At 42.8% G+C, this 50,326-nt stretch carries 45 protein-coding genes, 2 tRNA genes, 1 pseudogene and 3 riboswitches; of the genes and pseudogenes, 44 read left to right on the top strand and 4 right to left on the bottom strand.

Features of this window, described 5'->3' with window-relative positions; translation table 11 throughout:
• Nucleotides 1-124: 124 nt before the first annotated feature.
• The 9 genes from D9X91_RS21095 to D9X91_RS21055 all read left to right on the top strand — a co-directional run bounded on the left by D9X91_RS21095 (nt 125) and on the right by D9X91_RS21055 (nt 7,668).
• A tRNA-Met gene (locus tag D9X91_RS21095) sits at nt 125-198 on the top strand.
• Between the two features lie 41 nt (nt 199-239).
• Nucleotides 240-316: transfer RNA gene (locus tag D9X91_RS21090), tRNA-Asp, on the top strand.
• Nucleotides 317-936: 620 nt separating this feature from the next.
• Complete coding sequence (gene tsaE / locus D9X91_RS21085; protein ID WP_121682633.1) at nt 937-1,392, top strand: tRNA (adenosine(37)-N6)-threonylcarbamoyltransferase complex ATPase subunit type 1 TsaE; 456 nt, start codon at nt 937-939, stop codon at nt 1,390-1,392.
• Complete coding sequence (gene tsaB / locus D9X91_RS21080) at nt 1,389-2,093, top strand: tRNA (adenosine(37)-N6)-threonylcarbamoyltransferase complex dimerization subunit type 1 TsaB (RefSeq protein WP_121682632.1); 705 nt, start codon at nt 1,389-1,391, stop codon at nt 2,091-2,093. The genes tsaE and tsaB overlap by 4 nt, the downstream gene beginning before the upstream one ends.
• A 19-nt stretch (nt 2,094-2,112) precedes the next feature.
• Nucleotides 2,113-2,568, top strand: a complete 456-nt coding sequence (rimI, locus tag D9X91_RS21075; RefSeq protein ID WP_233569880.1) for a ribosomal protein S18-alanine N-acetyltransferase — start codon at nt 2,113-2,115, stop codon at nt 2,566-2,568.
• Entirely contained in the window at nt 2,558-3,577 is a 1,020-nt protein-coding gene (gene tsaD / locus D9X91_RS21070; protein WP_121682631.1) for a tRNA (adenosine(37)-N6)-threonylcarbamoyltransferase complex transferase subunit TsaD, read from the top strand. The genes rimI and tsaD overlap by 11 nt, the downstream gene beginning before the upstream one ends.
• Before the next feature lie 420 nt (nt 3,578-3,997).
• Nucleotides 3,998-4,110: riboswitch (SAM riboswitch) on the top strand.
• A gap of 79 nt (nt 4,111-4,189) precedes the next feature.
• Nucleotides 4,190-5,524 (top strand): homocysteine synthase, encoded by a 1,335-nt coding sequence (locus D9X91_RS21065; protein WP_121682630.1) that lies wholly within the window; start codon nt 4,190-4,192, stop codon nt 5,522-5,524.
• A 55-nt stretch (nt 5,525-5,579) separates the two neighbouring features.
• Nucleotides 5,580-6,656 carry a homoserine O-acetyltransferase MetX gene (gene metX, locus D9X91_RS21060; protein ID WP_121682629.1) on the top strand — a complete coding sequence of 359 codons (1,077 nt, stop codon included), beginning with the start codon at nt 5,580-5,582 and terminating at the stop codon, nt 6,654-6,656.
• The gene (locus tag D9X91_RS21055) at nt 6,646-7,668 is read left to right on the top strand and encodes a homoserine dehydrogenase (protein ID WP_121682628.1); all 1,023 of its coding nucleotides are present in this window, start codon (nt 6,646-6,648) and stop codon (nt 7,666-7,668) included. The genes metX and D9X91_RS21055 overlap by 11 nt, the downstream gene beginning before the upstream one ends.
• Before the next feature lie 307 nt (nt 7,669-7,975).
• Here D9X91_RS21055 and D9X91_RS21050 read toward each other — a convergent pair whose 3' ends face one another.
• Nucleotides 7,976-9,916 carry an ABC-F family ATP-binding cassette domain-containing protein gene (locus D9X91_RS21050; RefSeq protein ID WP_121682627.1) on the bottom strand — a complete coding sequence of 647 codons (1,941 nt, stop codon included), beginning with the start codon at nt 9,914-9,916 and terminating at the stop codon, nt 7,976-7,978.
• A 145-nt stretch (nt 9,917-10,061) separates the two neighbouring features.
• On the opposite strand from D9X91_RS21050, the gene moaC reads away from it, so the two are divergent.
• From moaC to tatC, 4 genes are read left to right on the top strand one after another with little or no spacing between them, the layout of a single operon-like run.
• Nucleotides 10,062-10,550, top strand: coding sequence for a cyclic pyranopterin monophosphate synthase MoaC (moaC, locus tag D9X91_RS21045; protein WP_121682626.1), 489 nt, complete (start codon nt 10,062-10,064; stop codon nt 10,548-10,550).
• A gap of 30 nt (nt 10,551-10,580) precedes the next feature.
• A complete protein-coding gene (locus tag D9X91_RS21040) occupies nt 10,581-11,258 on the top strand; it encodes a redox-sensing transcriptional repressor Rex (protein ID WP_121682625.1) in 678 nt (225 codons plus the stop codon).
• Nucleotides 11,259-11,307: 49 nt separating this feature from the next.
• Entirely contained in the window at nt 11,308-11,484 is a 177-nt protein-coding gene (locus D9X91_RS21035) for a twin-arginine translocase TatA/TatE family subunit (protein WP_121682624.1), read from the top strand.
• A gap of 15 nt (nt 11,485-11,499) precedes the next feature.
• Complete coding sequence (tatC, locus tag D9X91_RS21030) at nt 11,500-12,267, top strand: twin-arginine translocase subunit TatC (RefSeq protein WP_121682623.1); 768 nt, start codon at nt 11,500-11,502, stop codon at nt 12,265-12,267.
• Between the two features lie 552 nt (nt 12,268-12,819).
• On the opposite strand, the gene D9X91_RS21020 is transcribed toward tatC, so the two are convergent.
• Nucleotides 12,820-13,023, bottom strand: coding sequence for a YdiK family protein (locus D9X91_RS21020; protein ID WP_121682621.1), 204 nt, complete (start codon nt 13,021-13,023; stop codon nt 12,820-12,822).
• Nucleotides 13,020-13,763 (bottom strand): CPBP family intramembrane glutamic endopeptidase, encoded by a 744-nt coding sequence (locus tag D9X91_RS21015; RefSeq protein WP_121682620.1) that lies wholly within the window; start codon nt 13,761-13,763, stop codon nt 13,020-13,022. Before D9X91_RS21015 ends, D9X91_RS21020 begins: the two co-directional genes overlap by 4 nt.
• Before the next feature lie 588 nt (nt 13,764-14,351).
• On the opposite strand from D9X91_RS21015, the gene groES reads away from it, so the two are divergent.
• The 3 genes from groES (at nt 14,352) to D9X91_RS21000 (ending at nt 17,782) form a co-directional block, all read left to right on the top strand.
• On the top strand, nt 14,352-14,639 hold the full coding sequence (groES, locus tag D9X91_RS21010; protein WP_121682619.1) for a co-chaperone GroES: 288 nt from the start codon (nt 14,352-14,354) through the stop codon (nt 14,637-14,639).
• Between the two features lie 51 nt (nt 14,640-14,690).
• Nucleotides 14,691-16,325, top strand: a complete 1,635-nt coding sequence (gene groL, locus D9X91_RS21005; protein WP_121682618.1) for a chaperonin GroEL — start codon at nt 14,691-14,693, stop codon at nt 16,323-16,325.
• A 236-nt stretch (nt 16,326-16,561) separates the two neighbouring features.
• Complete coding sequence (locus tag D9X91_RS21000; protein ID WP_121682617.1) at nt 16,562-17,782, top strand: multidrug effflux MFS transporter; 1,221 nt, start codon at nt 16,562-16,564, stop codon at nt 17,780-17,782.
• Between the two features lie 241 nt (nt 17,783-18,023).
• Here the strand turns inward: D9X91_RS21000 and D9X91_RS20995 are convergent, their stop codons facing one another.
• Nucleotides 18,024-18,203, bottom strand: a complete 180-nt coding sequence (locus D9X91_RS20995; protein WP_121682616.1) for a hypothetical protein — start codon at nt 18,201-18,203, stop codon at nt 18,024-18,026.
• Between the two features lie 269 nt (nt 18,204-18,472).
• Here D9X91_RS20995 and D9X91_RS20990 point away from each other — a divergent pair, with 269 nt between their 5' ends.
• The 28 genes and pseudogenes from D9X91_RS20990 (at nt 18,473) to ptsG (ending at nt 50,093) form a co-directional block, all read left to right on the top strand.
• The gene (locus D9X91_RS20990) at nt 18,473-19,663 is read left to right on the top strand and encodes a macrolide family glycosyltransferase (RefSeq protein WP_121682615.1); all 1,191 of its coding nucleotides are present in this window, start codon (nt 18,473-18,475) and stop codon (nt 19,661-19,663) included.
• A gap of 286 nt (nt 19,664-19,949) precedes the next feature.
• Complete coding sequence (locus tag D9X91_RS20985) at nt 19,950-20,576, top strand: metal-dependent hydrolase (RefSeq protein ID WP_121682614.1); 627 nt, start codon at nt 19,950-19,952, stop codon at nt 20,574-20,576.
• 135 nt (nt 20,577-20,711) lie between these two features.
• Nucleotides 20,712-20,918 (top strand): annotated as a pseudogene (locus tag D9X91_RS20980) (LURP-one-related/scramblase family protein); the annotation flags it as partial.
• A gap of 429 nt (nt 20,919-21,347) precedes the next feature.
• Nucleotides 21,348-23,078: a ribosomal protection-like ABC-F family protein gene (gene abc-f, locus D9X91_RS20975; RefSeq protein WP_121682613.1), complete on the top strand. Its 1,731-nt coding sequence runs from the start codon at nt 21,348-21,350 to the stop codon at nt 23,076-23,078.
• Between the two features lie 680 nt (nt 23,079-23,758).
• The gene (locus tag D9X91_RS20970; RefSeq protein WP_121682635.1) at nt 23,759-24,535 is read left to right on the top strand and encodes an SAF domain-containing protein; all 777 of its coding nucleotides are present in this window, start codon (nt 23,759-23,761) and stop codon (nt 24,533-24,535) included.
• A gap of 32 nt (nt 24,536-24,567) precedes the next feature.
• Complete coding sequence (locus D9X91_RS20965) at nt 24,568-25,725, top strand: AAA family ATPase (RefSeq protein ID WP_121682612.1); 1,158 nt, start codon at nt 24,568-24,570, stop codon at nt 25,723-25,725.
• Nucleotides 25,726-25,737: 12 nt separating this feature from the next.
• The gene (locus D9X91_RS20960; RefSeq protein WP_121682611.1) at nt 25,738-27,087 is read left to right on the top strand and encodes a CpaF family protein; all 1,350 of its coding nucleotides are present in this window, start codon (nt 25,738-25,740) and stop codon (nt 27,085-27,087) included.
• Complete coding sequence (locus D9X91_RS20955) at nt 27,084-28,010, top strand: type II secretion system F family protein (protein WP_121682610.1); 927 nt, start codon at nt 27,084-27,086, stop codon at nt 28,008-28,010. Before D9X91_RS20960 ends, D9X91_RS20955 begins: the two co-directional genes overlap by 4 nt.
• Before the next feature lie 4 nt (nt 28,011-28,014).
• A complete protein-coding gene (locus D9X91_RS20950; protein ID WP_121682609.1) occupies nt 28,015-28,947 on the top strand; it encodes a type II secretion system F family protein in 933 nt (310 codons plus the stop codon).
• 43 nt (nt 28,948-28,990) lie between these two features.
• Nucleotides 28,991-29,200: a hypothetical protein gene (locus D9X91_RS20945; protein WP_121682608.1), complete on the top strand. Its 210-nt coding sequence runs from the start codon at nt 28,991-28,993 to the stop codon at nt 29,198-29,200.
• A 36-nt stretch (nt 29,201-29,236) separates the two neighbouring features.
• A complete protein-coding gene (locus tag D9X91_RS20940) occupies nt 29,237-30,622 on the top strand; it encodes a vWA domain-containing protein (RefSeq protein WP_148709103.1) in 1,386 nt (461 codons plus the stop codon).
• Between the two features lie 15 nt (nt 30,623-30,637).
• Entirely contained in the window at nt 30,638-32,188 is a 1,551-nt protein-coding gene (locus tag D9X91_RS20935; protein WP_121682607.1) for a hypothetical protein, read from the top strand.
• Between the two features lie 3 nt (nt 32,189-32,191).
• The gene (locus D9X91_RS20930) at nt 32,192-32,764 is read left to right on the top strand and encodes a hypothetical protein (protein WP_121682606.1); all 573 of its coding nucleotides are present in this window, start codon (nt 32,192-32,194) and stop codon (nt 32,762-32,764) included.
• A gap of 17 nt (nt 32,765-32,781) precedes the next feature.
• Nucleotides 32,782-33,159 carry a hypothetical protein gene (locus D9X91_RS20925; protein WP_121682605.1) on the top strand — a complete coding sequence of 126 codons (378 nt, stop codon included), beginning with the start codon at nt 32,782-32,784 and terminating at the stop codon, nt 33,157-33,159.
• Between the two features lie 211 nt (nt 33,160-33,370).
• Nucleotides 33,371-33,796, top strand: coding sequence for a hypothetical protein (locus tag D9X91_RS20920; protein ID WP_148709102.1), 426 nt, complete (start codon nt 33,371-33,373; stop codon nt 33,794-33,796).
• Between the two features lie 23 nt (nt 33,797-33,819).
• The gene (locus D9X91_RS20915) at nt 33,820-34,278 is read left to right on the top strand and encodes a DUF4234 domain-containing protein (RefSeq protein WP_121682603.1); all 459 of its coding nucleotides are present in this window, start codon (nt 33,820-33,822) and stop codon (nt 34,276-34,278) included.
• Nucleotides 34,268-34,663: a pilus assembly protein gene (locus tag D9X91_RS20910; RefSeq protein ID WP_121682602.1), complete on the top strand. Its 396-nt coding sequence runs from the start codon at nt 34,268-34,270 to the stop codon at nt 34,661-34,663. Before D9X91_RS20915 ends, D9X91_RS20910 begins: the two co-directional genes overlap by 11 nt.
• Before the next feature lie 29 nt (nt 34,664-34,692).
• Complete coding sequence (locus D9X91_RS20905) at nt 34,693-35,304, top strand: hypothetical protein (protein ID WP_233569879.1); 612 nt, start codon at nt 34,693-34,695, stop codon at nt 35,302-35,304.
• 358 nt (nt 35,305-35,662) lie between these two features.
• The gene (locus D9X91_RS20900) at nt 35,663-36,031 is read left to right on the top strand and encodes a hypothetical protein (RefSeq protein ID WP_121682600.1); all 369 of its coding nucleotides are present in this window, start codon (nt 35,663-35,665) and stop codon (nt 36,029-36,031) included.
• Nucleotides 36,032-36,196: 165 nt separating this feature from the next.
• Nucleotides 36,197-37,576: a vWA domain-containing protein gene (locus D9X91_RS20895; RefSeq protein WP_121682599.1), complete on the top strand. Its 1,380-nt coding sequence runs from the start codon at nt 36,197-36,199 to the stop codon at nt 37,574-37,576.
• Between the two features lie 78 nt (nt 37,577-37,654).
• Nucleotides 37,655-38,482: an ammonia-dependent NAD(+) synthetase gene (gene nadE, locus D9X91_RS20890; RefSeq protein ID WP_121682598.1), complete on the top strand. Its 828-nt coding sequence runs from the start codon at nt 37,655-37,657 to the stop codon at nt 38,480-38,482.
• A gap of 435 nt (nt 38,483-38,917) precedes the next feature.
• Nucleotides 38,918-39,871 carry an AAA family ATPase gene (locus tag D9X91_RS20885; RefSeq protein WP_121682597.1) on the top strand — a complete coding sequence of 318 codons (954 nt, stop codon included), beginning with the start codon at nt 38,918-38,920 and terminating at the stop codon, nt 39,869-39,871.
• A gap of 1 nt (nt 39,872) precedes the next feature.
• A complete protein-coding gene (locus D9X91_RS20880; protein WP_121682596.1) occupies nt 39,873-41,093 on the top strand; it encodes a DUF58 domain-containing protein in 1,221 nt (406 codons plus the stop codon).
• A complete protein-coding gene (locus D9X91_RS20875) occupies nt 41,090-43,309 on the top strand; it encodes a DUF4129 domain-containing transglutaminase family protein (RefSeq protein WP_121682595.1) in 2,220 nt (739 codons plus the stop codon). Before D9X91_RS20880 ends, D9X91_RS20875 begins: the two co-directional genes overlap by 4 nt.
• A 61-nt stretch (nt 43,310-43,370) precedes the next feature.
• Nucleotides 43,371-43,472, top strand: a riboswitch (purine riboswitch).
• Between the two features lie 159 nt (nt 43,473-43,631).
• A complete protein-coding gene (guaA, locus tag D9X91_RS20870) occupies nt 43,632-45,185 on the top strand; it encodes a glutamine-hydrolyzing GMP synthase (protein WP_121682594.1) in 1,554 nt (517 codons plus the stop codon).
• Nucleotides 45,186-45,280: 95 nt separating this feature from the next.
• Nucleotides 45,281-45,382: riboswitch (purine riboswitch) on the top strand.
• A gap of 129 nt (nt 45,383-45,511) precedes the next feature.
• Complete coding sequence (locus tag D9X91_RS20865) at nt 45,512-46,846, top strand: NCS2 family permease (RefSeq protein ID WP_121682593.1); 1,335 nt, start codon at nt 45,512-45,514, stop codon at nt 46,844-46,846.
• Between the two features lie 158 nt (nt 46,847-47,004).
• The gene (glcT, locus tag D9X91_RS20860; protein WP_121682592.1) at nt 47,005-47,847 is read left to right on the top strand and encodes a glucose PTS transporter transcription antiterminator GlcT; all 843 of its coding nucleotides are present in this window, start codon (nt 47,005-47,007) and stop codon (nt 47,845-47,847) included.
• Nucleotides 47,848-48,026: 179 nt separating this feature from the next.
• Entirely contained in the window at nt 48,027-50,093 is a 2,067-nt protein-coding gene (ptsG, locus tag D9X91_RS20855; RefSeq protein WP_121682591.1) for a glucose-specific PTS transporter subunit IIBC, read from the top strand.
• Nucleotides 50,094-50,326: the final 233 nt, after the last annotated feature.

Here is a 50,326-nt window from a genome sequence, read left to right as displayed (position 1 = left end):
GCTCTTCAGCGCCAATGGTAGTTGGGGGTTCTCCCCCTGCAAGAGTAGGACGTCGCCGGGCATATACATTTTTTATCTTCGCATATGCATAGCGCATAATGAAAATTGTATTTTTTCTCATCGTCGCGGGGTGGAGCAGTCTGGTAGCTCGTCGGGCTCATAACCCGAAGGTCGCAGGTTCAAATCCTGTCCCCGCAATCATTTTTTTAGGATTTTCACGTACGAATGAATATCCGATTGGTCCGGTAGTTCAGTTGGTTAGAATGCCTGCCTGTCACGCAGGAGGTCGCGGGTTCGAGTCCCGTCCGGACCGCCATTTTATATTTTAGAAGATACGAAACCTAGTTTCGTTTTTTTTATGTCTAAATTCCTAGATTCATTGATTTATTAACGAGAAAAAATAATTTGTCTAAATGCCTTCATCGAAAACCCTGATGAAGGCATTTTTTTAATATAGGCAGCTTTTTTTAGGAAGTAATAAGATTATTGGCAGGAGATCATCCATGCATATGTGTTGAATTGTTAAAAAAACACGACTATAGGAATGATTTCTACGAAAATTGCGGATTTATCTTCGAAATTCATATTTTATCTACGAAATTATCCAATATATCTTCGAAAATCCTCATATATCGATTATTCTCTCTTTCTCGACAAATTCCGCAACATCCAAACCAAAAGCGAGCATCCTGATATGGAAATTCAATACTCTATCCGTGATTCCCTTATCTCACGCAACTTCAGTCCAAGGAAAATTCAAACTGCAACTTTCCCTTCTCTTCGCCTCAGATCAAGCCGCCTCCGCTTTTTCCCTTTTGCACTTATTTTGAAAAAGTTGTACACTACTGATAGGTTGTTATCCTTGGGTTTGTTGTCTCAAGGATACTTTTTTATTGGATTTGTTATTGAAATTTGATTGATATAGAGGAGTTCATTATGAAGAAGTTTGAACTGATTTTATCCAGTCCCGATGAGACGCTGGAGTTTGCAGGGAAGCTGGGAGAGCGTTTGTTTCCTGGAGCGGTGCTTTTGCTCGAAGGCGATCTTGGAGCAGGGAAGACGACATTTACGAAGGGGCTGGCCAAGGGGCTCGGTGTGCGGAGGACGGTGAATAGTCCTACGTTTACGATCATTAAGGAATATCAGGGAAGGCTGCCGCTTTATCATATGGATGTTTATCGGTTGGGGGATTCGTTTGAAGATCTTGGCTTTGATGAGTATTTTGAAGGCGAAGGCGTTTCGGTTGTGGAATGGGCCCATCTTATAGAGGACCAGCTGCCTGAGGAGCGCTTGGAGTTGTCTTTGTATCATTATGGCAACGATGCGAGAAGATTGGTTGTTCAGCCGGTTGGCAGGAGATATGAACAGCTTTGTGAGGAGATAGTTGAATGAAAGTATTGGCAATAGATACATCGAATCATACACTTGGCTTGGCTTTGGTGGACGAGACGACCGTTGTCGGTGAATATATCACCAATCTTAAAAAAAATCATAGTGTCCGGGTCATGCCTGCGATTGAAATGTTATTGAACGATTGTGGGGTTAAACCGAAAGAGCTTACGAAGATTGTGGTTGCCAAGGGACCAGGCTCTTACACCGGTGTTAGGATCGGGTTGACGATAGCGAAGACATTGGCTTGGAGCTTGAATATACCGGTTGTCGGAATCTCAAGTCTTGCATTGGTGGCAGGGGTTGGAAGATATTTTGATGGATACATTTCTCCGTTGTTTGATGCTAGACGTGGACAGATTTATACCGGATTATATGGCTTTGACTCGGATGGGCTGAACACCATTAAACAGGATCAAAATGTAATGGCAGTCGATTGGGCAGAATCGCTGACAACATTAAATAAAAACGTGTTATTTGTCGGAAATGATACGGCAATGCATCGTGCAGCCATCGCTGAAATTCTTGGCGACAAGGCAGTCTTTGCTGAATTTACAGAGAATAATCCACGGCCAAGTGAACTTGCTTTATTAGGTATGCATGAAGTTGGAGATGATCTGCATTCACTTGTTCCGAATTATATTAGGTTGGTTGAGGCTGAAGCGAAGTGGCTGGTAGCCCAGCAAAATCAAGATCATGAATAGTTCGCTGGGGAGCATGGAAATGAAAAAAGTTCACTTCCGATTTATGACGACCGAGGATCTGGATGGCGTATTAGAGGTAGAAAAAGAGTCCTTCTCCATCCCTTGGAGCAGGGAAGCCTTTTATAACGAAATTGAAAATAATCAGTTTGCAGTATATATCGTTGCAGAGATGGAAGGGCAAATTGCTGGCTACTGCGGTGTTTGGCTTGTGCTTGATGAAGCACATATCACGAATGTAGCTGTATTGCCTGCATATCGCGGGATGAAGATCGGCCAGTCCTTAATGGAGAAAACGATGGATTTGGCCAGGGAACACGGCGCAGCGTCCATGACATTGGAAGTAAGAATGAGCAATGAGCCTGCCCAGGGGCTTTACCGCAAATTGGGATTCAAAAATGGCGGCATACGCAAACGATATTATACTGATAATCAAGAGGATGCTTTAATAATGTGGGTGAATTTTAATGAACAATAAAACAATTGTATTAGCAGTAGAGACGAGTTGTGATGAAACCGCGGCGGCAGTGATACAAAATGGAAATGAGATTCTTTCCAATATTGTCGCTTCACAAATCGAGAGCCATAAACGCTTCGGCGGGGTAGTTCCAGAGATTGCTTCAAGGCACCATGTTGAAGAAATCACGATTGTGATTGAAGAAGCCATGCAGCAAGCAAACGTGTCATTTGATGATCTGACAGCCATAGCTGTCACAGAAGGCCCCGGATTGGTGGGAGCACTATTGGTCGGTGTGAATGCAGCCAAGGCACTTGCCTTCGCCCATGGCATTCCGTTGGTCGGGGTGCATCATATCGCAGGTCATATTTATGCCAATCGGCTTTTGACAGAAATGAAATTTCCGCTTATATCTTTGGTTGTTTCCGGAGGACATACGGAGATTGTTTTGATGAGGGAACATGGATCCTTTGAAGTCATCGGGGAAACAAGGGATGATGCGGCAGGTGAAGCATACGATAAAGTTGCAAGGACATTGAATCTGCCTTATCCCGGCGGACCGCACATCGACAGGCTTGCCCATGAAGGAGAGCCGACGATTGATTTGCCGCGTGCATGGCTGGAAGAAGGCACTTATGATTTTAGCTTCAGTGGGCTGAAATCAGCGGTCATTAATACTCTCCATAATGCGGAGCAGAGGGGCGAAGCGATTGAACCCGCCGATATGGCAGCGAGCTTCCAGCAAAGCGTCATTGATGTGCTGGTGGCGAAGACGGTTAAAGCAGCAGAAGAGTATCAGGTGAAACAGGTCCTCCTGGCAGGCGGCGTTGCAGCCAATAAAGGGTTAAGACGGGAATTGGAGAAGGCATTTGCCTCCTTCGAAGAGATGGAGTTGATCATCCCGCCGCTTTCTTTATGTACGGATAACGCAGCGATGATCGGGGCTGCAGGAACGGTCCTTTATCAAAAAGGAAAGCGCAGCAATTATGCCATGAATGCCAATCCTGGCCTGGATATAGAATCGATGTAGTAAAATTAGAGCTCTTTTTCCGCATTGGAAAGGGAGCTTTTATATTTGCTCGGACATTTTTGGGTTAAAGCTCCGTTGGTCATTTGCGCAAAAAAATGGAAGAAGACGCAAATAAATGGATTTAGGCGCAAAAAACGAAAGTTGAACGCAAAAACCCCAAGGTTAAACGCAAAAAACCAAAATATCGCGCAAAAATGCAATTTGATTAATATTTCTTATTCCACAATCAATACAAGTTCGCCAGCCCCGTCAACTATTCCCTGCAGTCACCATTTATAAATTTTTTTTGCATCAATTTCACTAGCTGGTCATACAATAGGATAAATATTAAACGATTCATAATTATTAAAAAAATCGTTGACTTTTTCAATTCGCCTTGTTATTGTGTTTGATAACGAAACGAAAACTGAATAGCAATATCTCTTATCCAGAGAGGTGGAGGGGCTGGCCCTATGATACCTCGGCAACCTTCAGACCGTTCATTGGTTTGAAAAGGTGCTAATTCCTGCAGGTGTATTCCTGAAAGATAAGAGGAGGTAGCATGTACATATAATGACCCTCTTCTTATCGAAGAGGGTTTTTTTATTTGAATAAATTAGAGGAGGAATTTTCATGAGCAATGAATCGAAAGAATTGGGTTTAGAAACGTTACTTTTGCACGGCGGCCAGGAACCAGATCCGACAACAGGTTCAAGGGCGGTTCCGATTTATCAAACCAGCTCTTATGTTTTTGAAGATACCCATCATGCACAGCAGCTCTTTTCCCTTCAACAACCCGGCAATATTTATACCCGCATCATGAATCCAACGACAGATGTTTTCGAAAAGCGCATAGCACTTCTCGAAGGCGGCCTGGGTGCACTGGCAGTATCCTCTGGGATGGCAGCCATTACTTTATCCATCTTGAACCTTGCTGGCGCAGGGGATGAAATCGTCGCTGCGACCAACCTCTATGGAGGGACTTACAATTTATTTGCCGTGACGCTTCCGAAATACGGCATCAATGTGAAATTTGTCGATGCGCAGGATCCAGAAAACTTCCGCACTGCCATTACGGATAAAACGAAGGCCGTTTTCGCCGAGATTATCGGAAATCCAAGCTTGAACGTACTCGATGTTGAAAAAGTGGCAGCCGTTGCCCATGACAATGGAATCCCGCTCATTGTCGATAATACATTCGCTACGCCATATGTTTGCCAGCCAATAAAGTGGGGGGCTGATATCGTCGTTCATTCAGCTACAAAATGGATCGGGGGACATGGGAATTCCATCGGGGGCGTGATCGTGGATGGCGGTAAATTCGATTGGAACAGCAGTAAATTCCCTGGCTTTATCGAGCCTGATCCAAGCTATGATGGTCTCCGCTATGCCCAGGATGTCGGTGAGGCTGCTTATATTACAAAGGCAAGAGTACAGCTGCTGAGGGATTTTGGATCGTCATTGAGTCCTTTCAACGCTTTCCTTCTTCTGCAAGGATTGGAAACCTTGCATTTAAGAATTAAGGAACATAATCGAAATGCACAAACCATCGCTGAATATTTGGATGGCCATGCGTCGGTGGAGTGGGTTTCGCATCCAAGTCTGGAAAGCCATCCATCACACGAGCTGGCACAAAAATATTTAAAAGATGGATTCGGATCGATTGTCGTATTCGGAATTAAAGGCGGTCGTGAAGCAGGCAGGACCTTTATTGATCATGTTGAACTCTGGTCCCATCTGGCCAATGTCGGTGACGCCAAATCACTTGTGATCCACCCGGCATCCACCACACACCTTCAGCTAAGAGGTGAAGAACTGAAGAAGACCGGGGTTACGGAAGATTTAGTCCGTCTTTCTGTCGGCATCGAAACGGCAGCAGATTTAATCGATGATCTGGATCAGGCGTTGAAAAAAGGAACCGCAGCTGCTCAACAGAAGACAGTCCAAGAAGAAGCTGTCCGTCCATAAAGAAAATGGAAAAAGCAAAAGCATTGCGAATCTCGTTCCAAAAGGATGGGGTAGGATGGAATTATTTAGTCTCGATCATGAAGTAGAGAGCGGCCAAGTCAGCTTGGAAGCAATTCAGTTGGAATCCGGAGACATTCTGGAAGATATTAAAGTTGCTTATGAGCGTGCGGGAAACCTAAATCGACCGGTCATCCTTGTATGCCATGCGTTGACCGGCAATCAGCATGCTGCAGGAAAAGGGGGCGATCCAGGATGGTGGTCTGGCTTAATCGGTGAACAAAAGACAATCGATCTTCAAGAATGGCAGGTCATCAGCATGAATGTGCTGGGCGGTTGCCACGGAACGACAGGGCCGACGAGCATCGATCCCCGGACCCAAGAGTCATACCGCACCGATTTTCCATTCATTACGATCAGGGATATGGCCAAGGTTCATCACGCCGCATTGAAGGAGCTCGGCATCCATCAAATACATGCTGCAATCGGTGGTTCACTCGGCGGTATGCAAGTACTGGAGCTTGGCATCATGTACCCGGATTTTGTCCGTCATTTGTTCCCGCTGGCAGTCACGCCGTTTCTCTCCGATTATGGTATTGCCTTTAATGCAATTGGCAGGAAGGCAATTATTAATGATCCTTTATGGCAGGGCGGAAATTATGATCCAAGCGAACCTCCGCGTGATGGCCTGAGTACGGCAAGAATGGTCGGGATGGTTACCTACAGGACCTCGGCATCGTTTAACGATCGATTCAACAGAGTGAAGAAGGAAGAAGGCACAACGCATAACGGAAAAGACTTTGATGTGGAAAGCTACCTCCACTATCAAGGCGAAAAGCTGACTAAACGCTTTGATGCGAATAGCTATTTATATTTGCTGAAAGCCATGGATAGCCACGATATCGGAAGAAGACGAGGCGGGTGGAAGGAAGTGCTGAAGCATATCAAAGCCGATGTGACTGTAATTGGATACAAGGGCGACCTTCTTTATCCGCCCGAGATGATGAAGGAAATGGCAGAAGCGCTGCCATCCGCTTCGTTCCATGAAGTCGATACAACATATGGGCACGATGGTTTTTTAGTTGAATTTGAGAAATGGGGATCCATCATCAAGGAGGGATTATATGACGATTAATGCGGTCCTATTGGGGTTTGGGACGGTGGGCCAGGGAGTTTATCAAACGATCCATACCCATCGAAAAGAATTAAAGGAGCTTTTGGGAACAGACATTGAAATCAAAGGTGTATTAGTAAAAGATGAACATAAGATCAGGCCGATTGACCAGGATATCCTCGTAACCTCCAACTTTAGCGATCTGTTGAAGATTCCTCAGTTGGATTTGGTCATTGAAGCCATCGTCGGCTGTGAGCCTGCCTTCACATACAATAAAGCATTTTTGCAAAAAGGCATCCCCGTGGTAACAGCCAATAAAGAAATGGTGGCGCATAAAGGAAGTGAGCTAAAGCGAATCAGTGAAAAGAATGATGTGAGCTTCAGCTATGAGGCTGCCGTCGCTGGCGGTATTCCAGTCATCGGCGTCATCAGCCGATTACTGCATGCCAATCGCATCAATAAAATCGAAGGGATCTTGAATGGGACCTCCAATTTCATTTTAAGTACGATGCGAAAGGAGCAGACATCATTCGAAGAAACGCTGCAGCGTGCGCAGGAAAAAGGGTATGCAGAAGCAGACCCTTCCAATGACATTTTGGGAAGGGACAGCTTTTATAAAATCATGATCTTAAGTGACCTCGTATTTGGCGGCCAGCCGGATTGGGAACAGACGGAATGTACGGGGATTGATGAAGTAACGATCGAAAATATCCTCAAGGCACAGGAGGTCAATAAACGAATAAAATTGATCGCTGCTGTTGAGAGGGATGAATCAGAAACCATCAAAGCAAGTGTGAAGCCGGTCCTGCTCGATAGTGAACACCCACTATACGCGGTGGAGGATGTGGATAATGCTGTGAATATCCAAACGGATCTATTAGGAAATCTACTTCTGAAAGGACCGGGAGCCGGTGGGCTGCCGACAGCCAGTGCGATTTTACAGGATGTGGCCCTTTTGTTCGGACAAAAGGAAAAGGAAGAAACCGTATATGCCTCGGCAAGGAGCATTGCCAAAAGAGCAAGTCCTTACTAATAAGACAACTGTCCCAATAGCCGGGGCAGTTTTTTTTACAATAAGAGAACATTTGTTTTTGTGCACAGGCTGTGAATAACTTGTAGATAAGTTGTAAGTATATGTGTAAAAGCCAAGAGCAAAACAACAAATTACTTGTGTACAATTGTGGATAAATGGAGTTATTTTTGTGGATAATGTGGAAAAACTCTGTGGATCAACGATAAAATAGATTGGGGATGTGTATATAACTGTGGATAAGTTTGGGATAATGTGTGAATAAAATAGGATGACCGGCCATTTCATGGGCCAGTCATCCACAAATCTGTCAAGAATGGAGAAGCTCTTCCAGCTCTGTCCATTCCTCCATCAATAATTCTATTTCGCTTTTAGCCGCTTGGATGGCTTCATTATACTTCAATACCTTTTCGTGATCCTGAAAAATATCAGGTTCGCATAAAAGCTTTTCATTTTCTGCGACAGTCTGTTCCAATTCCTCAATTTTCTGCTCGATCTCTTCGATTCTTCTTTTTCGCTGACGCTCTACTTTTTTAGCTTCTTTATCTTTAAAGAACGCAGACTTGTCTGAGCTTTGTTCTTTTTCAGGCGTCTTTCCATTCTTTTCTCTTGAATCCCATTCAGCCAGTTCCTGCATTTCCTGCTTTTTCTCTACGTAATAATCGTAGTCGCCCAAATATTCATTGGCGCCATCTTTGGAAAGCTCCACCACTTTCGTCGCGATCCGATTGATAAAGTAGCGGTCATGGGAAACGAACAGAATCGTCCCTGGATAATCGATCAGTGAATTCTCGAGCACTTCCTTGCTGTCCAAGTCGAGATGGTTGGTAGGCTCGTCCAATATAAGAAAGTTGGCTTTCTGCATCATCAGCTTCGCGAGTGCAAGTCGTGCTTTTTCACCGCCGCTTAAGGCAGTGACCGGTTTTAGCACATCATCTCCGGAAAACAAAAAGTTTCCAAGTACCGTCCGGATTTCTTTTTCTGTATGTCCGGGATAATCATCCCACAGCTCTTGAAGGACGGTCTTTTTGGAAGAAAGTTCAGCTTGCTCCTGGTCATAATAGCCGATGGAGACGTTTGTCCCAAGCCGCAATTCACCATCGATCAGCGGAAGCTTCCCAACGATGCTTTTCAACAAAGTGGATTTGCCGATTCCGTTCGGTCCGACAAGCGCGATGCTCTCGCCTTTTGTGATTCTCATATCGACTTGATGGGAGACGGCCTCTTTTTGATAGCCGATGGACGCATCGTTGATTTGCAGCACTTCATTGCCGCTTTGCCGTTCAATATCAAATGAGAAGGTAGCGGACTTCTCATCTCCCAATGGACGGTCCATCAAGTCCATTTTTTCCAGCTTCTTTCGCCTGCTTTGCGCCCTTTTTGTCGTGGAGGCGCGGGCGAGGTTGCGCTGGATGAAATCCTGCAGTTTTGCGACTTCTTCCTGCTGCTTCTCATACTGCTTCATATCGCGTTCATATTCTTCTGCCTTCAATGAAAGATAGTCGCTGTAATTACCGACGTATTTACCTACTTTTTTTCGAGAAACTTCATATACTTGGTTCACGACTTTATCAAGGAAATAGCGGTCATGGGAGACAATCAGCACAGCTCCGTCATAACCTTGCAAATACTGCTCGAGCCATGATAACGTTTCGATGTCGAGATGGTTGGTCGGTTCATCGAGAATCAGAATATCAGGTTTTGTCAAAAGAAGCTTCCCGAGTGCGAGCCTCGTTTTCTGGCCGCCGCTCAGCGTGGATATTTTCGTATCATAGTCAAAGGAAGCGAAATTCAAGCCGTGCAGGACGGAGCGGATATCCGCTTCATATTGGTAGCCGCCTTGATCCTTGAATTCAATCTGGAGCTGGTCGTATTCCTTTAGAAGCTTTTCATACCGCTCCTGATTTTCATAAATGTGGGGATCGGCCATGCTTTGCTCCAGTCTGCGCAGTTCTCTTTCTTTCAAACGCAAACTTTCGAATACGAGGAGCATTTCGTCCCAAATCGACAGGTTGGACTCCAGTCCTGTGTTCTGGGCCAAGTAACCGATCGAGACGTCCTTTGGCTTCATGATGTCCCCGGAATCGAAGGAGAGCTGTCCGGCAATCATCTTAAGAAGCGTGGATTTACCGGCTCCATTTCGGCCAACGAGTGCAATGCGGTCTCTAGTTTGTACTTCAAGCTTTATATTCGATAAAATAAGTTCAGCACCAAAATATTTTGTGAGTTGTTGAACTTGCAATAAAATCATTATTTTCACCTCAGGTCAATGCTAGAGTAAGTGTATCCTATTTCGGACCATTTCGGCAATATTCCGGCATTTTTCAGGAGAGACTTTCAAAGTTAACAGACAATGGGAAGAAAATAGTGTATCATGTACGAAGAGGAGTTTATCGATGAGTAACTTTACGCATTTTAATGAAGAAGGCAGGGCCAAAATGGTGGATGTCAGCGCGAAACCGGATACCGTCCGCACAGCCATTGCACATTCCAGCATCGTGGTGAATCCTGTTGTCTACGACCAAATCCGGCACAATCAAAATAAAAAGGGCGATGTCCTGGCCGTAGCCCAAGTTGCCGGCATCATGGCGGCGAAAAAAACATGGGAAATCATCCCGATGTGCCATCCGATCCCATTGAAAGGAATCGATATTTCGTTCGAATGGGATGTGAAGGATGAAACGTACGAGCTCCTGATCTCTGTTTCTGTCAAAACGAAGGGAAGCACAGGAGTAGAAATGGAAGCGTTAACAGCAGCATCTGTCACGGCTTTGACCATATATGATATGTGCAAGGCAGTCGATAAAGGAATGAAGATCGGACAAACCTATTTAATAGAAAAGACGGGTGGGGTATCCAGCCCGGATTATAGAAGAGAAGGTTAACTAAGGACTTATTGTTTAGGGGATGAATTTATGACGCAAGAGCTAACAAAAATACCGCAAGCTACAGCAAAGCGTTTGCCGCTTTATTATAGGTTTTTGAAAAATTTGCATTCCTCCGGGAAGCAGCGCGTTTCTTCCGCTGAGTTGAGCGAAGCCGTCAAAGTGGACTCAGCCACGATCCGCAGGGATTTTTCCTATTTCGGGGCGTTAGGAAAAAAGGGTTATGGGTATAATGTGAATTACCTCCTGACTTTCTTCCGAAAGACGCTGGACCAGGATGAGCTGACGAAAGTGGCGCTCATCGGGGTAGGTAATTTAGGAACCGCATTTTTACACTATAATTTTCTTAAAAATAACAATACTAAAATAGAAATGGCGTTTGATATCGATGATGACAAGATTGGCTCATCGATTGGAGACGTGCCCATCTATAATCTGAATGATTTAGAAGAAAAGCTGAAGGAAGCGGGCGTGAATGTCGCCATTCTGACTGTCCCTGCGCCGGTTGCACAGAGCATCACAGACCAGCTTGTCGTTTCAAATGTAAAAGGCATCCTGAATTTCACGCCGGCTCGATTGAATGTTCCTTCCCACATCCGCGTCCATCATATCGACTTGGCCGTAGAACTTCAGTCGCTTGTTTATTTCCTTAAGCATTACCCGACCGATGAAACAGATTTGTCACAAGATGGAGACAAATCAGAATAGCTATTCCAAATAATTTCCGTTATGATAATCGTATAAGGAGGTGTGCGCAATGGCAGGTGTAGGTAGCATGATCGTGATCGTATTTGTAGCATTGCTGATTTTTGGCCCGAAGAAGTTGCCTGAATTGGGTAAAGCTGCTGGAAATACATTGCGCGAATTCAAGAACGCAACAAAAGGCTTAGCCGACGATGAAGACGAACCAAATAAAGAAAACGCTAAGCAATGATAGGATGATTGGCAAATGAGTCAACAAAATGACATGACGATATTCGAGCATATTGGTGAATTGAGAAAACGGCTGATTATCGTGGTCGTTTTCTTCTTCGTTGCGGTTATTATCAGCTTCTTTCTTTCACAGCCGTTGATACGATTCCTGCAGCACGCCGATGAAGCTTCAACACTGACCATGAATGCATTCCGGATTACGGATCCATTCAAAGTCTATATGCAAATGATTTTTTTCCTGGCTATCATACTTACTTCCCCGGTGATCCTGTTTCAGCTATGGGCATTCATCAGTCCCGGGCTCTATGAAAGGGAGCGGAAGGTGACGTTGAGCTACATCCCTGTCTCCGTGCTCTTGTTCTTGGCAGGGCTGTCGTTTTCCTATTTCATTTTATTTCCGTACGTGATCAAGTTCATGATGAACCTTTCGGGTCACTTGGAAATCCATCAGGTCATTGGGATCAATGAATATTTTCAGTTTTTATTTCAAATCACGATTCCGTTCGGATTCTTGTTCCAGCTTCCGGTCGTAACGCTTTTCCTGACAAGGCTCGGCATCGTGACGCCAATGTTTTTGGCAAGTATCCGGAAATACGCCTATTTTGTCCTGCTTGTCATCGCAGCCTTCATCACGCCGCCGGATCTTGCGTCGCATATGATGGTGACCGTGCCGCTGCTCATCCTTTATGAGATCAGCATCGGGATTTCCCGGATCGGCTACCGAAAAGCGATGGAAGCAGAACGAATGCTCGAAGAACAGGAGCATGAAAGCAATCCGTTATAAAAAAAGGGCTTCCGTCGTGGGAGCCTTTTTGTTTTTTGAAAAATTATTGAGAATCTGCTTGTGTTGATTTCCGCTGCGGGCGGACGCTTTCCGCGGGCGGGGCCGAGCCGCTTCCCTCGCTACGCTCAGTCCAGGGTCTCGACTGTCCCGCTTTTCCCGCTGGAGTCGCCGCCCTCCGCTCCAATCAACTACATACAAAGTTGACCGCCTAAAAAAAATTGACTTCATGATGAAGGTAAATCAACTCAGCGATCGTTTACAGTTATAAATGCTAATAACTGATCATATTTACATTGGTCATTTCCTCGAACGTTCCGCAGTTAGAAAAAAGTGATAAGAAAATAGCCTTTTCGTAATGCTTGTTGCTAAAAGAAATTATTCAGTGGATTGGAGCGGAAGGCACTTGACTCCGGCGGGAAATAGAGGGAAGAGGGAGACCCCGCAGGCGAAGCCGAGGAGGCTCCCGTCCCTCCCCGCGGAAAGCAAGTGCCTGCAGCGGAAAGAAACGGACGAACGTGTTAGCCAATTAAAAGGACTTCCGCCATGGAAGTCCTATTTTTTTCTATTCTTTTTCTTAATGCGGAAATGCAGTGAAATCATCCGCACTCCGGAGCCAAAATCCAAGGTCGCCAGTAAAATCAACACATAGGCGAAAAATCCCCAGCCATGGTCATTGACATTTTGTATCGCGAAAAAGGTGAAAAAAGCACCCAATAAGCAATAAAAAAGTCCGTACATCATAGGTGACTGTCTCATGAAAAAAATCCTCCAATGAATCCTTGCATTTTATCTGCTTCATGCATCAACCGTTCAATATCGTCCTTGAAAACAGATTGCGCGATCACGACCACGGTATTCATCGTGACATGTGCAAAGATCGGCACAATGATCCGTTTTGTCCGTACGTAAAGAAAAGCAAAAGTAAAGCCCATCGCTGTGTAAAGAATAATATGAATCGGTTCAAAGTGGGCCAAAGCGAAAATCAACGAGCTGATCAGTGCGGAAACGGAAAATGGAAACCGTTCATACAGGCTGCCGAAAATGATCTTTCGGAAAATGATCTCTTCCAGGATCGGACCGCAAATCGAGCTCACCAAAATGACAATCGGCGTCGCTTCAATGATGGATATGATCTTTTTCGTATTTTCCGACCCCATCGGAATCCCGAGCATCCTTTCGATATTAATGGCGATCGACTGGGCGATGAAGGCGAGGAATACGCCGCCGATTGCCCATAGGATTGAAGCGCCTGTGGAAAGGGGGACGGCCCGATCCATTTTCGTATGCTTTTCTGTCTTTCGAAGGATGAGCAGCACAATCACTAAAGCGATCGTAAAGCTGACGACGATCCAGATTGCATTGGCCAGCGATTTCATTGCCGCATCATTGACATCGAAGAAGGCTGTACCGATTTTATAAACTATAGGATAACCAACGATTCCCGATAATTGCATGACAATATATGTGATTAAAATATAGGCATACTCTTTTTTCACAGTGCGTGAACTTCCTCTCATAGGTAATGTATGAAGCCGTTCAAGTTAAAAGGCTGTTCTTCCAAAGACTGTTGTGTTAGCAACGTTTATTAAAAAACATCTGATTATATTGTGTTGATTGGAGCGGAAAGTACGAGACTCCGGAGGGATCAGCAGGCAGGATGAGACCCCGCAGCGAAGCGAGGAGGCTCATCGCCCGCCCCTCGGAAAGCGAGCATCCTTCCGCGGAAATCAACAATCATTTAAATAAACAATCCTTTAGAAAAAAGCCTTGAATAAAAACACAGTTAAAGCTAACAGCACTTTTAAAAGAAATCATTTTTCATTCTACTAGTATTCATCTTAAGGTTCAAATAGGAACCCTTCAATAGAAAAAGTACATATATTTTCTTAAACAACATATTTTATTAGGGTGTGCAAAAACCGCATGAAAATGAGAAAATAAAGAGACGAAATTTTTTTATAAAATTTACAAGTTCTCGCTTGCAAAAATGAAGTGATTTATTTAATATAATAATTGTGTTAGCACTCATTGAGATAGAGTGCTAATAAATAATCTACATATTGAATTCAAGGAGGTTGTTTCACTTGTTAAAACCACTAGGTGATCGCGTTATTATTGAGCTAGTCGAGTCAGAGGAAAAGACTGCAAGCGGAATCGTACTGCCGGACTCAGCGAAAGAAAAGCCACAAGAAGGTAAAGTTGTTGCAGTTGGAACAGGCCGTGTGCTGGAAAGCGGAGAGCGTGTAGCTCCTGAATTAACGGTTGAAGACCGCATTATCTTCTCTAAATATGCTGGTACAGAAGTGAAATACCAAGGCACTGAATACTTAATCCTTCGCGAAAGCGATATTTTGGCAGTAGTAAGCAAGTAATCAAATTATAAATAAGAAATAGATCAAAAATAATGAGGAGGTTTTTTTACAATGGCTAAAGAAATTAAATTCAGCGAAGAAGCTCGCCGTTCGATGCTTCGCGGTGTGGATAAATTAGCGGATGCTGTAAAAGTAACTCTTGGACCTAAAGGACGCAACGTGGTGCTTGAGAAAAAATTCGGTTCCCCGTTGATCACGAATGATGGTGTGACAATCGCGAAAGAAATCGAACTTGAAGATGCATTCGAAAACATGGGTGCGAAGCTTGTTGCTGAAGTAGCAAGCAAAACAAACGATGTAGCCGGTGACGGTACTACGACTGCAACGGTTCTTGCACAAGCGATGATCCGTGAAGGTCTTAAAAACGTGACAGCTGGTGCAAACCCTGTAGGTCTTCGCAAAGGGATCGAAAAAGCTGTTCAAGTTGCGATCGAAGAGCTTAAAGCCATCTCTAAACCAATCGAAGGCAAAGAGTCCATCGCACAAGTTGCGGCGATCTCTTCAGCTGATGAAGAAGTCGGCCAATTGATTGCTGAAGCGATGGAGCGCGTTGGAAACGACGGCGTCATCACTATCGAAGAATCAAAAGGATTCTCAACTGAGTTGGATGTAGTGGAAGGTATGCAGTTCGACCGCGGCTACGCTTCTCCATACATGGTGACAGACTCCGATAAAATGGAAGCTGTCCTTGAAAATCCATATATCTTGATCACAGATAAAAAGATCACAAACATTCAAGAAATCCTTCCTGTCCTTGAGCAGGTTGTACAGCAAGGCAAGCCATTATTGCTTGTAGCTGAGGATGTTGAAGGTGAAGCACTTGCTACATTGGTAGTGAACAAACTTCGCGGAACATTCAATGCAGTTGCTGTTAAAGCTCCTGGATTCGGTGATCGCCGTAAAGCGATGCTTGAAGACCTTGCTATCCTTACTGGCGGCGAAGTCATCACAGAAGATCTTGGATTGGATCTTAAATCTGCAAGCATCGACCAATTGGGCCGTGCAGCGAAAGTTGTCGTCACAAAAGAAAACACAACAGTTGTTGAAGGCTCTGGCCAAACGGACAAAATTGCTGCCCGCGTCAACCAAATCCGCGCTCAATTAGAAGAAACTACTTCTGAATTCGACCGTGAAAAACTACAAGAACGCCTTGCGAAATTAGCTGGCGGTGTAGCAGTAGTCAAAGTTGGTGCAGCTACTGAAACAGAATTGAAAGAGCGCAAACTCCGCATCGAAGACGCCTTGAACTCTACTCGTGCAGCAGTAGAAGAAGGTATCGTTTCCGGTGGTGGTACTGCCCTTGTGAACGTATACAACAAAGTCGCTTCCCTTGAAACAGCAGGCGACGAAAAAACTGGCGTGAACATCGTTCTTCGTGCACTTGAAGAGCCAATCCGCCAAATCTCCCACAACGCTGGACTGGAAGGTTCAATCGTGGTTGAACGCCTAAAACGCGAAGAAGTCGGAGTTGGCTTCAACGCAGCAACTGGCGAGTGGGTAAACATGATCGAATCCGGTATCGTGGATCCGACAAAAGTAACTCGTTCTGCACTTCAAAACGCAGCTTCTGTTGCAGCAATGTTCTTGACTACTGAAGCAGTAGTAGCGGACATTCCTGAAGAAGGCGGCGGCATGCCTGACATGAGCGGCATGGGCGGAATGGGTGGAATGGGCGGCATGATGTAATTAGCCCCCACACCTTTTAAATCCCTCTGGACCTTTTGGTTCGGGGGATTTTTTTGTTGTGTGAATCAGGGGAACCGTTCTGTTTTTTTCAATAAACGAAACGCGAGAACTGTCCCCATGTTTTACCCCCCATCTTTCACCCATGTCCCAAAACATTTTTAGTGAAAGTTTTTCTTTAACGTTATACACTTATAGGCGTGATTTAATTATTACAACTTAGATGGGGGAATATAGATTTGAATACTTTATCAAAGTCCAAGCGGTTGCAGCTTGCTCTGTTACTAGGGTCGCTATCGCTTATTGGTCCTTTTACAATAGATACCTATTTGCCTTCGTTTCCAACGATTGTGAAGGATTTTCATACGCATGCTTCTTTGGTGCAAATCAGCTTGACGACTTGCTTGCTGGGGTTGGGATTCGGGCAATTGCTGATAGGGCCGTTGAGTGATATAACAGGCCGTCGAAAGCCGCTCATTATTTTTCTTAGCTTGTATTTACTCTCTTCATTGACATGTGCGGCGGCACCAAATATTTATACATTGATTGTGTCGCGGTTTATTCAAGGTTTTGCGGCAGCAGGCGGACTGGTTATATCCAGGGCCGTGGTACGCGACCTTTATAGCGGAAGGGAACTCACGAAGTTTTTTGCATCGTTAATGCTGATCGGAAATCTTGGTCCCATTATCGCACCGATCTCGGGTGGCCTTATTCTTACGTTTGCCAATTGGAAAGGTGTTTTCATTGCCCTGGCTTGTATTGGCCTCATTCTCATTTTGTCGGTTACGTTGAAACTGGAGGAGACGCTGCCTGCCGAAAAACGGATTCCAAGCAATTTTAAACAAGTCATCGGCAACTTTGGCTCTTTGCTGAAGGACCGTGAATTTGCAGGATATGCCTTTACACAAGCCTTTACTGTGGCCGGCATTTTTGCTTATGTATCTGGCATCTCCTTTGTTTATCAGAATATATACGGTGTTTCACCTCAGATCTTTAGCTTGCTCTTTGGTGTCAATGGCATCGGGTTAGTCATTGGTACACAACTTGTTGGGCGGTTTTCGATTTTTTCTGAGAAAACGTTCTTGAAGATCGGCCTGCTTCTTTCTAATACAGCCGCGATGTTCCTGCTTTTTGCTCTGATCATAAAAGCACCGTTAATAGCGGTTGCGGTCCCTATTTTCTTTGTTGTCATGTCGATTAGCATTATCGGGACATCTTCCTTTTCATTGGCAATGGAAACCAAGGGGCATATGGCCGGAAGTGCTTCAGCGTTATTGGGTGTGCTGCCATTTCTACTAGGCTCATTGACATCCCCATTAGTCGGGATTGCAGGAGAATATACAGCCATACCAATGGGAATTGTGATGTCTTCAGCCAGCTTCATGGCCTTTTTATCCTACTTTGTCTTAGTCAACAAAGGTTCCATCCATTTAAAACCAGGTAGAAAACTTTATCAATAATCATCTTTTCTCTATAAATCCTCCCCTCTGCATGATGATCAAGAGGGGAGGATTTTTGTTGTTTATGATACCAATATCGGCAAGGAGTTAATTAGAAATCAGAAAAAGCCTTACATCACAAGAGGATGTAAGGCTTTTTCTGCTATGGTGAAAACACGAGAATTGCTGCTGCATATCAATGAAATGGGATAGTAAACCTGTCCCCATTTCCCAAATTTCCTTATATATAAGGGCTGTCCTTTTAACGCTTTTCGTCCCCTTGTTCTTGACTTTCTTTGTTGAGTTGTAGCTTTTTCATTTCCAACTCTAGTTTCTTATCTTCTAGCTCTAATTTTCTTTTCTTTAGGTCATAATTGATGACAAAATATAAAAAAATGAAAGTCATACCAACAATTACTGAAAGAAACAAAAATAGGTCCAAACTTATCTCCCCCCAGATAAACAGAATCAAGCTTGCATCTTTGTTCATTTATTATACTAATAAGTAATCACATTATGTTAATTTCTTTTAGCGATCCTGCTTAAGTCAGTTAAATAAGCTTTTTCCTCTACAAATTCCTCTCACTGCCAACCATCGACGCGGGTCAAAGGAATCAACTTTCGTTTATCCGGTCCGCTTTCCTTTACTGCCGTAAAAAGTGAATGGTACGCTTCACGTGTTACTAAAAAGCGGTAAAGGAGATTGTATGAATGGGTAATGTCCTTATGTTTAATTTTCCTGGTGAAGGCCATGTCAATCCGACGATTGCGCTTGTTGAGGAACTGATTCAACAAGGGGAGCACGTCGTTTACTACTGTATCGAAGATTATCAAAATAAAATTGAAAAGGCTGGCGCGGAATTTCGTGCCTATGAAAACTTCCTTCCACGTATGGAGAAAGGCAAACCTCGCAAGGGTGGAGAGATTGCCCAGCCGCTCATAAAAGGGATGGACCGTGTCATTGAGGAAGTCCTTCCAGAGGTGAAGGCTGAAGAATACGACTATGTCATTTATGATACAAACTTTGCGGCGGGAAAAATCATCGCCGATCAGCTTCAATTGCCGAAGATTTCTTCCTGCACGACTTTCGCTTTGAATCAGGAGATTTTCTCGAGTTTTACGGTCGATCGTGAAAAAATGAAAATGGACATTCCGGATGATGAAGAAATAAAAGATATACTTGGCAAATGGAACGAACAGTACGATTTCCCTGTCCAAGGCTTTACTGAAATCATGTACCATCCGGGCGACATGACGCTGGTGTATACGTCAAAGTTATATCAGCCTTATGCCGATCATTTTGATCACACGTATAAATTCGTCGGTCCTTCAGTCAACAAGCGAAAAGATGTGGAGCCTTTATCCTTTGAAGATAATTCAAAAAGCCCGCTGATCTACATTTCGATGGGGACTGTATTTAATGAGCAGCCGGAGTTTTATCAGACGTGTTTTGAAGCATTTAAAGAAAGCGACGCAACCATCCTGATGTCGGTAGGGAAGAAGACAGATATCAGTCAGTTAGGCGATATCCCAGAAAACTTCAATGTTTACAATTATGTTCCGCAATTGGATGTATTGCAGCAAGTGGATCTCTTCATTACCCACGGCGGGATGAACAGTTCCAGTGAAGGGCTGTACTTCGGTGTCCCTATGATCGTCATTCCGGCAGGCGCCGACCAGCCGCTGATTGCCAAGCGAATCGAGGAATTAGAGGCAGGATTTGCCCTGGACCCGGAGCACCTCGATGCTGAAAAACTGAAAAGTGCTGCCGAGCGTGTCTTGGCGAATCCAGCTTATGAGGAGAACAGCCGGAAAGTCGGTGCCTCCCTGCAACATGCGGGAGGCTACAAGAAAGCGGTCGAAGAAATCTTTTCATTTAAACAAAAGAATCAAATTCAATAAAAAAGAACAAGTTGCTCTAACTTTGGTAATAAAACTGCTTCCTTAAGGAGGCAGTTTTTTGTGTTTTTGTATGGCTGTTTTCTAAAAGGAGTGGCAGGTTCGAGACTCCGGAGGGAATAGCGGGACAGGTGAGACCCCGCAGCGGAAATCAACCATACTCTATTTGTGGCAACCAAAGAGAAAAAAGAAATAATCCCACTTTCCCATGTTCAAATCGAGTCAAAACGTCTATCATAAAAGTCTGGAAACCCTACATAAATCTGGACATCAACGAAGGAGGACACAATTGAACGGTACAGCACATATGACAGTGGGAGCAGCAACGGGATTCATTGTGGCCAATTCATTTGGATCCACTCCAGGCACGACGGCAGCACTTGTCGGAATCGGCGGTGTAGCAGGATTGATGCCTGACTTGGACGTTGACGGCAAGCTTTCTAATAAAGTAACCTTTTCACCGAAAATGATCCGGGCCGTCGCCCAAATCATCGGCTTCTTGATGATGTTGTACAGCTACCTGCAAGGAGTGGGAACTGAGCGCTGGCTCGGCGTCGGATATGGAGCGGCGATGATGGCGTTAAGTAGCTTCATCACCCAGAGGAGGATGCTGACCATCACCGGCATCGGTGTGATCGCATGCGGCTGGCAGCTGAACGAAACATGGCTGTGGCTCTTAGGTATCTACATACTAGGGGCTTCGCTCGTTTCGCATCGAACATATACGCACTCCGTCCTCGGGGTGATTTACTTTAGTATTGTCGCGCGCCACTTGGATTCCTATTTAATGATGAATGGGGTATATGAAGCATGCATGGTCGGGTACTGCAGTCATCTGATCGGGGATATGAAATTCCTTCCTTTCAATAAACGAGGAGTCAAACTGTTCCTCCCATTATCATCGAAAGAAATATAGGTTGAAAATTTCTAAGAGTAGAAGTTGAAAAGCCGGCTTTAATTCCGTTTCAAGGGAAAAAGCCGGCTTTTTCTTATATATAAGTGTTAAATAAGTCCTCATTCTTTTATAAGCTTGAAAACTTTTTAGTATTTGGGAAACTGGCTGAACAAGGATTTTCGAGTCTTGCAGCATGGTGAAGTAATCGGCCAAGTGAGCAAGGAGTGGTTCACGTGGGGCGACAGCTATAAGGTCCAAATATTCAAAGAAGAGATGGAAACTATCCTGATTGCCCTGGTTGTCGCGATTGATTGTGTGAAGGCTGACCAGGCAGCTGCTTCCTCTGCAGCTGCGGATAGTTGAGCTTTTCATAAAATTTCTTGGATTTTCAAAGATCTCGGGAATGGTGTAGGGGAGCAGTTCCCATGTTTCAAAACGAAAAATGATTGACAATCGCATCCATGTAAAAATATACTAATGATGAAAGTGGAAATCTAGAAAAGGAATGGTACTGAGCGAATGTGGAATTAATCTTATTTTTAGAAGGGATAACACTCATATGAATTTGAAAATGAGAACCTGGAGAAATAGGATTAGTCTGTCCATACGAGCCTTTGCCGTTTACCTTACAAATACACACAGAGCTCTTTTTGTGCCTGTATTTGTATGGAATTAAACGTTTGCATGTTTATTTGTGATGGATATAGATACTAGCCTCTCCAGGGTTCTTGGAGAGGCTTATTTTATTTTGAAAAAAACCTCTCAAAAAGAACGTAAATAGAGGTGATTGCTATGACAATGGTCATACAAGGAAAAGGATTGCAGAAAAGTTTTGGAGAACGGGAAATCCTGCGGGATGTTCAATTTGATATACGAAAAGGGGAGAAGATCGGCCTCGTCGGCTGGAATGGTGCTGGGAAGTCGACGTTTGTGAAAATCATTATGGACATGATGAAGCCTGAAAAAGGATCTGTGACGATGTCGCCTGCGAACTTGAAAATCGGCTACTTGCCGCAGTCGACGGATTATTCATTGTCGCTTGATTCTGAACTGTTGAATGATGGGGAGAAGTTATTGGAGACCAGCAAGCTGCTTGGCCTGCCTAAAGATCGATTGGATGAAGAGGAGTTCCCGCATTTAAGCGGGGGAGAAAAGCTGAAGTTGTCCCTTGCGAAAATTTGGGCGAATTCTCCGGAGTTCTTAATCTTGGATGAACCGACCAACCACTTGGATATGCAGGGGGTGGGCTGGCTGATCGATGAGATGAGAAGCTACTCGGGGGCAGCCATTATCATTTCTCATGACCGCTATTTTTTAGACGAAACCGTATCGAAAATATTTGAGCTGGAAGATGGAGTGCTCACGGTATACGAGGGGAATTACTCGGGTTATCGCCAGGAGAAGCAAATAAGGTACGAACAGCATAAACGGGATTATGAAAAGCAGCAGCGGAAAGTAGAGATGATTGAAAAGCAGATGACCAACTTAAAAGAATGGTCTGCGAAGGCCCATCGCCAAGCGGGGAAGGGAGGATCAAATTCGGAAAACCGCCAGATGGGGCTGCGTGAATTCGAGCGGGCCAAGGCAAAGAAAACGGACAATCAGGTAAAGTCTAAGATGAAACGGCTGAATCTTGAATTATCGAAGAACGAAGTGAAAAAGCCGAAAGAAGAGAAATCTGTTACGTTTCAATTTGAATCAGACATAAAGCGGGGAAAACGGATCCTCGAAGCAAAAGGAATCAAAAAACAGTTCGACAGCCGCGTGCTGTTTGATAAAAGCAGCTTTTATATAAAGCATGGGGAAAGAATCGGCTTGCTTGGATCTAATGGAGCAGGCAAAACGACATTTATCAATATACTGCTTGAGAAAGAGCCCCTTACTAGCGGCGATCTGTGGATCAGTGAATCTACGAAATGTGCTTACCTATCGCAGGATGTCAGCGACCTGCCAAGCGAAAAGACACCGTTAGAATATTTAGATCTAACGGAGAAGAATCTGCAGACGAAAGCCAGAACCCTCATTTCGACTATGGGGATCGGGCAGGAAATCCTGGCGAAGCCCATTTCGCAGTTAAGTCTTGGGGAGCGGACGCGGATCAAGCTCATTCAGATGATCCTAATGGAATATGACTTGTTGATTTTAGATGAGCCGACCAACCATCTGGATTTGCCGAGCAGGGAAGAGCTGGAGAGAACGCTCAGTACGTTTACCGGCACCCTGATCATCGTATCGCATGACCGATATTTGATCGAGAAGTTGTGTACGAAATTACTGGTCATTGAAAATGGAAGGATTCATCCTTATGAAATAGGGTTGAAGGAATACGAGGAACGAAAAAAGAACGTGCATTCACAAGAAGAACGAAATGTCCTCGAGGAGCTTGCCCTGGTGGAAACAAAAATGACGGAACTTCTGGGCAAAATTAGCTACTTGGTAAAAGATACAGAGGAATATAATCGAATCGATATGGAACTTTCTGCGTGTATGAATGCGAAGCGTGAATTGAAGAAGCTTTTATGACTCTCTTAAATGAAAGGGAGCTGAAATATAGAAAACCACTTCTAAATTGAGGAAGTGGTTTTTTCTAATTAGGCGAAGTCTTGCGCGGAATCAACAGCGGTGTATGAACAAATCATTCTTTCAGTCCTATATGGTTAGTCCTTAGAGTGGGGTGATTATGTTCGTTCCAATCTCATTTTTGATATGTTCATGTACCTATCGAACCATTTGAATGAACAGGAATTATTTGGCGAAGAAAACTTGATGAAGCATTTGTCGAATAAATAGATGCTATAGACCTATGAATTTTAACAATTGTAACATAAAGCGTTTTATTTCCATCGTTTTTTGAACTTATAATCCAAATGTCCCCATTATTTCTATTCAATCCCTACTTCTTTTATCCTGATAATTATTTTAAAACCAAAGTAAAAATAGTAAAAAAATAACAGACAGATTTCGACAGCACTTTCCTGTATTTGACCAAATTGTGAACAGGTGATAAATACATATAAGGATGTTTATGACAATATTTTGAATTCCTATGTTTCTTTTTTAGGAACAGGTGGTATTTAAAGGAAATGAAAGGAACGATTTTCCTATTTATGCTACAAAATTACCATTTTGGACACATTTGGGAACCTCGTTCAGCCATATACGTATCGATAAGAAAGCCAAGTCAACGGAAGAGAGGTCAAGGAATGTTAGAGTCGAAGCGAAGAGCAGCCATCTTTTTACTATTAGCATTTATTTTAGCAGCTGCAGCAGGTTATTTAGTGTTGGACAAAGTGAAATCCCTGAATTCTGAACTCGGGGGGATGACGAAGATCTACATTGCAAAAGACGATATTCCCCCAAGGACACCTATTACAGAAAGCCAGATTGGTGTCATGGAAATCCCGAATCGTTTTGTTGTAGAGAATTCTTATATAACCGACAAAGGTGATTTGGCAGGCAAGGTTTCAGTCGTTTCATTATCAGAAGGGGAGATCATCACCCAGAATATGCTGAAGCCGATTTCGAATTTAAGAAATGAGAATAATAGATTGGTTGCCATTCAGATGTCTGACAAAATCCAATTCGACCAAGAAATCAAAGCGCTCGACCGGGTGGATATCGTTGTTTCGGTAGATGATAACGGAAAGAAAACAACAAAATACTTTTTACGGGATGTCCCAGTAGACTGGGCACAAGGAAAAGGCAAGAACTTTGCAGGAATAGCTGTCGAGGTCAGTGCAGAGGATGCTCCAAAGTTAATCCACATGGAAAATTATGCAGACAAAATCCGGATCCTGAAAGCGAATGTTGGTAAAGAGGAAGCAGGAACTGAACAAGCGGCTGTTGATGAAAGCAGTGAAATTACCACAGATGCCAATGGTGATCAAAAGGATTCAGAGAAACAGCCGGCCGGAAAAACGGAAACGAAAAAACCGGCTCCAGCCACAACGACAAACAAATCCAAATCAAAGAAACCTTAAAATAAAATGAACCCATTTGAGGAGAGCATACGATGGAATCGAAATTAGATATTTTATTGGTGAGCAGCGATGAAGCTACTCATAATCAAATATTAAATTCTCTTGATACAGATGAATCAAATATTGGGGTCATCCCCCCGGAAGATGTCGTGAGGGAAGTCAATCGGCAAACGAGGGATATCATCATTTTTATCCAACCTGAAAATGATACGGCTGTTGAATTGATTCAATATATCAAGTCGGTCAATCCTTCATGCTATGTCATATTCTTAGCGAATACGTCTGATGTCACATTGCTTAGAAACATTACGAAGGCAGGGGCAGAGGATTTTTTCATCTTCCCTGATGAACTGTCATTATTTCTTAGTAGATTCCCGACCATCACCAAAAATTATTCATTAAAAAAACATTCCCAGGACGAACCTTCGAAGATGGGCTTCGGAAGAGGAAGAGGACAAATCTTTTCCTTTTACAGCGGGAATGGGGGAACGGGAAAGTCGATCATCTCTTCAGCTTTTGCTCAAACATTGAAGCTGGAGTCCACTGCGGAAGTGATCTTGATCGATTTGAATTTCCAATTCGGCGGCATCGAGACACTATTATCGATTGATTCCAATCGTTCAATTGCCGACTTGACACCCGTTATCAGTGAATTAAACGAAAATCACATTCGAAATGTATCCAATACAGAGAGTCATTCAAAGATGGAAATCTTGATCAGCCCTTGTGACGCAGAGGTCGGGGAAACATTGAACGAAGAGTTTGTCGCCAAATTATTAAGAACGTGCAGAAGATCGTTTGACTATGTCATTCTTGACCTTCCTTCTTCAATCAATAATCAGGTCGTGACAGCTCTCGAAGAATCCGACAAGATTTTCTACGTCTTAACTCCAGGCACCCCAGAGTTAAAGGTCTTGAAACAATATGAGGAGCTATCAGTAAGATTGGGAATTGAAATTGCGTCGAGGATGGAGATTGTTTTTAACCAAACCGGAAAAGAAAACGAAGTTCAGCAAAAAGATATCAAAAATATTTTAAGGTTTCCGATTGCCGCTTCCATCAGAAGGGACATTAAAGGACTGCAGCCCTTTGTGAACAAAGGTGAGCCAGTCAGAAAGATTTCAAAGGAAAGGAAACTGATCCCATTTGCGAAAGATATTCATAAATTCGCGTTGTCTGTCTTGAAATAGGAGGTTTAGAACATGTCGTCTCTATTCGAAAAGCGAAAAGAAAAGTTCGTACAGAAAAAGTCAACATCCTATCATTACGAAAATCATTTGGTAGACGACCTTGTAGAACATTATAAAGCGAGGCTCTTGCGTGATACGAATCTTGAAGCACTCACCCAGCTTTCACAGGGGGAAATGAGGTTGAAGATTGAACAACTCGTATCACAATTCATGTCAGAAGAGAAAGTGATCATTTCCCGGAATGATAAAGAGCTGTTAATAACAAGAATATTGGATGAATCGGTCGGTTTTGGTCCACTTGAGCCATTGATCAATGACGCTTCCATTACTGAAATCCTTATAAATGGCTATCAAGAAGTATACGTGGAACGTTTAGGAAAGCTGGTCCTGTCGGATGTGAAATTCCGGGATGACGATCACGTAAGACATATTGTCGACCGGATAGTGGCGCCGCTTGGAAGACGGATTGATGAAAGCTCGCCGATGGTCGATGCCAGACTGCCAGACGGAAGCCGTGTGAATGCAGTCATATCCCCAATCAGTTTAAATGGTACTTTGGTTTCGATCCGAAAATTCCGTTCGGAGCCGTTCCAAGTGGAAGACCTCCTAAACTTCAATTCATTGAATTCCGTGATGGCAACATTCATGGAGGGGGTCGTCAAAGCCAAGATGAATACACTCATTTCAGGCGGAACGGGTTCTGGTAAAACGACCTTGCTTAATGTGATCGCAGCCTCCATTCCGTTCGGGGAAAGGGTCATCACGATTGAAGACTCAGCGGAGCTTAGGCTGGATCGACCGAATGTCGTTGGAATGGAAGCGAGGCCAGCAAACGTTGAAGGAAAAGGTGAAATTTCCATTAGAAGCCTGGTGAAAAACGCCTTGCGGATGCGTCCTGATCGAATCATTGTCGGTGAGGTTCGAAGCGGGGAAGCATTTGACATGCTGCAGGCAATGAATACCGGCCATGAGGGTTCCATCACCACCGTCCATGCCAACTCTCCGGATGACGCGCTGCGAAGGGTGGAAGCGATGGTGATCATGGCAGGAATGGACCTGCCGAGCCACATTATTCGGGAATATATCGTCGGAGCGCTCGACATCGTCATTCAAGCCACACGATTAACTGATGGAACGAGAAAGATCGTCTCCATTTCTGAAGTAAGGAAGAATGGGGATGGAACCCATGAGATAAAAGAAATCTTTCAGTTTAAACGAACCGGCATAAATGAAAAAGGCGAGATACTCGGATATTTCACACCTACTGGATATGTCCCACAGTGTTTAGAGAGATTAAGGGTATTTGGCATCGATTTTCCAGAATCGGCATTTAGGGACGTTCAAGAGGAGGTCTACCGATGACTATAGCAGCTGTAACCACTGCAGCGGTCCTGTTGTATCTTGTTTCACTTTATTATTTCCTCGATTACCGAAAAGAGAAAAGAGATAGAAAGAAGAAGGTTACAGAATTCTATGATGATGGTTCCAAACGAAGAAGCTTCATCGTGATTTTGGGTGATCGATTTGATTGCACTGATACAGCTAAGCCCATTGCAGAAAAGCTATCACGGGCGAATATTCCTTTTACACCTTCCGAGTATATTGGCGCATTGATTGTATCTTATATGGGCGTCATGATCCTCCTCCAAAACTTTTTTAGTATTCGGTTCCCGATCAATTTGCTGGTTGCCGGATTGGTATTGGAGGGAGCGAGGAGATTAGTATTTTTATTGAGAAAGAACCTTATGAAGCAGAAAATCGCTGAGCAATTGCCGGAAATTTGCAGGGTCCTGGCCAACGCAACACGTTCGGGGATGACCTTGAATCAGGGTATCCATCTAGTGGCACAAGAAATCAGCCAGCCTGCAGGCGGGGAATTTAAGCGCTTGTCCAGCGAGCTATCTCTCGGCATCGATTTTTCCACAGCCCTTAAGTCAATGGAAAAAAGAATCGACATAAGGGAATTCCAACTTTTTACAGCGACGTTGTTGATTCAAAAAAAAGCTGGGGGAAATCTCTTTTCGGTTCTCGATGAAATGAGCCAGACCCTCGAGGAGAGGCAAGTCTTGCAGCAGGAAATCAAAACAATGACAGCGGAGCAGCGCTACGTATCTTATATGGTTCCAATCATTCCAATCTTCTTAGTACTAATGATGAATAACATTATTGACGGCTTTTTAGACCCTTTATTCTCTGGAATAGGCATCATTCTCCTCATTCTTTTTTTAGTGGGAATTGTATTAACATTCGTTCTAGTTCGTAAAGTGACAAATATAAGGGTGTGATGAAGTGGACGGATTAATTGTCATTTTTATCGTTTTATCATTGGCTTTTTTAGGGCTTGCACTTAGGAGCTATTATCTTTTTTTCATTAATAAAAAAGAGCTGAAAGCCGATATGGAGGAAAAAGTTTTTATATATAATGCTTTTGAGAAAAAAGCGACTCGAAAAGAAAAATTTATCTCGAAGATGTTTCAATACGCAGATGACTTTTCAGCGCTAGGACAGCGAATCAACTTCTTCAGTGAAGATGATGATGTGAAGAAGCTGCTGACCCAGGCAGGCTACCCGTATCAATTGACAGTTGAAAGGTTTCAAGGGTTAAAAATGTTCTTGCTTGTCATTGGTGCCATCATCGGCGGGATCTGTTTAATACTGAGATTACCATTCTCGCAGATAGCGGTCATTATTTATCCTATGTTGGGCTTTGCGGGAACTATTTTCTGGTTGAGGGGCAAGGCCAAAAAAAGGCAAGAGGAAATTTCCTATGAACTACCGGATTTTCTCGATACGATGAGTGTTACGCTGCAAGCGGGCGTTGGACTTGACCAGGCGCTGCGGGACATCGTCCCATATTTTTCAGGGCCCATCAAAGAAGAGTTTGGCCGCTTCATTCAAGAAATTGATGTAGGTGTTCCTCGTGCAGAAGCATATCGGACTCTGTTAAAACGCAATGATAGCAAAGAGTTTCAAATACTCATCAAATCATTGATTCAAGGTGAACGACTGGGAGTCCCGATTTCAAATACATTTAAACAGCAAGCAGAAGAAATGCGGAAAATCAAGAAGGAAAAAATCAAAGAAAAAGCTGCCAAGGCCTCCCCAAAGGTTACCTTGATCACGACCTTTTTGGTCATGCCATCCGCACTTATATTAATTGGTGGCTTAATGATCATTAACATGTTTAACCAAAATAGGAGTTTACTTGATTTATTCAAGTAGATATATATTTTCATAAAATAATAACTATAAGGAGAGTAAAAACATGAAAAACAAATTAATCGAACTGTATGTAAAATTTACTTCACCTGTGAAAAACGAAAAAGGAGCACAGTCTCTAGAATGGTTGGGACTGGCTGCATTGTTAATTCTATTATTGGGGATAATCTCGACTGCTGTAAGTAATGGTAAAGAATCAATTGGTCAAATAATAACCAAAATCATATCAAAAATTTCAACAATGGTTGGGGATTAATGTTTATTTCTTTTGTTTAGTTGAGGAGGGGAATGTGTGAAGATCGCAACAAGAATGTTATCAGTGACAATAATATTGCTGTTGGCACTAGGTGCCTGCGATAGTAAGAATGATTCTAAAAATGAGCAGCATAATTCGCAGAAAACGAGTGAAACGAACAAAAGTAACCCAACAGATGACCAAAATTCCACACCTTCAAGTGGAGATGGAGAGGTAAATGCACAGCCTTTACCCAGCACATATACAGAACTTGCAAGTTTAAAGATGGGTGAACATGCTGACATTGACCCTAAATTGAATGAGTCTGAAAAAGTTGTAAACACTTTCTCGAAATTACCAGACATAAAAGACAATCCATCACATAATAAACTTGATCAGTTTTATAATGAACTGCTAAAAATGGTCCAACAAGATTATAAAGGACCAGAAGAAGCAATAAAGAGATTAAAGTTTGAAGCTATAGGCAGTCCTGAGATAGAAGACCCGCGATATCAATTTAAAGACAACTTAAATGTAGAGATTATTTTAGATGCTTCTGGAAGTATGGCACAAAAAATTAACGGGACTTCAAAAATGGATACGGCTAAATCGACCATTATGAACTTTGTGAAAGAACTACCTAAAGGGGCTAAAGTTGGAATCCGAGTTTATGGCAACAAAGGCAGCAATTCCGATTCAGATAAACAGTTATCCTGCAATAGCAGTGACGTTATGTACCCCATATCAGCATTTGACTCTAATCAATTTCAATCTGCATTAGGGAAGATTAAACCAACAGGTTGGACACCGATAGCATTAGCACTTAATCAAGCCCAAAAAGACCTTACTAACTACGAAGGAAATAAAAACACTAATATTGTATACCTTGTCAGCGATGGGATTTCGACTTGTGATGATGATCCGATAAAAGCAGCGAAACAACTCTATGATTCAAATATTTCGCCCATTATTAATGTGATTGGATTTGATGTTGACAGCAAGGGTGAAAATCAGCTTCAACAAATCGCGAATACTACTGAAGGAATTTATCAAACAGTTTCTGATGAAAATGAATTGCAAAAAGAGTTTGAAAGAATTAATGATCTGGCAAAGCGGTGGGAAGATTGGAAGAAACACAACACGCAGAAAATTGATCTCAAACACATGCAAAATAATTTAGATATATTCAGCTATACCACAGAAGAAGAAATGAAAGCTGTAAATGAAGGGACCAGAATAGGAATTATTCTTTCAATGCTGAAAGAAGATAAAAAAATGTCGAGTGAATCATTACTATATTTAAAGGATAAAAATCGGGAATATCATCAGTGGATAAGAGATGAAATTCAAAAGTTCAACGAACAATTAAAAAGCATGAACGACAAGAATTATGCAGAAGCAATAAAAGAACTCGAAGACAAATATCAAAAAAATAAACAATAGAATCGGGGTGTACCAATGGAACGGTTAAATAAGCTGGTGTGCCTGTCATTGATCTGCATCCTTCTCTTTTGGACATCATTTCCGGTCATTGCATCAGCTGCGTTTATTAAGCCCGGTAAACCCATCACCCCAGGAAAGACTTACACGCCGGGGAAGCCGATAACAGGTGGTCAATTCATTGTTCCAGGAGACGTCATACAACCTGGAACGGCCATCAAAGGTGGTAAAAGCTACGAAACTGATTCAATGACGCCATCAGGAAAGCCCATTATTCAAAAGAATCCATTATCAAATACTGGAATATTCATCATTCCAAATGCACCGCCGACGCCTTCAAATATCAATTTCATCTTTCCTGATATCACAAGCGGAGATCCTATAACAGGAGGAGCTGCGATTCAGGAAGGAAAGGGATTGAACGGAGGAAAAGGTAGTCAAGATGGAAAAAGCATCAACGGCGGCCAGACAAACCAGAACGGAAAAGGCATTAATGGTGGTAAAAACACTGCCCCTGGATCAAACATCCAAGGTGGAAAATCAAATTCGGGGAATGATTTAAATGGCGGTAATTCCGTTGAGGGAGGAAAGAACCCTTCGGGCAAAAATGCTGCCTCAGGTTCAAACATTTCAGGAAAAGGCGGCAGTGATGCAGCAAATAATAGTGAACCATCCTCTCCGACATATAGTTTGTTTATTAAATCAGCCAACGGAGATCGAGGGTTCATGGGCCACGTAATAGGTGCATTCAAAGATTTTAAATCATATGGATTAGGCTTTGTCGATAAATTTGCCCAAGGGGTAAGTTCTTCAATTGCTGGTTTTAATTTTAAAAAGCTAGGTGATGCCCCATATTACGCTGTCTATGGAAAGAATAAACTCGATAACAAAGTGGCAAATTGGTTTTATCAGAGGTATAAAGAATACAATTTTGATGGAAAGAAAACAAACTTTGGACCGAATGCAAGAAGGATAGGCGAGGGAAGATACAATGAATTTATGAAGGGCAAAAACCTGAATGGTTCTTCTTTTAAAAATATTATGCAGTCGACCAAAAAGTCATTAAATGAAGGATTTAATATTTTTTCAAAAGATTTTCGAAAAATCAGTGTAGCAAAAAAATTTAATGGTCCAGTCAACTTAGCACTTACGGCTTTTAACTCGGTTTATGATTACGGATTTGGTGCCAAAAAGGATAAAGGTTTGGCATCTACCGATTTTGCGGCGGATTTGACTACCGATGTAGCAATCGGGGCAGGGACTACAGCCGTTAGTACGATGCTGTCAAGTGCGGCTTCTGGGGCAATGGTCGGATCGTTCATTCCTATACCAGGTGTTGGGACAGCTGTTGGTGCTGTCGTAGGATTAGGGGTCGGGGCATTGTCAACATATTTAATATATGGAACACCAACAGGCCGAAGAATTAAAAATGCTGCAAGAAACATTGTTAAAAAGGGATATGATGGTGTCGTTTCTGGAGCGAAAAAAGTTGGAAGCACAATTTCCAAAGGTGCAAAAAAATTCGCCGATAATTTTATGAGTGGATTAAAACATTTTGGGGGAATTTAATTCATGGTTGATCAAGCAGTTAACTTCAAAGATAGTAAAATATTGAAAACTTTTTTTTCAATATTTATTTTAGGGATGATAAGCAGTTTTGTACCCCAAAAATCATACACACTTCTAGTAGTAAACATTATAGTGTCTTTGATGATATTAATCATATTTATTATATTGTGGCGGGTTCATTCCCGCCGCAGTAAGAGATATTTTTCCTTACTCTCTTTTGTTATGTTGCTTTCCTTTTCATATTACTTCTCCATCCCTCTAATAAGATTACTGTCCAACTCCTATTTAATGTGGATAGGCATTGGACTGTGGATTGGGATTACTACTTGTTCCATTATGTTAGGAAAATCAATATTTGTGGGATTATCAAATCCTATAAAAAGTAAGTTAGGCATCTATATATTTGTAATGTTCTTTTTAGTAATAGGACTGGGAAAGGTAGTTGTAAGTTATAACTATACCACTCACAATCCAAGTGCTGTCGCTGTAGGAATATTCACTTATCTATGCGGCATGTTATTATCATTTATTTCTGGGGCACTATTAATTGATCCTGAAAAGAAGAAGCAAAAGTAAAAAGTTGGGGGTTCTTCATGTTTAATTTAAAAGGATTATTACAGGCAATGGGTGTTTCCTTATTATTGACTATCATCATTTCTTTGGTTATAGGAATGGTTAATTCATTAAGTATAACAATAGCAGTAGTCTTGATGTTCATAGCATCATATGTTTCATTAGGTGTTTTATCTCCGAAATGGAATAGGGCTACACCATACTTTGCAAGTTTTATTGGCGCGATCACTTTATCTCTAATAAACTTTTGGTTTGCAAGTAGGTTCATGGGAGTCGAGATACTCACAAATCCAGAAGCCGTAAATAAAAGTCTAGTTTTTAGCACCTTAACATCATTAATTACCACTTATATAGTTTTGCAAATTCAGAGGAAAAGGAATGAGAGTGTAGATGCTTAGGGATGTTCTTGATATCTATAACCGTAATATCTTTAACATTATTATTCTTTCCGTGTTCCTTATTTTTCCTGTAACAATTTTTTTGTTTTTTGTTATAACTTACTTGTACCAAAATGATCACATTCAATATTCAAATATGTATGCATTATTCTTAATCCTTTTGAACTTTACGCTCATCTTTCCTCCTTTTTTTCTTTTGACTTGGAGGGATATGAATGATAATTCCTATAATATCGGTGAGTTGTTTAATTATTTTATAAAGAATATTGGTTTAATTCTTGCTGCATCTTGTTTTCTTTACCTATTTGCTGCAATTGGGTCAGTAATATTATTTATACCTACATTCATAGGACTAACAATGTTGTTATTAATACCTATTTTTAGTGATCAAGAAAGAATTAAGGATGTTCTTCAACAAACATGGAAGGTTATTCTGAAAGATAACATTTTCATTTTGCTTGATCTGCTTATTATTATTTCACTAAATTTATTAGTTTGGTCAGCCATCTCAAATATGATTCAAGGGTTTAATAACAATTTGTTTGTTTATATTATTTTACGTGCATTTTTAAACGCATTGATTTTACCTTTAATCTATATTTATTTAACTTTAAAATATCGCACAATAACTGTTTAATGGCAGATTGAGAGGTGTAAAGCATGGAAGCCGCATTAAAAGAGCAAGGATACATTCAATTTAAGAAGTCCAATGTAGCTCTAGTAGTCTTTTTAACGTTTATAACATTGGGAATTTATTTGGGGTATTGGTTTTTGAATAGAAAATCGACTTTCAATGGTATTCATCAAAAAAATCATATACCTTTCAAATGGTGGTGGCTATTCACGATATACCTAGTCCTATCATTCCTATTTAACTTTATTGGAAGTGCATTTTTAACACCTTATGGCCTTTCTTTTTTTAACTCCATCGATACAATCATTTCATTCTACTTCTTAGGAATATTATACTTTTCAGTTTTTAGGGTGAAGGATTTGATTGAAGAGGAGACCAATGAAGGAGTTTTTAAACCGTGGATGCTCGTACTGTTCCATGTATGGTATTTGCAATATAAAATGAATCGACTAGAAGGAATTGGGAGAGATTCGCATGCTGCTTAAAAAAATCATCAAAAACGAAAAGGGAGCATTGAGCTTTGAATTTCTAGGAATCCTTCCATTTTTCTTTCTTTTCTTCCTTCTTCTCTGGCAGGTCGTGGCGTCCGGGTACGCAGTTTTCACCGCCAAATCGGCAGTGAACGATGCCGCTAAAGTTTTGGCAGCCTCCAATGATTTGGAGCAAGCCAAGGAGACAGCTATAGAAGCCATAGGCGACAGCTCTGTACTTCAATACAAAAAGATTGAAGTCACTCCCCTAAATTCAACAGGCAAATTCAAGCTGACTCTCTACACAGAAAACATGCTTGTTTTTATTCCTGATAAATGGAAGCCTTCTTCCTCTCTTTCCTTAACACAATCCGCTACGGGACAGGTCCTGGTTCCATGAAATATGTAAACAATGAAAAAGGAAATTCAGTGTTTTACTTATTGTGGCTGCTAGGAATAGTAGCTTTGATCTTTGTCATTGTCATCAACATTGCAAAAGTATACGTAGTCAAGATTCAGGCAAATACATCTGCAGAACAGGCGGCCATCGCAGGTACAGCTGTTCTTTTGGAAGAGACGAAGCAAGCCGTTCAGGAGTTTGACAGCAATTTGCTGCTCTCAGCACCTCAAAAACTTGAAGATGGGGGCAAGAGCATAGCGGATCAAATTCAGGAGAAGCAGGATGATTACACTGGCAATGGCTATTCTGAATCAGAATCATATATATTGGCCGCAAATGACATTCTTCCAGATAAAATCAACAGCCACCCAGGTCTAAAACATATCTTTGACCAACATTTTAAAAGTGGGGACATCGGGGATCGCGTGCTCGCTGCTGTTCAGGATATCATCGATCAAAATGAAGGCAATACCCAAAACACAGTGGTTGAATTTTCCGCTGAAGATTGGAGGCTGGAAGTGAAATCCACGGTTACGTTTGAATCAATTACCGATCATAAATTCATTCAATTTTTTAGAGATGACATCCCCCAGAAAGGGTACGGACCAAAATTAAAATACCTTGAGGGAGTATATCAATAGTTTTAGAAAAACTCTCAGAATATGATGACCAATTAAACTTAAAATGGTCTTGGGATAACTAGGAGATGATATGACTATGTCAAAAAAAGAAAAACGCTGGAGACGATTCTATCTATTCTTAATGATATTTATCTAAGTGATATTCGTACCTGTTTCTCTTTTGGAGTGGCTAGGCGGTGATGGGCATATTCCAATTACGGCAGTGGTAGTGGGGTTGGCTTTGCCCGCTATCAGAAAGAATCATATTCAGCAAATACAGTCAAAACAAAATCAAGGTGCATAAAGAAATGTTTACTATCCTTCGACTGCAAACGGTGGATATGTAGAGTTCACTTCTCATAAAAGGAGGGTAGAAAAAATGAATCATTCTGATATTTCATTATTGGCACAGAAGCATAAGAAATTCCTTGAAAGAGTAGAAGTTTTCCCATATGAATATCACAAAGGAAATAAAGTTTATCGAATGGCTCATTTTTTTAGAGTTTCTTCTAAATTATATGGGAGTTTTTTATACACACCATATAATCTTTCTTATGAAGAAGTGAAAGATGTCTTTTATAAATTCATTTTGTTAGAAGAATACATGAAAAATAAGTTAGAAAAAATAAATGACTATGCAGAAACAGATTATACAGCAAGTTACTATAGTTTTCGGGAGTATTTAAAAAACAATATTTTGACAAATAGTAGTTATTCAGATGTGTTTCAGGAGATAAACATTCGGTGATATTACTGAAAATATAAAGCTTGAATTTGAGAACTTAGTACAAAAACTGATTGAACGTTATGAAAAGAACTTTTATTTTGCGCTTGATGAAGATTTCATCAAAAGAAGAGACCGCAATCCTTCGGTTCAGGAGCAAAGAGAAAATAATTAGATTGGAGAGGCATGATGAAAAGTCAATTAAAAGCAAGCATAACCCTGCTTCTATTCCTTCTCGCTCTCTCAGGCTGCAGCGGGGACGTTAAATCTAAAGGGTCTAGTGCAAAAACACAGGAGCCACCAGCTGACAGCCAAGCAGCTAATAGTGAAATTCAAAATAAAGAAGAGGAATTTGAAGTTGCTCCGTTGCCTTCGAACTATCAGGAACTTGCCAAGCGACCGGTAGGGGAATATGCCGATAAAGTTATCACTTTTATGACAAAAGAGGAATATAAAACAGATCTTCCTTCTTTTGATTCCTTGCCGGACATGTCAGGTGATCGGTCTGATCAGGAATTGGATGGAGATTATGAACTTCTATTAAGCAAGTTTCAAAAGGGCTTCAAAGGACCCGAAGAGGCAGTCAGGCAATTGAGGTTTCAAGCAATCGGAAGTCCTGAGTTTAAGGACACCCGCTATCAGTTTAAAGACAATCTGAATGTAGAGATCATCCTGGATTCTTCAGGAAGCATGGCGCAAAAAGTGAATGGAGTCTCCAAAATGGATGCGGCGAAAAAGACTATTCATGAGTTTGTGAAGAAGCTGCCGAAAGGTGCCAAGGTTGGGCTTCGCGTATATGGGAACAAAGGAAGTAACGCAGATTCTGATAAGGAAGTTTCCTGCAGCAGCAGTGACATATTGTACCCAATTAGTACATATAGAGAAGAAGATTTCCAAACCGCTCTAGGAAAAGCTCAGCCGACGGGATGGACGCCGACTGCATTGGCGCTGAAGCAAGCGAATAAAGACATGTCCGCGTTCGACAGTTCTGACAATACCAATATTGTCTACCTCGTCAGTGATGGAATTTCCACTTGCGACGATGATCCGGTGAAAGCGGCAAAAGACCTTTATCATTCGAATATATCTCCGATCATCAACATCATTGGCTTTGACATCGATAGCAAGGGCCAAAACCAATTGAAGCAAATGGCGGAAGCGGCAAAAGGAATCTATAAAAACGTCTCAGATGAAAATGAGTTGAGCAGCGAGCTGGAGAAGCTAAGCGATCTCGCGGAAAAATGGGCAGATTGGAAAAAGCGCGGCGAGTCTTCACTTAAGGTCCAAAAACTTGATAATACCATTAAAATTTTCAGTTATACGCAGAACGAAGGCTTGATGGCGTCGCAGGAACGGATGAATGTATTTCTCTATCTTAATTATCTTCAGGAAAAGAAGAAAATCAGTGATGAGTCCTATCAATATTTAAAAGAGAAAAACAAAAAATACCATGATTGGATAGATAATGAAGTGAAGCAGCTCCAATCCTACCTGCAAAGTTTAAACGAAAAAAACTACGGGGATGCTATGAATGCTTTAGAGGAAAAATTTCAGCAAAATCAGCCATAATAGAAATGGATGGGTAATAGTGGTATTCTAGGGGTATTACATAGTTAGACGATTGATAATCAAGGAGTGATAGGAAGAATGGACGCTTTGCAGAAGCAGATCGTGGAAGAAATGATGGTGCAGCCGACAATCAACGCGAAAGAGGAAATTCGCAAGAGTGTTGATTTTTTGAAGTCGTATTTGATTAAGAACAGCTTTTTGAAGGGGTTCGTGCTCGGGATTTCGGGTGGACAGGATTCCACGTTGACCGGCAAGCTTGCACAAACGGCGATCAATGAGCTGAACGAGGAAAACGGCAGCGACGAATACAAGTTCATCGCGATCCGCCTGCCATATGGAGTTCAAAAGGATGAGGATGACTGCCAGGATGCGATTGATTTCATTCAGCCGACGAAGGTGCTGACGGTGAACGTGAAGCCGGCCGTCGATGCCAGTGTGGCGACATTGAAGGAAGTCGGCGTGGAGCTTTCCGATTTCGTCAAGGGGAATGAAAAGGCAAGGGAGCGCATGAAGGTGCAGTACAGTGTAGCGGCCATGAATCAATGCGTAGTGCTTGGAACAGACCACTCAGCTGAAGCGGTGACCGGATTTTATACGAAGTACGGCGACGGGGGAGCTGACCTTGTGCCGATCTTCCGTTTGAATAAAAGACAGGGCAAGATGCTGTTGAAGGAGCTTGGCTGCCCGGAGCATCTTTATTTGAAAAAGCCGACAGCCGATTTGGAGGAAGACCGTCCACAGCTGCCTGATGAAAGTGCACTTGGCGTGACGTATGATCAGATCGATGATTTCCTTGAAGGCAAGGATGTCGGGGAAGAAGCAAGCAAGACCATCAAGTCTCACTACTTGAAAACACAGCATAAGCGCCACATGCCAATTACGATTTTTGATGATTTCTGGAAGTAATGCCGATGGAATCCGGGAACGCGGTTTTTGTTCCCGGATTTTTTGCGGTTTACAGCCGGATTTTTATCGATTTTGCGCTGTTTAGCGTGATATGTCCATCGGTATCGTCAGATGAGCGGTCATATAAGCGGTGATATGAGGACTGGCGAGCTCATATCGGCCCAATGTGTAGCTTTATCAGTCTAATATTGAATATATCGGTCAAATCCATCGATTTATCGGTCTAAAATCCAATATATCGGTCGGAATCACCCAAATATCGGCCAGTCGACAAAACTAGACAAAACCTTGGTGACAGGCACCGCGGTGCCTGTCACCAAAGGTACAGGGCTCGACAACTTTTTTAGGGTTTTTGGAGGAGTTTCTTTTTGGATTCGAGAATATATGTAAGGTTAGAGAAAAATATTACACAGCAATTTGCAGGGGGAATCATACATGAATGAGAGCTATCATCCGAAGTTAAAGCAAGTGATTGATAATATCGATAAAGTCATGATCGGAAAAACAAAGATTGCCGAGCTGAGCCTTGTGGCGATACTGGCGGAAGGCCATGTGCTGCTAGAGGATGTGCCGGGCGTCGGAAAGACAATGATGGTCCGTGCGCTTGCCAAGTCCATCAGTGCCGCCTTCAAGCGCATCCAATTCACCCCAGATTTACTTCCTTCCGATGTCATCGGCGTCTCCATTTATAATCCAAAACTCATGGAATTTCAATTCAGGCCGGGCCCGATCATGGGAAACATCATCCTGGCCGATGAAATCAACCGAACTTCACCTAAAACACAATCTGCCTTATTGGAAGGTATGGAAGAAAGCAGCATCACGATGGATGGTGTCACCCATAAACTCGATAAACCATTCTTTGTTATGGCGACTCAGAACCCGATTGAATATGAAGGAACTTATCCGCTCCCTGAAGCACAGCTTGACCGTTTCCTTTTGAAGATGAAAATGGGCTATCCAGAAATGGAGGAGGAGATGGAAGTTCTGACTAGGGCGCAGAAGGTTCCTCCGATTGAGGATCTTCAAGCGGTCATGACGATCGATGAACTTCGTGCCATCCAAAAAGAAATTAAAGAAGTGTTTGTCGATGACACGATCAAACGATACATCGTGGAAATTGCCAGAAGGACAAGGACGCATGCAAATGTCTATTTAGGGGCAAGCCCGCGTGGATCGATTGCATTGATGAAAGCCGCTCAGGCATATGCGTTCCTTCATAACCGCGACTATCTCATTCCGGATGATATTCAATATTTGGCACCGTATGTCTTCTCGCACAGGATCATTCTGAAATCGGAGGCAAAATATGAAGGGATCACAACGGAAGAAATTGTGAATACCGTCATATCGCGCATCCCGATCCCTGTACAAAAGGCAGTGAGGTAAGATGAAACGGACATGGCAATGGATCAAGTCCTTATTTAAAACCATCCTTCTTTTTGTTTTTCTTGGACTTGCTTTTTCATATTCAATGTTTCAAGGCGGGTTTGTCAGCTGGTTTCTATTCTACAGCTTTCTGCCATTCGGGGTTTATTCCGTTCTGCTCGCTTTCTATCCTTTAGCGGATATTGAAGTTGAGCGGATGATGGATAAACACGGGGACCTCAGGTCGGGCGACTCGCTGACAGTCACCATCCATTTAAAAAGACGCATTCCTTTTCCGCTCTTTTTCTTGGTTGTGGAGGATGTCATGCCCGAATCCTTGCAGTATGCATTTCCGAAATCAGACAGGAAGATCGTTCTTTTTCCGGGATTTAAAAGAGAAAGCAAATTTGTCTATACCATTAAAGAGATTCCGAGGGGCGAGCATTTTCTCACGAATGTCCGCTTGAAGACGGCAGATGCCATCGGTTTGATCGAAAAGGAAGCTTTCATTAAAAGCAAAGCGGAAATCCTCGTTTATCCTGCTTATATCGATATGATGTACCGTTCGCTCGAAAGCCGCTACGATCAGGGGATGACTTCTTCCAAGGTCAAGCTTCAAAAGGATACTTCAATGGTATCCGGCATCAGGGAATACCAGCCAGGAGACCGGGTTTCATGGGTGCACTGGAAAGCGACGGCCAAAACCAATACGATCATGACGAAAGAATTCGAGGAAAAAGAATCACATGATGTCCTGATTGTGCTTGACCGCAGTCCAAGTGAAAGCTTTGAATTGATGGTCAAGTTTACCGCTTCGATTACAAGGGCGATTTTGCGGCGGAACGCACAGGTCGGTATGATTTCCATGGGGAAGGATCCGACATCTTTTCCAATCAGGGGCGGGGACTATCAGCGCCAGCAATTATTCTACCATTTGGCTAAGGTAGCTGGAGACAGCCCTTTTCCGCTGGAAAAAGTGTTGACGGAGGAAGTCAGCTATTTTCAGCAGGCAGTAACGATGATCGTGATCACGTCCAAGCTGACCCAGGAAGTAATCGAGAGTGCGAGCTCCCATGCAAAAAGAAGAGGGGTTGTCGCATTATTCGTGATTCGTTCCCAAAACCAGCCGCTCTCACCGGAAGAGTTGAACTGGCGCGAAATGGCATCCGCAAGGGGGATTTGGGTCAGGGCATTGCTTGAAAATGAGTTTGTTGATGCATTCAAGGAGGTGAAGCGGGCATGAGCGATCATCTCAAAATGAAAAGTTTATATGGCACCGTGTTGTATTTCCTAGGTTTCTTATTATTATGGGAGTGGCTTCGGCCGATTGAAGAACTCACGCCGACTGGAAATATCGAACGCTTTTTGTTTTTCATCATCCTATGCTTGCTGCTCTCCTTTTTCCAAGTGAACGCATGGATATCTGCAGCAGTGAAGGCTGCCTATGTTTTATTTACGCTTCACCTTTTATTCTTCCAAGGGTCGGTGTTGAGCCTGGCCTGGCTGGAATATTTCTTTCAGGATTTCTTTCACAACCTGAGTCTCTTGATTCATCAAGATTGGTATCACTTATCGGATTTATTCAGGAGTCTGCTCTTTTTTGTCCTGTTGTGGCTGATGGCCTACTTGCTTCATTACTGGCTCATGGTCAGGAAAAAAATCTTTATTTTTTATTTTTTAACGATCGTGTACATCACCGTGTTGGACACTTTTTCCCCATATGAAGCGAAATACGCCATCATAAGGATCATTATCATCGGCTTCGTCTTATTGGGAATTTTATTCTTCAGCCGTCTGATGGAAAAAGAAGCGCTCCACCATCAGCGTCTGCAAATGAAAAGATGGCTGGTCCCTTTATCGATCATGGTGGGAGGAAGTGCAGTCATTGCATATGCTGCGCCTAAAGCAGATCCGATATGGCCAGATCCTGTTCCGTTCTTGAAATCTTATACTGAAGGTGCCGGAGAAGGCAGCGGGGCCGGAATTTCCAAGATTGGCTATGGTACGGATGACTCCAATCTGGGCGGACCCTTCATTGGGGACAATACAGTCGTCTTCACCGCAAAGGATACATCGAAGCATTATTGGAAAATCGAAACGAAGGACGTCTATACAGGGAAGGGATGGGAACTGTCGGATACCCCGCAGGAGGAAATGATCGTGAAATCGGGGGAGCTTGTTCCAACGGCTAACGAAGCCCTTTATCCTGATCGTCCAGATGAAAAGGCTCAGCTTTTATACCAGATCCCTTACACTCACGTAGTCCAGCCTTATGGGATCATGAAGGTTCAGGGCAACGACGGCGAGGAGTTTCATTTTAACAACGTCACAGAAAAATTGGTGGCGTATAAAAACGCCCAGCCTTTCAAGCTTCAGACCTATTCGGTCAGCTACAAGGATCCTCAATACAGCATGAAGAACATGAAAGCGGCAAATGCATCATCATTCGATCCGGCTGATCAAGGGGATAAGGACTTTCTAGACCGGTACACTCAGCTTCCCGACAGTTTGCCTCCAAGGGTGGAGGAGCTTGCCAAGACGATTACGAAAGGGAAGGACAATTGGTTCGATCAGGCAAAAGCCATCGAACAGTATTTCAAAAAGCCTGAATTTGTCTATGATCAAGTAAATGTGACGATTCCAAGAGATGGCCAAGATTATGTCGATCAATTTTTATTTGAAAACAACCATGGATATTGCGATAACTTTTCTTCTTCCATGGTGGTCCTTTTGAGGTCCATCGGGATCCCTGCCCGCTGGGTGAAGGGGTACACTTCGGGGGAATATAAGTATTCCGATACGGGGAATATTTCTGCTTATGAAGTGACCAATAATGATGCCCATTCCTGGGTGGAAGCCTTTTTCCCAGGGGTAGGATGGGTGCCGTTCGAGCCGACGAAAGGCTTTGACAACAACGTCGACTATAAATACGATCAGGATATTGATAAATCAAGCACTCCGCCTCCTGTGAAAAAAGAGGACCAGCAGCCGAAGAAACCTGAGAAAAAGCCATTGCAGGACCAGGCTTCCAATAGCAGCGACGGCTTTTCGATCAAGGACTTATGGGGCAATATAAAAGAGTTCTTCAAGATGCACTGGGGATGGACCATGATCAGCATTCTTTTCGTGGCAGCGATTGGATGGGGCATCTTCAGGACGAGGAGCCGGTGGATTCCGCATGTGCTCGTTCTGCGCTACCGCCGGAAAACCGGTGATGAAGTCTTCACGAATGCATATCTTTCACTATTGAAGCAACTCGATCGGTCCGGTTTGAAGATGGATGATGGACAAACATTGAGAAGTTATGCCAGATATATCGATTCATTCTATTCAACAAGGGAAATGTCGCGGCTCACAGCCCTCTATGAAAGGGTTCTGTATCGACAGGATCCGAAAGCGGCCGACTGGAGCGAATCCCGTAAATTGTGGGAAAATTTAATTAAAAAGACAACGGGTTGACCGCCTCCCATCATCAAGTATAAAATGAGAAAAAATAATAGTGTGCGGTGAGGGATGTGTTTTTGCCCTCGATGCAGTCCTTCGTATATCCTCGATAATATGGTTCGAAAGTCTCTACCGGGTCACCTTAAATGACCTGACTATGAAGGCAGAAATTCTTTTCATTTTCTCTTATTCAAACTGGAATTCTGTCTTCTTATTTTATTGTGGAGCAGAATTCCAGTTTTTTTATTGGTTTTATAAAGGATGGACAAACTAAAGAAATATCTTTGGCTGCAAACCGTATATGCTCCAATAATCATTGAAACTTGAGGTGAACGTTTTGACTGGAAAAGCAGAATTGCAAAATCAGGAAATGATCGTTGTTTTAGATTTTGGAAGTCAGTACAATCAATTAATCACTCGCAGAATTCGTGAATTTGGGGTGTACAGTGAGCTTCATCCCCATACAATCACAGTCGAAGAAATCAAGGAAATGAACCCGAAAGGCATCATTTTCTCAGGTGGCCCGAATAGCGTATATGGCGACAATGCCTTTTCATGTGATGAACGCATTTTTGAAATGGGGATTCCCGTTCTTGGCATTTGTTATGGCATGCAGCTGATGACCAAGCACTTTGATGGAAAAGTCGAAAGAGCGAAGCATCGCGAATATGGCAAGGCGACAATGAACATCGAAAACAAATCAGCCTTGTTCGAGGGTCTTCCGGAAGAGCAGGTCGTTTGGATGAGCCATAGCGATTTAGTGGTGAAAGCACCGGAAGGCTTTACGGTCGATGCCACAAATCCTTCCTGTCCGATCGCTTCCATGAGCAATGAATCGAAAAATCTTTATGCTGTTCAGTTCCACCCTGAAGTCCGCCATTCCGTCTATGGAAATGATATGTTAAAGAATTTCGTTTTCGGAGTCTGTGAATGTAAAGATCAGTGGTCGATGGAAAATTTCATTGAAATAGAAATGGAGAAAATCCGCCAAACTGTCGGCGATCGCAAAGTATTGTGCGCGTTGAGCGGAGGTGTTGATTCATCCGTTGTTGCCGTATTGATTCATAAGGCAATCGGTGATCAGCTGACTTGTATCTTCGTCGATCATGGTTTATTGCGCAAAGGGGAAGCAGACAGTGTCATGAAGACATTCAGTGACGGCTTTAACATGAACGTCATCAAGGTCGATGCAAAGGACCGTTTCTTGACCAAGCTGGAAGGTGTATCCGATCCTGAGCAGAAGCGAAAGATCATCGGCAACGAGTTCATTTATGTGTTCGATGATGAAGCCACTAAACTGGAAGGCATCGATTTTCTTGCACAAGGAACGCTTTATACGGATATTATCGAAAGTGGCACAGCCACAGCGCAAACGATCAAGTCCCATCATAATGTAGGCGGACTTCCTGAGGATATGCAGTTTACGTTGATCGAACCGCTGAATACCCTTTTCAAGGATGAAGTGCGTGCGCTTGGATCTGAACTCGGCATCCCGGATGACATTGTTTGGAGACAGCCATTCCCGGGACCTGGGTTGGGAATCCGCGTGTTGGGCGCGATCAGTGAAGAGAAACTTGAAATTGTCCGTGAATCGGATGCGATCCTGCGTGATGAAATCAAAAAAGCGGGACTCGACCGCGACATCTGGCAATACTTTACGGTACTGCCTGACATCCGCAGTGTAGGGGTCATGGGTGATGCAAGGACCTACGACTACACAATCGGCATCCGCGCCGTTACATCGATTGATGGGATGACTTCCGATTGGGCAAGGATCCCGTGGGATGTATTGGAGAAAATCTCTACAAGAATCGTCAATGAAGTCGATCACATCAACCGCGTCGTGTATGATGTGACAAGCAAGCCGCCTGCGACGATAGAGTGGGAATAAACTCGGTAAACGAACGTTCGTTAATTTTTTTATAAAAATGTTCGGTTTTAGGGTTGACCGATAGGCCTAATGGCTGATAAACTAACGATAGAATTTAATAAAAACATTGATTACGTCGTATAATATTGGGGATATGGCCCAAAAGTTTCTACCAAGCTGCCGTAAATGGCTTGACTACGAGGTATTTCGGATAAAGGTTTTGTGTTCTTTTCAGAATGCACATCCTTTTACCCTAATCCTTTCAGTCAAAGCTCCAAACGGTGTGAATCGTTTGGAGCTTTTCTTATTAAGGTAACGACGTGATGTTTTTGGAGGGAGAACACAGCATGAAGAAGTTTTTTCAATTTGAAGAACTCGGTACTAATTATCGCCGCGAGTTTATCGGGGGCCTGACTACGTTTCTTTCGATGGCTTATATATTGGCAGTCAATCCATTGACCCTTTCATTGTCTTCTGTGAAGGACTTGCCGGATGCAATGAGAATGAATTATGGAGCTGTTTTCGTAGCAACAGCGCTCGCAGCGGCAATCGGATCGCTGTTGATGGGGCTGTTGGCGAAGTATCCAATCGCATTGGCACCGGGAATGGGCTTGAATGCATTCTTTGCTTACACAGTCATTTTGACATACGGAATTCCATGGCAGACAGCTTTATCCGGCGTCTTATGTTCAGGACTTATTTTTATTCTTTTGACACTGTCTGGAATTCGTGAAAGAATCATCAATGCCATTCCTGCCGAACTGAAATTTGCGGTTGGAGCGGGAATCGGACTTTTCATTACATTTATCGGGTTCCAAGACGCGGGCATAATCGTCAATAATGATGCAGTGTTGGTTGGACTTGGTGATTTAACTTCTGGAAACACACTGCTTGCGATTTTTGGTCTTATCTTAACTGTAGTGTTAATGACACGCGGGGTGAAAGGCGGAATTTTCATCGGGATTGTCGTCACATCGATTGTCGGCATGTTCTTCGGTCTTATCGATGTTCCGCATAAAATCGTTGATTCCGTCCCAAGCATTAAACCGACATTTGGTGTTGCAATCGATAACTTCATTCATCATCCTGGTCATGTGTTTACCATTCAAATGCTGGTTGTCATATTAACTTTCTTGTTTGTTGATTTCTTTGATACAGCGGGAACGCTGGTAGCAGTAGCGAATCAAGCTGGCCTTTTAAAAGACAATGTTTTGCCTAGAGCAGGGAAAGGGCTTCTTGCCGACTCGTGTGCGACAGTTGTGGGAGCGGTTTTGGGGACTTCCACGACGACTTCCTATATCGAATCTTCGGCAGGAGTGGCAGCTGGGGCGAAATCCGGCTTTGCTTCTGTCGTTACAGCAGGATTCTTCATCTTGTCATTGTTTTTCTTCCCGCTGCTTTCGGTCATCACACCGTACGTGACGGCTCCAGCATTGATCATTGTCGGGGTGTTGATGGTTTCTACGATTGGTGAAATCGACTGGAAACGATTCGAAATTGCGGTTCCTGCATTCTTGACGATCATTGCCATGCCGCTTACGTATTCAATTGCAACCGGCATCGCATGCGGATTCATTTTTTATCCGATCACAATGATCGTTAAAGGAAGAGCGAAAGATATCAATCCGATCATGTATTTCTTGTTCGTCATCTTTATTTTGTACTTTGTATTTTTGGCGTAGAAGCGCGGCTGAAGGCTGTCCCTGCAACGGTTGTAGGGACAGCCTTTTTTTTACATGTGAAATTGAGAGCGATTCCAATTGATAATCAATGCATTCTTCGCTAAAATATAAGGATGATGGTCATGGTCGAAATATGTCGAATCAGGGAGAAAAGAATTATGTCTGAATTTAACGTAAAAAAATTACTTAACAACAACGTCCTCATTGCCTCTGCTTCAAATGGTGATGAAGTCGTCTTGATCGGGAAGGGGATTGGCTTCGGCAGGAAAAAGGATGATCCCATCGATGATTCCTCCGTTGAGAAAACCTTTGTCCTGAAAGGAGCGAAAGAACAGGAACAGTATAAAAAGCTTCTTCCATATTTGGATGAAGATATGCTGGATGTCATCATTTCCTCCATTGAACTGATCAGGAAGCGGACAAACTCCTTTTTGAACGAGCATATTCACGTAGCGTTGACCGATCATATCATGTTTGCCATTACACGACTCATGCGAGGGATGTCAATCCGAAATCCGTTCTTAGTCGAAACGAAAGCACTATACCCATTTGAATATGAAGTGGCCCGGGAAGTGGTTCAGCTTATCAACGAAACGGCGAATGTGGACCTCCCCGAAGGAGAAATCGGCTTCATCGCTCTCCATATCCACAGCTCGATGGTCAATAAGGATTTATCTGAGATCAACCAGCATTCCCAGCTGATTTCAAGATTGATCGAAACGATTGAGGATCAATTCGAGATTCCGCTGAATAAAGAAAGTGTGGATTACATGCGGCTCGTCCGCCATATCCGGTACACAATTGAGCGCGTATTGAATGGGGAAAAAGTGGAAGAGCCAGAAAAGATCGCTTCCCTATTGAAAGAAGAGTATCCTATGTGCTACAATCTTTCTTGGAAGCTGGTCAAAATGATGCAGCAAACGTTGAAGAAACCTGTATATGATGCTGAGGCTGTTTACTTAACCATGCATCTGCAGCGGATACAAAACAAAATCAAATAGCTATCATTTTCTTACGTGTTACTGATACGATCAGGCATGAGTAAGGAAGATAAATGAAATGCAAAATTAGGGGTACTCTATCTCTATAAGCATTTTACTATCTTCTTTCCTCATGCCTTTTTTACGTTTGCAGCACTATATTGATTTAGCAAATTAACACTATTCAGGAGGTAAACCAAATGTTTAAAAAAGCTTTTGGCGTCTTGCAAAAAGTCGGTAAAGCATTAATGCTTCCAGTTGCGATTTTACCAGCGGCAGGGATTCTGCTTGCACTGGGTAATGCGTTGCAAAACCCGACATTGACTGAACTTGCGCCATTCCTTAACAATCACATCATTGTCATGATTGCATCCGTCATGGAAGATGCAGGCGGAATCATTTTCAGCAACTTAGCACTTCTATTTGCAGTAGGTGTAGCCATCGGGCTTGCCGGTGGTGAAGGTGTTGCCGGACTAGCGGCAATTGTAGGCTTCTTGATTATGAACGTCACAATGGGGACAGCCCTTGGCATCGAAGCCGGTGATTTGAAAGGTCATCCGGAATTTGCAAGCGTTTTAGGGATTCCTACATTGCAGACAGGGGTATTCGGAGGTATCATCCTCGGGATCATCGCTGCTTATATGTATAATAAATTCTTTGAAATTGAACTTCCTTCTTACTTAGGATTCTTTGCAGGAAAACGTTTCGTTCCAATTGCAACAGCAGCCAGTGCGGTTGTATTGGGTCTTATTATGATCATCATCTGGCCGCCGATCCAAACAGGCCTGAACAACTTCTCTGAAAATATGTTGAATTCCAACCTGACGCTTGCGGCATTCATCTTTGGTGTCGTAGAACGTGCATTGATTCCTTTTGGACTTCATCACATTTTCTATGCACCATTCTGGTTCGAATTCGGCTCTTACAAAAATGCAGCTGGACAAATCGTACACGGGGACCAAGCGATCTTCATGGCGCAGGTTAAAGACGGCGTGAAGAACTTGACTGCAGGTACATTCATGACAGGTAAATTCCCGTTCATGATGTTCGGTCTTCCGGCGGCGGCTCTTGCGATTTACCATGAAGCAAGACCGGAACGCAAAAAGTTCGTTGCAGGTATCATGGGATCTGCAGCATTAACATCATTCTTGACAGGTATCACAGAACCGATTGAATTCTCATTCTTATTCGTTGCACCAGTATTATTCGGTATCCATACTATCTTCGCTGGTTTATCATTCATGGTCATGCACCTATTGGATGTTAAAATCGGTATGACTTTCTCAGGCGGTCTGATCGACTTCCTTCTATTTGGAGTACTTAACCCGCAGACTCACTGGTGGTTAGTAATTCCTGTAGGCTTGGTCTTTGCGGTTATCTACTATTTCGGGTTCCGTTTTGCCATCCGTAAATTCAACCTGAAAACTCCTGGCCGTGAAGATACGACTGACGATGAAGAAGGAACTGCGGCTCCATCAAGCGACCTTCCATATGATATTCTTGAAGCATTCGGAGGCAAAGAAAACATCAGCCACTTGGATGCATGTATTACACGTCTACGTATTTCAGTAAATGATATTAAAAATGTTGATAAAAACCGCCTGAAAAAATTGGGTGCAGCTGGAGTGCTTGAAGTTGGAAACAACGTACAAGCGATCTTTGGTCCGAAATCCGATACCATTAAGTCACAAATGAAAGATATTATTGAAGGAAAACGACCAAGAGCAGCAGTAAAACCTGATCCTGAAGAAGAAGTACAGCACGAAATTGAAGAACTGAATCCAGAGGCACTTCAATCCGAAGTGGATCCTAAGGATGAAAAAGTCATTTCTCCAATCAAAGGGGAATTGAAATCCATCACTGAAGTTCCGGACCAAGTATTCTCCGGAAAAATGATGGGAGACGGCTTTGCGATCGTTCCTGAAGAAGGTACGATTGTATCTCCGGTAAACGGAAAAATCGTAAACCTATTCCCGACAAAACACGCAATCGGCATCGAATCTGAGGCTGGACGCGAAATCTTGATCCATGTCGGCATCGATACAGTGAAACTTCAAGGCGAAGGCTTTGAAACTCTTGTAGCTGAAGGAGACACTGTCGAAGCTGGACAGCCATTATTGAAAGTAAACCTTGATTACATCAAGGAAAATGCTCCTTCAATCATTACACCTGTTGTCTTCACAAACTTGAATGAAGGCGAGCAAATCGTAATTAATAAAGAAGGAAAAGTAGATCTCAAACAAGAAGATATCATTACAATCAAATAATTCTTGTGACCAAAAGCCCACAAACCCTTCTGAGGTTTGTGGGCTTTTTTTACTATATTTCGTTTTACATGAATAATTTTTAAAAAATCGTTGACGGTCCAAGTTTATGGTGGTAGTATTATAAACATCGTCGCAACAGACGAGCGAAACATTCACAAAAACTTCAAAAAAAGTTGTTGACTTTCACTTACCAGCATGGTAAATTAGTAAAGTCGCTTCTGAGAGAAGAAGTG

Source organism: Falsibacillus albus (genome assembly GCF_003668575.1).
GTDB classification, from domain to species: domain Bacteria; phylum Bacillota; class Bacilli; order Bacillales; family DSM-25281; genus Falsibacillus; species Falsibacillus albus.
The sequence above is the reverse complement of the archived record's forward strand: the minus strand, read 5'-3'. Positions and strand labels throughout refer to the sequence as shown.

Coding starts and splice junctions, on each gene's coding strand:
- tsaE (WP_121682633.1), top strand. CDS start 937: ATGAAGAAGTTTGAACTGATTTTATCCAGTCCCGATGAGACGCTGGAG.
- tsaB (WP_121682632.1), top strand. CDS start 1,389: ATGAAAGTATTGGCAATAGATACATCGAATCATACACTTGGCTTGGCT.
- rimI (WP_233569880.1), top strand. CDS start 2,113: ATGAAAAAAGTTCACTTCCGATTTATGACGACCGAGGATCTGGATGGC.
- tsaD (WP_121682631.1), top strand. CDS start 2,558: ATGAACAATAAAACAATTGTATTAGCAGTAGAGACGAGTTGTGATGAA.
- D9X91_RS21065 (WP_121682630.1), top strand. CDS start 4,190: ATGAGCAATGAATCGAAAGAATTGGGTTTAGAAACGTTACTTTTGCAC.
- metX (WP_121682629.1), top strand. CDS start 5,580: ATGGAATTATTTAGTCTCGATCATGAAGTAGAGAGCGGCCAAGTCAGC.
- D9X91_RS21055 (WP_121682628.1), top strand. CDS start 6,646: ATGACGATTAATGCGGTCCTATTGGGGTTTGGGACGGTGGGCCAGGGA.
- D9X91_RS21050 (WP_121682627.1), bottom strand. CDS start 9,916: ATGATTTTATTGCAAGTTCAACAACTCACAAAATATTTTGGTGCTGAA.
- moaC (WP_121682626.1), top strand. CDS start 10,062: ATGAGTAACTTTACGCATTTTAATGAAGAAGGCAGGGCCAAAATGGTG.
- D9X91_RS21040 (WP_121682625.1), top strand. CDS start 10,581: ATGACGCAAGAGCTAACAAAAATACCGCAAGCTACAGCAAAGCGTTTG.
- D9X91_RS21035 (WP_121682624.1), top strand. CDS start 11,308: ATGGCAGGTGTAGGTAGCATGATCGTGATCGTATTTGTAGCATTGCTG.
- tatC (WP_121682623.1), top strand. CDS start 11,500: ATGAGTCAACAAAATGACATGACGATATTCGAGCATATTGGTGAATTG.
- D9X91_RS21020 (WP_121682621.1), bottom strand. CDS start 13,023: ATGAGACAGTCACCTATGATGTACGGACTTTTTTATTGCTTATTGGGT.
- groL (WP_121682618.1), top strand. CDS start 14,691: ATGGCTAAAGAAATTAAATTCAGCGAAGAAGCTCGCCGTTCGATGCTT.
- D9X91_RS20990 (WP_121682615.1), top strand. CDS start 18,473: ATGGGTAATGTCCTTATGTTTAATTTTCCTGGTGAAGGCCATGTCAAT.
- abc-f (WP_121682613.1), top strand. CDS start 21,348: ATGACAATGGTCATACAAGGAAAAGGATTGCAGAAAAGTTTTGGAGAA.
- D9X91_RS20970 (WP_121682635.1), top strand. CDS start 23,759: ATGTTAGAGTCGAAGCGAAGAGCAGCCATCTTTTTACTATTAGCATTT.
- D9X91_RS20965 (WP_121682612.1), top strand. CDS start 24,568: ATGGAATCGAAATTAGATATTTTATTGGTGAGCAGCGATGAAGCTACT.
- D9X91_RS20960 (WP_121682611.1), top strand. CDS start 25,738: ATGTCGTCTCTATTCGAAAAGCGAAAAGAAAAGTTCGTACAGAAAAAG.
- D9X91_RS20955 (WP_121682610.1), top strand. CDS start 27,084: ATGACTATAGCAGCTGTAACCACTGCAGCGGTCCTGTTGTATCTTGTT.
- D9X91_RS20945 (WP_121682608.1), top strand. CDS start 28,991: ATGAAAAACAAATTAATCGAACTGTATGTAAAATTTACTTCACCTGTG.
- D9X91_RS20935 (WP_121682607.1), top strand. CDS start 30,638: ATGGAACGGTTAAATAAGCTGGTGTGCCTGTCATTGATCTGCATCCTT.
- D9X91_RS20930 (WP_121682606.1), top strand. CDS start 32,192: ATGGTTGATCAAGCAGTTAACTTCAAAGATAGTAAAATATTGAAAACT.
- D9X91_RS20925 (WP_121682605.1), top strand. CDS start 32,782: ATGTTTAATTTAAAAGGATTATTACAGGCAATGGGTGTTTCCTTATTA.
- D9X91_RS20920 (WP_148709102.1), top strand. CDS start 33,371: ATGAATGATAATTCCTATAATATCGGTGAGTTGTTTAATTATTTTATA.
- D9X91_RS20915 (WP_121682603.1), top strand. CDS start 33,820: ATGGAAGCCGCATTAAAAGAGCAAGGATACATTCAATTTAAGAAGTCC.
- D9X91_RS20910 (WP_121682602.1), top strand. CDS start 34,268: ATGCTGCTTAAAAAAATCATCAAAAACGAAAAGGGAGCATTGAGCTTT.
- D9X91_RS20900 (WP_121682600.1), top strand. CDS start 35,663: ATGAATCATTCTGATATTTCATTATTGGCACAGAAGCATAAGAAATTC.
- D9X91_RS20895 (WP_121682599.1), top strand. CDS start 36,197: ATGAAAAGTCAATTAAAAGCAAGCATAACCCTGCTTCTATTCCTTCTC.
- nadE (WP_121682598.1), top strand. CDS start 37,655: ATGGACGCTTTGCAGAAGCAGATCGTGGAAGAAATGATGGTGCAGCCG.
- D9X91_RS20885 (WP_121682597.1), top strand. CDS start 38,918: ATGAATGAGAGCTATCATCCGAAGTTAAAGCAAGTGATTGATAATATC.
- D9X91_RS20880 (WP_121682596.1), top strand. CDS start 39,873: ATGAAACGGACATGGCAATGGATCAAGTCCTTATTTAAAACCATCCTT.
- D9X91_RS20875 (WP_121682595.1), top strand. CDS start 41,090: ATGAGCGATCATCTCAAAATGAAAAGTTTATATGGCACCGTGTTGTAT.
- D9X91_RS20865 (WP_121682593.1), top strand. CDS start 45,512: ATGAAGAAGTTTTTTCAATTTGAAGAACTCGGTACTAATTATCGCCGC.
- glcT (WP_121682592.1), top strand. CDS start 47,005: ATGTCTGAATTTAACGTAAAAAAATTACTTAACAACAACGTCCTCATT.
- ptsG (WP_121682591.1), top strand. CDS start 48,027: ATGTTTAAAAAAGCTTTTGGCGTCTTGCAAAAAGTCGGTAAAGCATTA.